This is a genomic window from Streptomyces sp. NPDC029151 (assembly GCF_055564315.1).
This window is the reverse complement of record NZ_JBVHWQ010000002.1, coordinates 299,454-343,371: the sequence shown is the minus strand read 5'-3', so window position 1 is coordinate 343,371 and position 43,918 is coordinate 299,454. Positions and strand designations below refer to the sequence as shown.

Below are 43,918 nucleotides of genomic sequence, written 5' to 3'. Positions count from 1 at the left end.
GACGTCTGCGTGCGTCTGGCCTGGTGGTCTGCGTTGTCCTGCCGGGCCGTCTGCTGCGGCCCCGCACCGACGTCTGCGTGCGTCTGGCCTGGTGGTCTGCGTTGTCCTGCCGGGCCGTCTACTGCGGCCCCGTATCGACGTCTGCGTGCGTCTGGCCTGGTGGTTTGCGTTGTCCTGCCGGGCAGTCTGCTGCGGCCCCGCATCGACGCCTGCGTATGTCTGGCCTGGTGGCTTGGGCAGCCTGGCCCGGGTCTGCGTCAGCCACATGCTGGGGTCGGCCCGGCCCGGTTGCCTGCGGCAGCCCTGCCCGGCCGCCTGCCACGGCCCCACACCGACGCCTGCGTACGCCTGGCCTGGTGGCCTGCGTCAGCCTGGAGCTGGCCCGGTTCTCTGCGTCAGTCCGGCGCGGTGGTCTGCGTCAGTCCCGCTCCGATGCCTGTGTCGGCAGGGTGCGAGCGTCTGAGGTGGTCCCGTCCGCCGGCCCGCCTCGGCTCGCTGCGATGTCCGTGTTCGCTGGGTGCGGTGGCCTGGGTCAGCCTGGCCCGGGTCTGCGTCAGTCCCCTGCTCGGCTCGGCTCGGCTCGGGCGCCTGCCGTGGTCCCGTCCGCCGGCCCGCCTCGGCTCGCTGCGATGTCCGTGTTCGCTGGGTGCGGTGGCCTGGGTCAGCCTGACCCGGGTCTGCGTCAGTCCCCTGCTCGGCTCGGCTCGGCCCGGCCGCCTGCCGTGGTCCCGTCCGCCGGCCCGCCTCGGCTCGCTGCGATGTCCGTGTTCGCCCGGCCTGGTGGCCTGCGTCAGCCTGGCCCGGGTCTGCGTCAGTCCCCTGCTCGGCTCGGCCTGGCCCGGGCGCCTGCCGTGGTTCCGTACACCGGCCTGCGTCAGCTCGCTTCGACGCCGCCTGGCGCGGGGTGGCCGCGTCAGCCCGGCCCCCGGTCTGGGACGGCCCCGCTCCGATGCCCGCGTCAGCCCAGCCCCGGTCTGGGACGGCCCCGCTCAGATGCCCGTGTCAGCCCGGCCTCCGGTCTGGGGCAGCCCCGCTCCGATGCCAGCGTCAGCCCGGCCCGGTCTGGGACGGCCCCGCTCAGATGCCCGTGTCAGCCCGGCCCCGGTCTGGGACGGCCCCGCTCCGATGCCCGTGTCAGCCCGGCCCCTGGCTGGGACGGCCACGCTCCGACCCGTGTCAGCCCGGTCCGGGCGTCCGCGGTGGTTCCGTCCGGGCGCCCGTGTCAGTCGCGTCCGATCGGGGCCAGCACCGCGTCCGTCAGCTTCGCCAGGTCCTCCGGTGCCAGCTCCACCTCAAGACCCCGCCGGCCCGCCGAGACGCAGATCGTCGGGTGGGCCCCGGCCGAGTCGTCGAGGACCGTGGGGAGCCTCTTGCGCTGGCCGAGCGGGGAGATGCCGCCGCGGACGTACCCCGTGGTGCGTTCGGCGAGGGTCGGGTCGGCCATGGTGGCCCGCTTGCCGCCCACCGCCGCCGCGAGGGCCTTGAGGTCAAGGGAGCCGGCCACCGGGACCACGCCGACCACCAGGGAGCCGTCCACGTCGGCGACGAGTGTCTTGAAGACGCGCTCGGGGGAGACGCCCATGGCCTCGGCCGCCTCCTCGCCGTAGGAGGGGTGCGAGGGGTCGTGGTCGTAGGCGTGGACGGTGAAGTCCACGCCCGCCGCCGTCAGGGCGACCGTCGCGGGCGTTCCCCCGGGCTGCTGCTTCTTCGGTTTCCTGGCCATCGGTTGTCGGGCTTCCCTCAGTCCCTCGGTCCCTCGGTCCCTCAGTTCAGGCTCGTCGGTGTCCGCGTCAGCTCGAACATGGGCAACGACGGCAGGTTACGGATGATGGCCGTCTCCGCGCGAAGGAGTTTCAATTCGTCGCGCAGCCGGGACGCGGTGTCCGGGGCCTGGAGCAGCCGTTGCTTCGTCGGCGTGTCGTGCACCATCGCCGCGGCCACCAGGTACGACACCACGCCGGGGTCGTCCGGCAGGTCGGTGCCGGTGGACAGCGAGCGCTCGCGGGCGCCGGCGAGCCGCTTCTGGTACTGGCGGAAGGAGCGCAGGACGCCCTCGGCCAGCGCGCCGGCCTCGTCCCCGGGCTCCTCCGGCAGCTCCTCCAGCTCCGCGGTCAGGAACGGCCCCGACGCGTCCACGGACAGCAGCCGGACCCGGGTGGTGCCCGTGGCCAGCACCTCGAACGTGCCGTCGGGCCGCTCCCGGACGGTCGCCGCGTCCGCCACGCAGCCCACCCCGTGGAAGGCCTTGACGGGGTCGGGTCCGAAGCCGGCGGTCGGGCCGCGTTCGGGCTGGGCCGTGGGATCCGGCATGCCCGGGGCGCTCGGGGCGACCTCGTGGCCGTCACGGATGGCGACGACGGCGAACCGGCGCGGCTCGTCCTCGGGGGTCTTCATCAGCTCGCGCATCATGGCGCGATAACGCTCCTCGAAGACGTTCAGCGGCAGCACGAGCCCGGGGAACAGCACCGAGTTCAGCGGAAAGAGCGGGAGACGGACGGTGGTCACGGCGCCCCAGCCTAGTGGTCGCCGGCGCACACGTGTCCGCCCCGGCCCTCCAGGGGTGCCGCGGGCGCCGTCAGCAGCTCGGCCGGCGCGGGCCGCGGGCCCGCCGTCTCCAGGTGCTCGCGCAGCCGCAGGAAGTGGCCGAGGGGGTCGTCCGAGAAGCGGTCCCAGGGGAAGGACGTGGCGTACGGACCGATCAGGCGCAGCTGGGCGCGGGCCTCGTCGTACCGGTCCAGCCGCAGCAGCACGTACAGCAGCTTGTTGCGGACCTCGGCGGGCCACGGGTCGGCCGCCGGGAAGCGCCCGGAGAGGCCGATCGCGCGGTCGGCCGCCGCGTCCAGCCGGGCGCGCGGCACCTCCGGCCCGCGGCCGTCGGTCAGCCAGCCGAACGCGGCCCGGGCGGGCAGGGCCTGCACGAGCGAGCCGGCCGGGGCGTCCTGCGCGGCCCGGTCGGCGAAGTCGAAGCAGGCGAGGTGGCAGTCGCGCCCGAAGGTGGCGAGGTAGCGCAGGGCGGCCACATGGCAGCCGTAGTGGTGCGGGGCGCGCCGGACCGCCGCCTCCCACAGTTCCTCGAAGTAGCGGTGCCCGGCCCGCGAGCCGCGGGCGTGGTCGAGCGCGATCCGCCAGGGCACCGGGTCGCGGTCGTCGGCGCGGGCGGCGGCGGTGATGAGCGGGCTCACCTCGCGCAGCAGCTCGGCGCGGGCCGGCGAGGGCCAGGCGCGGTCCACCGCCAGCTGGGCCCCGACCACCAGCACCCCGGGGTCGTCCGGGTCGGCGGCGCGCCAGTCCTCGTACCACTCGGGGCGTGAGCGGGCGAAGGCGCTCAGGCGTCGCACGTACCGGTCCCGGTCCTCCCACTCGGCCCCGGCGCGGGTGGCGGCGAGCAGGCCGGCCGCGGCGCCGTACTCGCCCCGGCCGGCCGCGACCAGCGCGGGGGAGAGGCGGTCGTCGGGCGCGTCGAGCACGGCCTCGTCCCCGGCGGGGGGCTGTCCGGCCGGGCGTGCGGTGCGTTTGGTCATCCGGGTGGGGCGGATGAACGAGGGCAGCAGAGCCATGGTGCCGACCATTGAAAGTCCGCAGGTCGGGGCCGCGCCAGTGGGCCTGGACAAGTGACGGAAAGTTGTATCCCCGACGGTCAAGGACCGGTAAAAGGTGAAGGTTCAAGTGGTGACGGAATTGTGTGCTCCGTCTGGAGGGTCACGCCCGCACCCGGCGTCAGCTGCGCCGCAGCAGCCTCGTCGCCCCCGCCGCCACCGTCGTCGCCAGGACCCAGCCGGCCAGGATCAGCACCGTCGCCAGCCACTGCCAGCCGCCGCTCAGCTGCCACTGGCCGGCCTGCCCCAGGTCGATCACCGGCAGCAGCAGGTCCAGCGTGAACAGGGCCGGGCTCCAGGCCGGATGCCCGCCGGAGTTGAGCGGCGGATGGTCCGCGTGCGCGAACGCGAGGGTGCCCGCCGCCCAGAGCACCGTCATCCACACCAGGGCCCGGCCCGGACGGTAGCCGTAGGCGACCGTCCAGTCCTGGGCGTACCCCCAGAACTTGCCGGCCAGCGGCAGCGTCTCGCGCCGCCGGCGCTGCTTGGCGAGGAGCACCTCGCGGGCGTCCTCGTCCTCCCCGGCGGCGCGCAGCACGGCGGCCAGCCGCTCGTACGGCTCCGGCGCGTACTCGGCGGTGGCCGCCGACACCCAGTCCAGGCGCTCGGTCAGCGGGAACGGGCCCTGCGGCACCAGGTTCTCGTAGGCGAAACCGCCCATGTGCAGCCGGCCCGCGTCCGGCCAGCTGCCGGACCGGTCCACCAGGTTCACCACCCGCGCGCCGGACAGCACCACCTTGCCCCGCTGCGGCTTGTCCCCCAGGAAGCGCAGCTCCGGGGTCTGCACCCGGCGCAGCGACAGCTCCTGGTCGTCGGTGAGGTCGAACCGGGCCCGCTCCAGGTCCACGGCGTCCCCGAACCGCCCGTCGTCCAGGCGCACCCCGCCCCGGCAGTCGAACGGCTGGATGCGGGTCCCGCGCGCGGGAGTCGTCCCGCTCAGCAGCGGGCTGCCCACCCCGGCCGGGGTCAGGTACAGGGTGCGCTCGACCGTCAGCTGGGGGGCGTTCAGGGCGTAGCGGGAGTAGGGGTTGGCGAGCCTCGCGCCGCGCAGACTGAGCGAGACGCCGATCTGGGCACCCCGCAGGCTGAACTCGCCGTGCGACTCCAGCATCTCCGCCTGGAGGTCCTGGCCGACGGTCAGGCCGTCCGCCGCGATCGACCGTCCGCCGCGGTCGCGGTACGCGATCGCCTGGTTGAGCAGCAGATCGGTGCCGATGTGCGCGTCCGTCAGCCGGACCCCGCCCGGGAACCGGCAGCGCGGCAGGTGCAGATCGCCCTCGGTGTGCACGCGGGCCGCCTCCAGGCGCGGCACCGAGCAGTCCACCAGGCGCACGGTCGTGAACCGGGCCTCCGGCAGCCGGACCTCCTCGTCGAAGCGGCAGCCGGTCAGCTCGACGTAGGGGGTGACCTGGCCGCCCGCCAGGTCCAGCGGGCCGGTGATCCGCACGCCGACGAGCTTCAGCGCGGACACCCGGCCGGCCAGCGCCGGCGGTCCGTCCAGCAGCAGCCAGCAGACGATGCGGGCCCGCACGGTCCGCTCGGGACCCCAGGGGTGCCCGCCGTGCGGATCGTCCACCACGAAGTCGCCGCAGCTCAGGTCGTAGACGCTGCCGTTGCGGAAGGCCTGCCACATGCCCGCCTCGGCCGCGGTCAGGTCGTCCGGCAGATCCCCGGTGCGGATGCCGGCCCCCTCGGTCACCGTTCCCCCTCCCGGTTCAGTGGTGTTCCAGCGGATTTCGTACAGCCGTTCATGCCCGCTGCGTGACCCCCGGAACACCACACGTGAAGGTGATCTTCCGCGTTCCGGCCAGCCTATGTACCAGCCATTGGTCCACGTTCTGTATCAGCCATTGATACGCGCGGACGGTTGCCGACACCGGTCTGAGAGAATTGGGACTGTGATTTCCCGAATCGATCTGCGCGGCGACGCCCTTCCCGAGGGCCCGGCCCTGCGCGACCTGCTGCCCCGAGCCGACTTCGACGTTCAGGCCGCCCTGGAGAAGGTGCGCCCGATCTGCGAGGCCGTGCATCATCGCGGCGACGCGGCGCTGATCGACTTCGCCGAGAAGTTCGACGGAGTACGGCTGGAAACCGTCCGTGTCCCGGCCGAGGCGCTCACCGACGCGCTCGCCGGTCTCGACCCGGCCGTGCGCGCCGCCCTGGAGGAGTCCATCCGCCGCGCCCGGCTGGTCCACCGCGAGCAGCGCCGTACGACGCACACCACGCAGGTGGTGCCCGGCGGCTCGGTGACCGAGAAGTGGGTGCCGGTCGAGCGCGTCGGCCTCTACGCGCCCGGCGGCCGGTCCGTGTACCCGTCCTCCGTGGTCATGAACGTCGTCCCGGCCCAGGAGGCGGGGGTCGAGTCGATCGCGCTCGCCTCCCCGGCCCAGGCCGCGTTCGGCGGGCTGCCGCACCCCACCATCCTCGCCGCCTGCGCCCTGCTCGGCGTGGACGAGGTGTACGCGGCGGGCGGCGCCACCGCCGTCGCGATGTTCGCGTACGGCACCGAGTCCTGCCCGCCCGCGAACATGGTCACCGGCCCCGGCAACATCTGGGTCGCCGCGGCCAAGCGCTACTTCACCGGCAAGATCGGCATCGACGCCGAGGCCGGCCCCACCGAGATCGCGATCCTCGCGGACGCCGGCGCCGACCCGGTGCACGTCGCCGCGGACCTGATCAGCCAGGCCGAGCACGACCCGCTCGCGGCGGCCGTCCTCGTCACCGACTCCGTCGAGCTGGCGGACGCGGTGGAGAAGGAGCTGGAGCCGCAGGTCGCCGCCACCCGGCACATCCAGGACCGGATCGTGCCCGCCCTCAAGGGCAGGCAGTCCGCGATCGTCCTCGTGGACGGCGTCGAGGAGGGCCTGAAGGTGGTCGACGCCTACGGCGCCGAGCACCTGGAGATCCAGACCGCCGACGCCGCCGCGGTCGCCGACCGGGTCAGGAACGCGGGCGCGATCTTCATCGGCCCCTGGGCCCCCGTCTCGCTCGGCGACTACGCGGCCGGGTCCAACCACGTCCTGCCCACCGGCGGCTGCGCCTGCCACTCCTCGGGCCTGTCCGTGCAGTCCTTCCTGCGCGGCATCCACGTCGTCGACTACACGAGGGAGGCGCTGGCCGAGGTCGCGCACCACGTGGTGACGCTGGCGGAGGCCGAGGACCTGCCGGCGCACGGCGCGGCGATCAAGGCGAGGTTCGGCTGGAAGGTACCCGAGAGCAAGTGAGCGACGTGCGGATCGACGATCTCCCCGTACGGGACGAGCTGCGAGGCAAGTCCCCCTACGGCGCGCCCCAGCTGGACGTCCCCGTACGGCTGAACACCAACGAGAACCCGTACCCCCTGCCCGAGCCGCTGGTCGAGCGGATCGCGGAGCGGGTGCGGGAGGCCGCCCGTGACCTGAACCGCTACCCCGACCGGGACGCGGTCCAGCTGCGCACGGAGCTGGCCGCCTACCTGACCAGGACCGGCGGTCACCCGCTCGGCCCGGAGAACGTGTGGGCCGCCAACGGCTCCAACGAGGTCATCCAGCAGCTGCTGCAGACCTTCGGCGGGCCGGGCCGTACCGCCCTCGGCTTCGAGCCGTCGTACTCGATGCACGCGCTCATCGCGCGCGGGACCGGCACCGGCTGGATCTCCGGCCCGCGCGGCGAGGACTTCGGGATCGACCTGCCCGCCGCGGAGCGGGCCATCGCCGAGCACAGGCCGGACGTCGTCTTCGTCACCACCCCCAACAACCCCACCGGCAACGCGGTACCGGCGGAGACGGTCCTCGCGCTGTACGAGGCGGCGCAGGCGGCCAAGCCGTCGATGGTGATCGTGGACGAGGCGTACGTCGAGTTCAGCCACGGCGCCTCGCTGCTGCCGCTGCTGGAGGGCCGCCCCCACCTGGTCGTCTCCCGGACGATGTCCAAGGCGTTCGGCGCGGCCGGCCTGCGCCTCGGCTACCTCGCCGCCGATCCGGCGGTCGTGGACGCCGTCCAGCTGGTCCGGCTGCCGTACCACCTGTCGGCGATCACCCAGGCGACCGCGCTGGCCGCGCTGGAGCACACCGACACGCTGCTGGGCTACGTCGAGCAGCTGAAGGCCGAGCGGGACCGGCTGGTCGCCGAGCTGCGCGCGATCGGCTACGAGGTCACCGAGTCCGACGCGAACTTCGTCCAGTTCGGCCGGTTCGCCAGCGCCCACGAGGCCTGGCGGAAGATCCTCGACCGGGGCGTCCTGGTCCGGGACAACGGCGTACCGGGATGGCTGCGGGTGTCCGCCGGCACCCCGGAGGAGAACGACGCGTTCCTCGACGCGGTCCGTGAGTTGAAGAAGGAGCTGTAACGCATGAGCCGCACAGGACGCATGGAGCGCACCACCAAGGAGACGTCGGTGCTGGTCGAGATAGACCTCGACGGCACCGGGAAGACCGACATCGCCACCGGCGTCGGCTTCTACGACCACATGCTCGACCAGCTCGGCCGGCACGGTCTGTTCGACCTGACCGTGAAGACCGACGGCGACCTGCACATCGACTCCCACCACACCATCGAGGACACCGCCCTCGCGCTCGGCGCCGCCTTCAGGCAGGCCCTCGGCGACAAGGTGGGCATCTACCGCTTCGGCAACTGCACGGTCCCGCTGGACGAGTCGCTGGCGCAGGTGACGGTCGACCTGAGCGGCCGGCCCTACCTCGTGCACACCGAGCCCGAGACCATGGCGCCGATGATCGGCGAGTACGACACGACGATGACCCGGCACATCCTGGAGTCCTTCGTCGCCCAGGCGCAGATCGCGCTGCACGTGCACGTACCGTACGGGCGCAACGCGCACCACATCGTGGAGTGCCAGTTCAAGGCGCTGGCCCGGGCGCTGCGCTACGCCTCCGAGCGCGACCCGCGCGCGGCCGGCATCCTCCCCTCCACGAAGGGCGCGCTGTAACCCCATGAACGGTCTGTCGACCCTCCTGATCGTCGTCGGCCTCTTCCTGGCCGGCGGCATCATCTCCTTCGTCAAGCAGAAGATGCCCACCAGCCTGATCGTGCTGCTCTCGATCGGTGCGGGCCTGTGCCTGGTGGCGGGCGTCATGCGGCTGGAGGTGTGGAATTGAGCACCGCTGCGAAGAAGGTCGTCGTCTTCGACTACGGCTTCGGCAACGTCCGCTCGGCCGAGCGTGCCCTCGCGCGCGTGGGTGCCGACGTCGAGATCACCCGTGACTTCGACAAGGCGATGAACGCCGACGGCCTGCTGGTGCCGGGCGTCGGCGCGTTCGCCGCCTGCATGAAGGGCCTGCGCGAGGCGCGCGGCGACTGGGTCGTGGACCGCCGGCTGTCCGGCGGGCGCCCGGTCATGGGCATCTGCGTCGGCATGCAGATCCTCTTCGCGCGGGGCATCGAGCACGGCGTCGAGGCCGAGGGCCTGGACGAGTGGCCCGGCACGGTCGAGCCGCTCCAGGCCGACGTCGTGCCCCACATGGGCTGGAACACCGTCGACGCCCCGGCCGGCTCCCGGCTGTTCGCCGGCCTGGACGCCGACGCGCGCTTCTACTTCGTGCACTCCTACGCCGTCCACGAGTGGCGGCTGGAGACCCACAACCCCGTGATCGAGGCCCCTCGGGTCACCTGGTCGACGCACGGCAAGCCGTTCGTCGCCGCCGTGGAGAACGGCGCCCTGTGGGCCACCCAGTTCCACCCCGAGAAGTCCGGCGACGCCGGTGCCCAGCTCCTCACCAACTGGATCGGAACCCTGTAGACCATGGCCAAGCTCGAACTCCTCCCCGCCGTCGACGTCCGCGACGGCCAGGCCGTCCGCCTCGTGCACGGCGAGTCCGGGACCGAGACCTCCTACGGCTCCCCGCTGGAGGCCGCCCTCGCCTGGCAGCGCTCCGGCGCCGAGTGGCTGCACCTGGTCGACCTGGACGCCGCGTTCGGCACCGGCGACAACCGAGCCCTGATCGCCGAGGTCGCCGAGGCGATGGAGATCAAGGTGGAGCTGTCCGGCGGCATCCGGGACGACGACACCCTCGCGGCCGCCCTCGCCACCGGCTGCACCCGGGTCAACCTCGGTACCGCGGCCCTGGAGACCCCCGAGTGGGTCGCCAAGGTCATCGCCGAGCACGGCGACAAGATCGCCGTCGGCCTGGACGTGCGCGGCACCACCCTGCGCGGCCGCGGCTGGACCCGCGACGGCGGCGACCTGTACGAGACCCTGGAGCGCCTCGACAAGGAGGGCTGCGCGCGGTACGTCGTCACCGACATCGCCAAGGACGGCACGCTCCAGGGCCCGAACCTGGAGCTGCTGAGGAACGTGTGTGCCGCCACGGACCGTCCGGTCGTGGCCTCCGGCGGCGTGTCGTCCCTGGACGACCTCCGCGCCCTCGCCGGGCTGGTACCCCTCGGTGTCGAGGGCGCCATCGTAGGGAAGGCGCTGTACGCGAAGGCGTTCACCCTGGAAGAGGCCTTGGAGGCTGTGTCGTCATGAGCGGTGCCGTGCGGCGTGTGCAGAGCGGAAGTCCCTGGGAAGAGTCCTTCGGTTTTGCACGCGCCGTCGCGGCGGGCGACCGTGTGCTGGTGGGGGGCACGACGTCCTTCAAGGGCACCGTGCTGTACGGGGAGGGCGACCCGTACGAACAGGCCAAGGTGGCCTTCACCAGCGCGGTCGAGGCGATCGGCGAGTTCGGGCTCGGCGTCGAGTCCGTGATCCGTACGCGGATGTACCTGACCCACGCGCGGGACGTGGACGCGGTCGGCCGCGCCCACAAAGAGCTGTTCGACACCGTCCGCCCGGCCTCGACCCTGCTGGTCGTGGAGGGCTTCGTCGATCCGCGCATCCTGGTCGAAGTAGAACTCGAAGCATTCAGAGGAGCCTGAGCAGTCATGACCCTGGCGGTCCGAGTCATCCCCTGCCTGGACGTGGACAACGGCCGGGTCGTCAAGGGCGTCAACTTCCAGAACCTGCGCGACGCGGGCGACCCCGTCGAGATGGCCAAGGTGTACGACGCCGAGGGCGCCGACGAGCTGACGTTCCTGGACATCACCGCGTCCTCCGGCGACCGGGAGACGACGTACGACGTGGTGCGCCGCACCGCCGAGCAGGTGTTCATCCCGCTGACGGTCGGCGGCGGTGTCCGCACGGCCGAGGACGTGGACAGGCTGCTGCGGGCGGGCGCCGACAAGGTGGGCGTGAACACCGCCGCGATCGCCCGTCCCGACCTGATCCGCGAGATCGCCGAGCGGTTCGGACGCCAGGTCCTGGTGCTGTCGGTGGACGCCCGCCGCACTCCCGAGGGCACCTTCGAGGTGACCACCCACGGCGGCCGGCGCGGCACCGGCATCGACGCGGTGGAGTGGGCGCACCGGGCGGCCGAGCTGGGCGCGGGGGAGATCCTGCTGAACTCCATGGACGCGGACGGCACCAAGGACGGCTACGACCTGGAGATGATCGCGGCGGTGCGCAAGCACGTGACCGTCCCGGTGATCGCCTCCGGCGGCGCCGGCAGGCTCGCCGACTTCCCCCCGGCCGTCGAGGCGGGCGCGGACGCGGTCCTGGCCGCGTCGGTGTTCCACTTCGGCGACCTGAGGATCGGCGAGGTGAAGGAGACGCTGCGGGGGGCGGGGCACCCCGTGCGGTGACCCCGCCGTGAGGTGACCGCCCCGCGCGGGCCCCGGCCGTGAGGGCCGGGGCCTTCTCTTCGCCCGGACGCGCAAGAGAAATTGCGCAAGGACCGTTGCGCAATTTCTCTTTCATGTCTAGGGTCGCGGCATGCCCCGCGAGGAGAACCGCCGGATCACGGACATCGGCACGCTCAAGGCGCTCGCCCATCCGCTGCGCATGAAGCTGTACCGGCTGCTGTTCGTCGCCGAGGTCGCCACGGCCTCGCAGCTGGCCGAGCAGGTGGACGAGGCGGTCTCGCTCGTCAGCTACCACCTGCGCAAGCTGGCCGCGCACGGCCTGGTGGAGGAGGCCGAGCCGCGGAGTTCGGACGGGCGCGAGCGGTGGTGGCAGCCGTCGTCCGAGGGCGTCTCCATCCGTGACGCGGACTTCCGGGACGCACCCGAGAAGGCGGCCGCGCACCTGGCGGCGTCCCGGCTGTTCCTGGAGCAGCGCGCCGAGATGTACCGGAGGTACCTCGACGAGCGCGCCCGCTGGGGGCCCGAGTGGAACGCGGCGGCGCACGACTCGGAGGCCCTGCTGCGCCTCACCGCCGGCGAACTCGCCGAGCTGAAGAAGGACCTGGACGAGCTGCTCAAGCGGTACGACGAGCAGGGCCGGGCCCGCGAGGAGGCCGGCGACACCGAGGGACGCGAGCATGTCGCGGTGCACGTGTACGGCTTCCCGTTCCGCGTCTGACGTCTGAGAGGACAGCCCTCCCGTGACCGCCACGCTCGTGCCGCCCGCGACCACGCAGGCCCACCGCGACCCCAACGTCCTGCGCTGGCTCGGCGCCTACACGGCCTCGATGCTCGGCGACAGCGTCTACTACCTCGCCCTGTCCTGGGCCGCCGTCCAGGCCGGCACCCCCGCGCAGGCCGGGCTCGTGATGTCCGCCAGCGCCGTCCCCCGGGCCGTGCTGATGCTCGGCGGGGGCGTGATCGCCGACCGGCTGGGACCGAGACGCGTCGTCATCGGCAGTGACGCCGTACGGTGCGGTGCCGTCCTGGCGGTGGCCGCCCTGCTGTTCCTCACCAGCCCCGGACTGTGGCCGCTCGCCCTGCTGGCGGTGGTCTTCGGCGCCGTCGACGCCGTCTTCCTGCCCGCCGTGGGCGCCCTGCCGGCCAGGATCACCGGGAAGGACCAGCTCGCCCGCGTCCAGGGCATGCGCGGCCTCGCCATCCGCTGCGCGAGCGTCCTCGGTGCCCCGCTCGGCGGCCTCGGCGTGGCGCTCGGCGGCGCCCCGGCCGCCTTCGCCCTGGCCGGCGCGCTCATCGCCGTCTCGGTGCCGCTGCTGGTCTGCGTACGCGTGCGGAACCTGCCCCAGGACGGCACCCGCCGCGCGGAGCGGACTCCCTGGAGCGACCTCGGGGAGGGCCTGCGGTACGTCCGGCGGCACCCGGTGCTGGGGCCGCTGATGCTCGCCATCGCCCTCGGCGACCTGGGTTTCGTCGGCCCCCTGAACGTCGGACTGACCCTGCTCGCCGACCGGCGCGGCTGGGGCGCCTCCGGGATGGGCTGGGTGCTGGCCGGGTTCGGCGCCGGGGCGGGCGCCGCCTCGCTGCTGCTCGCCGTCCGGGGCCGGCTGCCGCGGGCGGGACTGGTCACCGGGTACGCCGTCATCGCCGGCTCGGTGGCCATCGGCACCCTCGCCCAGGTCCCGGCCCTCCCGGCCGCCGTCGGCACCGCCGCGGTCGTCGGACTGCTCACCGGCCTGAGCGGCGCGATGTGCGGCGCCCTGCTCCAGACCCAGGCCGACCCCGCCTACCTCGGCCGGGTCACCTCCGTCTCCAGCCTGGTCAGCCTCGGCCTCACCCCGCTGAGCATGCCGTTCGCCGCCGCGGCGATCGGGGCGTGGGGCCCCGGCCCGGTGTTCGTCGTCAGCGCGGCCGTCTGCGGGCTCGGCGGGGTCGTCGCCCTCGCCGTACCGGGCCTGCGCCGCGCGGAACTCCCCGGCTGACCGCCGTCACCCCGTCGGCTGGACCAACTGCACCAGGTTGCCCACCGTGTCGTCGAACACCGCCGCCAGCACCGGGCCCTGCTCCTGCGGCGGATGCGTGAACCGGACACCGAGGCCGCTCAGCCGCTCGTACTCGCCTCGGAGGTCGTCCACCGAGAAGACGATGCACGGCAGCCCCGCCTCGTGCAGCGCCCGGCGGTACGGCTCCGCGATCGGGCCCTCGCCGGGCTCCAGCAGCAGCTCCAGGTCCCGCTGGGCCCCCTCCCGCGCCCCGACCGTCACGAAGAGCGTGCCGCCGCCGAGATCCATGTGGGTGCGGGTCTCGAAGCCGAGGACACCGGTGTAGAAGGCGTGCGCCTTCGGCACGTCGTCCACGTACACGCCGGTCATCGCCACCTTGATCATGCCGGTCCTCTCAGATGCCCAGCTGCTTCGACTCGTGCAGCCGGTCGATCGCCTCGGCGTCGCCCTCCAGGTCCACCCTGGCCGCGCGCTGCCGGCCGTACGCGAACATCAGCAGCTCCGACGGCTCACCGGTCACCGTGACCACCGGCGTGCCCCGGTGCGCCACCGCCGTCTGGCCGTCCGGCCGGCGCAGCACCAGCCCCGTGGGCACGCCCCGGCCCATCAGCCGCGCCACGCGTTCGAGCCGGGACCACAGCGCGTCCTGGAACACCGGGTCCAGCTCGCGCGGACCCCAGTCCGGCTGGGCGCGGCGGACGTCCTCCGTGTGGACGTAGAACTCCACGATGTTGGCCGCCTCGTCGACCTGCTTGAGCTGGAACGGCGAGAACCGCGGCGGACCGGTACGGATCAGCTGGATCAGCTCCTCGTACGGCTTGGCGGTGTACTCGGCCATCACCTTCTCCAGGCGCGACGCGAGCTGTTTGAGCAGCGCGCCCCCGGCCGCGTCCGGGCGGCGCTCGCGCACGACCACGTGCGCGGCCAGGTCCCGGGTGCGCCAGCCCTCGCAGAGGGTCTCGGCATCCGGCCCGACGGTCTCCAAGAGGTCGGCGAGGAGGAGCCGTTCACGCTTGGCAAAGGTCGACATGCGGTCAGCCTACGACCACGTACACGTCCCGCCCACCCGTCACCCCGGCCACCACCCCGCACGGGTCGCCCCGCGCCGTCCGCGACCATGTGATGGACGGCCGCGTCCCGCTCCCGGTCCCGCGCGGCAGAATGTGACCCATGACCAGTACGACCGGTGCACCCCGGCCCAGCAGCCTCGACCCGGAGATCGCCGCGCGGCTCAAGCGCAGCGCCGACGGGCTCGTCCCCGCCATCGCCCAGCAGTACGACACCGGCGAGGTGCTCATGCTCGGCTGGATGGACGACGAGGCGTTGCACCGGACGCTGACCACCGGCCGCTGCACCTACTGGTCGCGCAGCCGCCGGGAGTACTGGGTCAAGGGCGACACCTCCGGCCACTTCCAGCTGGTGAAGTCGGTCGCCCTGGACTGCGACGCCGACACCCTGCTGGTCAAGGTCGACCAGGTGGGCGCCGCCTGCCACACCGGCGCGCGCACCTGCTTCGACGCGGACGTGCTCCTCGCGGACGCCGGTTCCGGCGTACCCGGATCCGGTCAGTAAGGTCAGCCGCCATGGAACTGGAGACCTTCCGCAAGCTGGCCACCGACCGGCGCGTCATCCCGGTCACGCGCAAGCTCCTCGCCGACGGCGACACCCCGGTCGCGCTCTACCGCAAGCTCGCCGCCGAGCGCCCCGGCACCTTCCTGCTGGAGTCCGCGGAGAACGGCCGTTCCTGGTCGCGCTACTCCTTCGTCGGCGTCCGCAGCGCCGCCACGCTCACCGTCCGCGACGGCCGGGCCCACTGGCTCGGCGTCCCGCCCATCGGCGTCCCCGCGGACGGCGACCCCCTCCAGGCCCTGCGCGCCACCCTGCAGGCCCTCCACACCCCGCACCAGGAGGGCCTGCCCCCCTTCACCGGCGGCATGGTCGGCTACCTGGGCTACGACATCGTCCGCCGCCTGGAGAAGATCGGCCCCGGCGAGCACGACGACCTGCGGCTGCCCGAACTGACCATGCTGCTGACCAGCGACCTCGCGGTGATGGACCACTGGGAGGGCTCGGTCCTGCTGATCGCCAACGCGATCAACCACAACGACCTGGACACCGGCGTCGACGAGGCCTACGCGGACGCCGTGGCCCGCCTGGACGCCATGGAGGCGGACCTGACCCGCCCGGTCGCCCAGCCCCCGGCGCACCTTCCGCCCTCCGAGCTGCCCGAGTACACCGCCCGGTGGGGCGGCCCCGACTTCCAGCGGGCCGTCGAGGACGTCAAGGAGCGCATCCGCGCCGGCGAGGCCTTCCAGGTGGTGCCCTCCCAGCGCTTCGAGACCGCGTGCACGGCGAGCGCCCTGGACGTCTACCGGGTCCTGAGGGCCACCAACCCCTCCCCGTACATGTACCTGTTCCGCTTCGACGGCTTCGACGTCGTCGGCTCCTCCCCCGAGGCCCTGGTCAAGGTCGAGGACGGGCGCGCGATGGTCCACCCCATCGCCGGCACCCGGCACCGCGGGGCCACCCCGCAGGAGGACCAGGCCCTCGCCGAGGAGCTGCTCGCCGACCCCAAGGAGCGCGCCGAGCACCTGATGCTGGTCGACCTCGGGCGCAACGACCTCGGCCGGGTCTGCGAGCCCGGCTCCGTCGAGGTGGTCGACTTCATGTCCATCGAGCGGTACTCGCACGTGATGCACATCGTCTCCACCGTCACCGGCAGGGTGGCCCCCGGCCGCACGGCCTTCGACGTGCTCACCGCGTGCTTCCCGGCCGGCACCCTCTCCGGCGCCCCCAAGCCTCGCGCGATGCAGATCATCGACGAACTGGAGCCGTCCCGCCGCGGTCTGTACGGCGGCTGCGTCGGCTACCTGGACTTCGCCGGCGACTCCGACACCGCGATCGCCATCCGTACGGCCCTGCTCCGCGATGGCACCGCCTACGTCCAGGCGGGCGCCGGCGTGGTCGCCGACTCCGACCCGGTCGCCGAGGACCAGGAGTGCCGCAACAAGGCGGCGGCGGTGCTGCGGGCGGTGCACACGGCGAACCGCCTGGCGCGGTAGGACGCGTCTCATACCAACCCCGGGTGACGGTTCGCCCGGGGTTCAGGCGATAGTGGAGTACGTGACTGCTGTACCTCACCCCCGTTCCGAAGCCGCCGCGACCGCCCGGTCCGGCCGGCGGAGCCTCGCCGTGGCCCTCCTGTGCGGTGCGCTCGGCGCGGCCGTGACGCTGCTCGCGACCCGGCAGCGCTGGGCGGAGGGCACCGCGACGGTGGCCGGCGGCGCGTTCCCGCTGACCGCCAAGGGCAGCGACGTCACGGGCGTCCCCGCGGCCCTCGCCATAGTGGGCCTCGCCGCCCTCGTCGCCGTCTTCGCCGTCCGCCGCGCCGGCCGGCTCCTCGTGTCCGGGCTGCTCACGCTGTCCGGCGCCGGGATCGCCGCCGCGGCCCTGGCGGCCGCCGCCGACGGCTCCGCCCTGGACGAGCAGGCCGCCAAGGCCAGCGGCGACACCTCCGCCACGGTCGACGCGCTCACCCACACCGCCTGGCCCTACGTCGCGGCCGCCGGCGGCGTCCTGATCCTGCTCGCCGGACTGCTCGCCCTGCGCTACGGCCGCCTGTGGCCCGCGATGTCCGGGCGGTACGAGCGCGGCACCGCCCGCCCGGGGCGCGGCGCCCGCCCGGCCGACCCGGAGCGCCCCGAGGAGATCTGGAAGGCCCTGGACCGGGGCGAGGACCCCACGGGCGCCTGACCCCCGGACGCGGCGGGGGATGTGGTGAACCAGACGCCACCCCCGCGTCCGGCACACGCACGCGTACGGGACAATGGACGGCGAGCGTCCGGCTCGTACGACACACAGACAGCAACGAGGAGCAAGTCATGGCGGGCAGCAGCCACGGTCACACCCCGGCCGCCTGGACCGGTGTCATCATCGCCTTCATCGGTTTCTGCGTCGCGGGTGCCTTCATGGTGATGGCCCAGCCCGTCGGCTTCTGGGCCGGCATGGCGCTGATCCTCCTCGGAGGTGTGGTCGGCGGCATCATGCGCGCCATGGGCCTCGGCCAGCCGAAGCAGGCCCGCGCCCTGCCGCACACCGCCCCCGCGGCGACGCGCGAGCCGGCGGCCGCGGAGAGCTGAGTCCCGGGTTGTCGCGAGGGGCGGTCCGGCATCCGGAGGGATGCTGCGGACCGCCCCTCGCGTTCGCCCCGTGCGTCGGACCCGTGTGCCGCACGCGCGTGTGCGGCAGGGGCGGCCGCCCGTGAGGCGGGGTCGTGACCGGCGGGGGAGAATGGCCGCGTGAACGTCTCCAGCAGGCCGGCCGCGCCCCCCGTCCCCGTCCGGCGGCGGATCGGCGCGCCGGTGGGGCTGCTCGCGGCCGCGGCCGTGGCCTTCGCGTACGTGGGGGCCGTGGACCCCAACCAGCCCGGGCACTACCCGGTCTGCCCGCTGTACCAGCTCACCGGGCTGTACTGCCCGGGCTGCGGAGGGCTGCGGAGCACCCACGCCCTCGTCCACGGCGATCTGCTCGGCGCGCTGCGCGACAACGCGCTCGCTGTACCGGCCTACCTGGGGCTCGGCGTGCTGTGGACCGTGTGGGCGGCCCGCACGGCACGCGGGCGGCCGGTGCGCTTCGAGCTCACAACGGCCCGGCTGTGGGCCCTCGGAGCGGTGCTGCTGACGTTCACCGTCGTCCGGAACCTGCCGTTCGGTGGCTGGCTCCACCCTTGATCGAACGACGAATGTCCAGGTAGTGGGACCGGCCTCCGCCGGATGCGAAGCCTGGGCGTTCGTGCGGATACCATCGCATTGACCACGGGTTTTCAGAACCTGAAGGAACCACCGTCTGGAAGGGGGCCGCTCGCGTGAGTGTGCTCGACGAGATCATCGACGGAGTCCGTGCCGACCTCGCGGAGCGGCAGGCACGCGTCACCCTCGACGAGCTCAAGGAGCGTGCGGCGAAGGCCCCCGCCGCCAAGGACGGGGTGGCCGCACTCAAGGGCGACGGCGTCAAGGTGATCTGCGAGGTCAAGCGCTCCAGCCCCTCCAAGGGCGCGCTGGCGGCGATCGCCGACCCGGCCGGACTCGCCGCGGACTACGAGGCGGGCGGCGCCGCCGTCATCTCCGTCCTCACCGAACAGCGCCGCTTCGGCGGTTCGCTGGCCGACCTGGAGACCGTCCGCGCGCGCGTGGACATCCCCGTCCTGCGCAAGGACTTCATCGTCACGTCGTACCAGCTCTGGGAGGCCCGGGCGTACGGCGCCGACCTCGCGCTGCTGATCGTGGCCGCCCTGGACCAGCCGGCCCTGGAGTCGCTGATCGAGCGGGCGGTGTCCATCGGCCTGACCCCCCTGGTCGAGGTGCACGACGAGGACGAGGTCGAGCGGGCGGTGGACGCGGGCGCCAGGATCATCGGCGTCAACGCGCGCAACCTGAAGACGCTGGAGGTGGACCGCGGCACCTTCGAGCGGGTCGCCCCGGAGATCCCGGACCACATCGTCAAGGTCGCCGAGTCCGGCGTGCGCGGCCCGCACGACCTGATCGCCTACGCCAACGCCGGCGCCGACGCCGTGCTGGTCGGCGAGTCCCTGGTGACCGGCCGCGACCCGAAGGCCGCCGTCGCCGATCTGGTGGCGGCCGGCGAACATCCCGCTTTGCGCCACGGGCGGGGCTGAACCCCGGTAAGCTGACCGCGATGACCACGGAGACCACCCACCCGGCCAGGGACCCGTACGCCCGCCTCGCGCGCGGCTGCCGGCCCCGTGGTTGCCGTGCGCCCGCGAGGCGTGTGCACGGGCGACGGGTGCGGTACGTCATCGGTGACGAACCCGGGCAGGTCAACGGCATGCGATGGCAGCGCGCCCCGAAGGGGCGCGGGGCCCTGTCCTAGGCGCGGCTGTCGCCGCGCGTGCACGAGCATCCCCTTTACGGCCCGCGGCCGTACGACAACCCCGCCCCCACGGCGATCAGTGTCTTTTCCGCACACTCACCGTGAGGTTTCCGCATGCCCAGCGACTACTTCATTCCCGACCCCGACGGTCACATCCCCAGCGCCCAGGGTTACTTCGGCGCGTTCGGCGGCAAGTTCATCCCGGAGGCCCTCGTCGCCGCCGTGGACGAGGTCGCCGTCGAGTACGACAAGGCCAAGAACGACCCGGAGTTCGCCCGCGAGCTGGACGACCTGCTGGTCAACTACACCGGCCGCCCGTCGGCGCTCACCGAGGTGCCCCGCTTCGCCGAACACGCCGGCGGCGCCCGTGTGTTCCTCAAGCGCGAGGACCTCAACCACACCGGCTCCCACAAGATCAACAACGTGCTCGGCCAGGCCCTGCTCACCAAGCGCATGGGCAAGACCCGGGTCATCGCCGAGACCGGCGCCGGCCAGCACGGCGTCGCGACGGCCACCGCCTGCGCGCTGTTCGGCCTCGACTGCACCATCTACATGGGCGAGGTCGACACCCGGCGCCAGGCCCTCAACGTCGCCCGGATGCGCATGCTCGGCGCCGAGGTCGTCGCCGTGAAGTCCGGCAGCCGCACCCTCAAGGACGCCATCAACGAGGCGTTCCGGGACTGGGTCGCCAACGTCGACCACACCCACTACCTGTTCGGCACGGTCGCGGGCCCGCACCCCTTCCCGGCCATGGTCCGCGACTTCCACCGGGTCATCGGCGTCGAGGCCCGCCGCCAGCTCCTGGAGCGCGCCGGCCGCCTCCCGGACGCGGCCATCGCCTGCGTCGGCGGCGGCTCCAACGCCATCGGTCTCTTCCACGCCTTCATCCCCGACGACGGCGTCCGCCTCATCGGCTGCGAGCCCGCCGGCCACGGCATCGAGACCGGCGAGCACGCGGCCACCCTCACCGCCGGCGAGCCCGGCGTCCTGCACGGCTCCCGGTCCTACGTCCTGCAGGACGACGAGGGCCAGATCACCGAGCCCTACTCGATCTCGGCCGGTCTGGACTACCCGGGTATCGGCCCCGAGCACTCCTACCTCAAGGACAGCGGTCGCGCCGAGTACCGCGCGGTCACCGACGACGCCGCCATGCAGGCCCTGCGCCTGCTGTCGCGCACCGAGGGCATCATCCCGGCCATCGAGAGCGCGCACGCGCTGGCCGGGGCCCTGGAGGTCGGGAAGGAACTGGGCAGGGACGGCCTGATCGTCGTCAACCTGTCCGGCCGCGGCGACAAGGACATGGACACCGCCGCCCGCTATTTCGGTCTGTACGACACCGACGCCGAGGTGGCCGCCGACGCGGCCGACACCGCCGAGATCGAGGGGGACGCCAAGTGAGCGGGACCATCCAGCTGCTGACCGACACCCTCGCCGCCGCCAAGGCCGAGGGACGCTCCGCGCTCATCGCCTACCTCCCGGCCGGCTTCCCGACCGTGGACGGCGGCATCGACGCGGTCAAGGCCGTCCTGGACGGCGGCGCCGACATCGTCGAGGTGGGCCTGCCGCACAGCGACCCGGTCCTCGACGGTCCGGTCATCCAGACCGCCGACGACCTCGCCCTGAAGGGCGGCGTGAAGATCGCCGACGTCATGCGTACGGTCCGGGAGGCGTACGAGGCCACCGGGAAGCCGGTGCTCGTCATGACCTACTGGAACCCCATCGACCGCTACGGCGTCGAGCGCTTCACCGCCGAGCTGGCCGAGGCGGGCGGCGCGGGCTGCATCCTGCCCGACCTGCCGGTGCAGGAGTCGGCGCTGTGGCGCGAGCACGCGGAGAAGCACGGTCTGGCGACGGTCTTCGTCGTGGCGCCGAGCAGCAGGGACGAGCGGCTCGCCGAGATCACCGCGGCGGGCAGCGGCTTCGTCTACGCGGCCTCGCTGATGGGCGTCACCGGCACCCGTGAGTCGGTCGGCGAGCAGGCCCAGGACCTGGTCCGGCGCACCCGCGGCACGGGCACCGAGCTGCCCGTCTGCGTCGGGCTCGGCGTCTCCGACCAGGCCCAGGCCGCCGAGGTCGCCGGCTTCGCCGACGGCGTGATCGTCGGTTCGGCGTTCGTGAAGCGGATGCTGGAGGCCCCCGACCACGCCACCGGCATCGCGGCGGTCCGCGAGCTGGCCGGGGACCTGGCGAAGGGTGTGCGCGGACAGGCGTAGACGGCCGCGGCGGCGGACGTCACCGTCGGCGCACGTCCCGTCTCGGATGATTCGATCACTCGAACGGGTGGACCTCGGGCCGGGGAGGCGCGCTGCGCCTCCCCGGTTCGTTCTGGGGGTGTGAGCGAGAAGAACCGTGACGGAAAGCGCACCGCCCGGGAGCGGCTGGCGGTCGAGCGTGAGAAGCAGAAGTCCGCGGAGAGGCGACGGCGTGCGCTGATCGTGGGCGCGAGCGTCGTCTGCGTCCTGGGCCTCGCGGCGGTGATCGGCGTCCTCGCCGCGAACGCCGGCAAGGACAAGAAGAGCAGCGCCGGTCCGGCCGTGGCGCCCTCCGGCGCACAGGGCAAGGACAGCCTCGCCATCCCGGTCGGCAAGGACGGCGCCAAGTCGACGCTCACCGTCTGGGAGGACTTCCGCTGCCCGGCCTGCCAGGCCTTCGAGGTGGCGTACCGCCCGACACTCCACGAACTGACCGACGCCGGCAAGCTCAGAGTCGAGTACCACCTGGTCCGGCTGATCGACGGCAACCTCGGCGGCAGCGGCTCGCTGCGCGCCGCCAACGCCGCGGCCTGCGCCCAGGACGCCGGCCGGTTCCGCGACTACCACGACGTGCTGTACGCGAACCAGCCGAAGGAGACCGACGACGCCTTCGCGGACAACGACACGCTGATCAAGCTGGCCGGCAAGGTGAAGGGCCTCGACACCCCCGCCTTCCGCAAGTGCGTCAAGGACGGCACCCACGACACCTGGGTGAACAAGTCCAACCAGGCCTTCCGGACCGGCGGCCTCTCCGGCACGCCCACGGTCCTGCTCGGCGGCAAGAACATCTACCAGGACCAGACGATGACCCCGGCCAAGCTCAAGCAGATGGTGGAGGACGCCGACCGACGGTAAGCGTTTCTCACGCCCCCGTTATGGACCCGTAGCCAGGCTGCTTGCCGTCCCCACGGCCCGGCACGGTAGCGTCGGACATGCCATGAACCTTGCCTATATCCCCAGCCCGTCGCACGGGGTGCTGTACCTCGGCCCCATCCCGCTGCGCGGCTACGCCTTCTGCATCATCATCGGCGTCTTCGTCGCCGTCTGGTTCGGCAACAAGCGCTGGATCGCCCGTGGCGGGCAGTCCGGCACGGTCGCCGACATCGCCGTCTGGGCCGTGCCGTTCGGCCTGGTCGGCGGCCGGCTCTACCACGTGATCACGGACTACGAGCTGTACTTCAGCGAGGGCCGTGACTGGGTGGACGCCTTCAAGGTGTGGGAGGGCGGCCTGGGCATCTGGGGGGCGATCGCGCTCGGCGCGCTCGGCGCGTGGATCGGCGCGCGGCGCCGGGGCGTGCCGATGCCCGCCTACGCCGACGCCGTCGCGCCCGGCATCGCCTTCGCGCAGGCCATCGGCCGCTGGGGCAACTGGTTCAACCAGGAGCTGTACGGCCGGGAGACGCATCTGCCCTGGGCGCTGCACATCACCTCCTCCGAGGGCGGCCGGGTCCCGGGCTACTACCACCCGACCTTCCTGTACGAGTCCCTGTGGTGCATCGGCGTCGGCCTGCTGGTCATCTGGGCGGACCGCCGTTTCAAGCTGGGTCATGGCCGGGCGTTCGCCCTGTACGTCGCCGCGTACTGCGTGGGCCGCGGCTGGATCGAGTACATGCGGGTGGACGACGCCCACCACATTCTGGGCCTCCGCCTCAACGACTGGACGGCGCTGATCGTCTTCCTGCTGGCGGTGGCGTACATCGTCGTGTCGTCGAAGAAGCGGCCGGGCCGGGAAGCGGTGGTGGAGCCGGGTGCGTCCGGTGGCCCGGCGGAGAGTGTCTCCGGCGGTCCGGCGGAGAGCGTCGCCGGTGGTTCGGCCGATGGTGCCTCCGGTGGTTCGGCCGAGGCCACGCGCGCTGTCGACGAGGGCGAGGAGAAGGCCGGGGACTCCGAGCAGTCGCCGAAGGACGAGGCGGAGTCGGCCGGGAAGAGCTGACCCCGCTGGTCTTTACGGCGCCGAGGGCGCCCGGCACGCGGCGGTAGCCGCACGGAAACGGCCGGGCGCCCTCGGCGTGTGCCCGCGGCCGGCCGCGGAGGGTGCGGCACCGCCGGATCCGGGCCGGTGGCACCGGTCGCCACTGCCACGGAAGGCGCCTCAGCCGTCGGCTCCGTACGCTCTGCCCGCCAGGGACAGGGTGCGCCGGGCCATCGCCACCACCGCCGCGTCGACGAAGCGGCCGTCCGGGAGGGCCTGGGCGCCCTCTTCGGCCGAGGCCGCCTCGACGACCGTCTCGGCGTGTTCGATCTCCGCCGCCGTGGGCAGATAGGCCCGCTCGATCACCGGCAGCTGGCGGGGGTGGATCGCGGCACGGCCCAGGAAGCCGAGGGCCCGGCCGTGGGCGCAGGAGGCGGACAGGCCGTCGAGATCGCGGATGTCCGGATGGACGGTCTGGGAGGGTGGGGCCAGCCCCGCCGCACGCGCGGCGACGATCACCCGGGAGCGAGGCCAGTCCAGACCCGCGTCGGCCCGTACCCCCAGGTCGGCCCGGAGGTCCGCCTCGCCCAGGGCGATGCCCCGCAGGGCGGGGTGGGCGGTGGCGATGGCGTAGGCGTGCTCGACGGCGAGAGCCGACTCCAGCAGCGCGTAGAGGGGCACGGGAGTGGCCACGGCGACCTGCCGTACCTGGGCCGGGGTCGTCACCTTCGGCAGCCGCAGCCCGGACAGCCCCGGCAGGCCGGCCAGGGCGGTGAGGTCGGCCGCGGCCCAGGGTGTGTCCGGGGCGTTGACGCGGACGTGCACCGGAACCGGCCCGGGCTCCGTGAGGAGTTCCGCGGTGGCCGTGCGGGCGTACCCCTTGCGGTCCGGGGCGACCGCGTCCTCCAGGTCGACCACCACCACGTCGGCGCCCGCCGTCAGCGCCTTGGCCACGACGTGCGGGCGGTCGCCGGGGACGTACAGCCAGGTCAGCGGGAACCCGGTCACAGGGCGCCCTCCGCACGCAGGGCCGCGATGTCGGCCGGGGCGAGGCCCAGTTCCGTGAGCACGGCCTCCGTGTCGGCGCCGTGCGGACGGCCGGCCCAGCGGATCGCGCCGGGCGTGGCGGACAGGCGGAACAGGACGTTCTGCATGCGCAGCGGGCCCAGTTCCGGGTCGTCCACGGTGGTGACCGTGTCCAGGGCCTGGTACTGGGGATCCGCCAGCACGTCCCGGACGTCCTGCACCGGCGCCGCCGCGGCCTCCGCCTCCTCGAAGGCGGCGAGCACCTCGGCGCGGGTGCGGCCGGCGATCCAGGAGCCGACCGCCTCGTCCAGGACGTCGGCGTGGGCGGCCCGCCCCGTGCCGGTGGCGAACCACGGTTCCTCGGTCAGCTCCGGGCGGCCCACCAGCCGCAGCACCCGCTCGGCGACCGACTGCGCCGAGGTGGAGACGGCGACCCAGCAGCCGTCGGCGGTGCGGTAGGTGTTGCGGGGGGCGTTGTTCGCGGACCGGTTGCCGGTGCGTTCCTGGACGTAGCCGAGCTGGTCGTACCAGGTGGGATGGGGTCCCAGGACGGACAGGATCGGTTCGATGATCGCCATGTCGACCACCTGCCCGGCGCCGGTGCGCTCGCGCGCCGCCAGTGCCGTCAGCACGGCGTACGCGGTCGCGAGGCCCGCGACCGAGTCGGCGAGACCGAACGGGGGCAGCGTCGGGGGCGCGTCCGGTTCGCCGGTGACCGCGGCGAAGCCGCTCATCGCCTCGGCGAGGGTGCCGAAGCCGGGACGGCGCGCCGAGGGCCCGAACTGGCCGAAGGCGGTGACCCGGGCGAGCACCAGCCGGGGGTTGGCCGCGGACAGCTCGGCCCAGCCCAGGTCCCATTTCTCCAGGGTGCCGGGGCGGAAGTTCTCGATCACCACGTCGGCGGTGGCGGCGAGCCGCAACAGGGTCGTCCGGCCGCCGGGCGTGGACAGGTCGAGGGTGAGATTCCGCTTGTTGCGGCCGAGCACCTTCCACCACAGGCCGACGCCGTCCTTGGCCGGGCCGTGGCCCCGGGACGGGTCGGGCCGCCGGGGGTGCTCGACCTTGATCACCTCGGCGCCGAAGTCCCCGAGCAGGGTGGCGGCCATCGGCCCGGCGAAGAGGGTCGCCAGGTCCAGCACCCTCAGGCCGTCGAGGGCGAAGGGGGCCCGTGTCGTCGTCCTCATCGTCCTCGTCGTCCTCGTCGTCCTGATCGTCCTGATCGTTCTCATGTGCCGTACTGCGCCTCGATCTCCGGGCGGTAGGGCATCGACACCGAGGCGCCCTCCCGCTGGACGGAGACCGCCGCCGCGGCGGCCGCCCAGGTCAGGGCCTCCCGCACCGGTCTCTCCTCCGCGAGGGCCACGGCGAGCGCGCCGACGAACGTGTCGCCCGCGCCGGTGGAGTCCACGGCGGTCACCCGGGGCGCGGGGACCACGAGGGGTTCGGTGCCCCGGGCCAGGTACAGGCAGCCCGTGGCGCCCAGGGTGACGACGACCTGCGGTACCTGCTCCAGCAGGGCGGCCGCCGCCTCGCGCGGGTCGGTGCGGCCGGTGAGGGTGACGGCCTCGTACTCGTTCGGCACCAGCAGGTCGGTGGCGCGCAGGAGTCCGGGGGGAAGCGGCTGGGCCGGGGCCGGGGTGAGGACCGTACGGACACCGTGCCGGCGGGCCGCCTCCGCGCCCGCGACGACGGCGGCCAGCGGGATCTCCAGTTGCAGCAGCAGGGCGTCGGCGGTGGCGATCACCCCCTCGTCGCCGGGGGAGAGGTGGTCGACGGTGCCGTTGGCGCCGGGGACGACGACGATCGCGTTGCCGCCCTCGTCGTCCACCACGATGTGCGCGGTGCCGGACGGCCCCTCCACGGTGCGCAGGAAGTCGGTGTCCACGCCGGAGTGTTCGAGGGTGTCGCGCAGCCGCGCGCCGTAGGCGTCGTTGCCGACCGCTCCGATCATCGAGACGGTGGCGCCGGCACGGGCCGCGGCGACCGCCTGGTTGGCACCCTTGCCGCCGGGGATCGTACGGAACTCCCGTCCCGTCACGGTCTCCCCGCGCCGCGGGGCCTCGGCGACATAGGTGACGAGGTCCATGTTGATGCTGCCGAGGACGGCGATGTGGGTCATGGGCGGATCGCCTCCAAGTGGGTGAGGTGGGCGAGGGCGTCGAAGCCGGTGCCGTCGAAGTCGGCGACGGTGGTGGCGAGCCGGTTCTTCAGCGGGACCCGCCAGTGGTCGGGGAGCGCGTCGGGGGAGCCGGCGAGGAGACCGGCGATGCTGCCGGCGGTCGCGCCGTTGGAGTCGGTGTCCCAGCCGCCCGACACGGCACGGCAGACGGAGCCGGTGAAGTCGCCGTCGGCGTGGGTGAGGGCGGCGACGGTCAGCGCGGTGTTGGGGACGGCGTGCACCCAGTGGTGGCCGGGCGCGTGCAGGGCGTGGAGCGCGTCCACCACGTTGTCGAAGTCACGGGTCGTCGTGGCCAGGTGGACGGCGTGGTCGATCGCCTTCGCCAGGCGGGAGCGGGCCGGGACCACCGCGCGGCCGGTGCGCAGGCAGGCGTGGACGTCATGGGTGCCGGTGGCGGCCGCGGCGATGGCGGCGGCCGTGAACATCGCCGCGTAGACGCCGTTGGCGGTGTGGGTGAGGACCGCGTCGCGGTGCGCCTGCCGGGCCGCGGCGGCCGGGTCGCCGGGATTGCTCCAGCCGTGCATGTCCGCGCGGATCAGGGCGCCGATCCACTCGCGGAACGGGTTGCGGTGGCGTGCCGTGTGCGGGGGTTCGACACCGGCGAGGAGATTGCGGTACGCGACGCGCTCGGCGGTGAAGGCGCGGCCGGGCGGGAGTTCCTCCAGCCAGAGCCGGGCGACGTCGTCGGTGGTGAAGTCCCTGCCGTGGCGCTGGAGCAGGAGGAGGTTGAGCAGCGGGTAGTCGAGGTCGTCGTCCTGCGGCATGCCGTCGATGTTCTCGGCGAGGGAGGTGGCGGCGGAGCGGCGGTTCCAGGGGTGTGCGCGCAGGAGGTCCTCGGGGACCCCTCTGCCGGTGAAGTAGGTGGTGAGGGGCCAGTTGCCGGCGGCCCGGGCGAGGGCGCGGATGCCGTCCAGGGGGAGCTTCTCCACCGGTTTGCCGAGGAGGCAGCCGACGGCCCGGCCGAGCCAGGCGGCCTCCAGGGCGCGCGGGTCCGGCGCGGTGGCGGAGCCTGCGGTGGGCCAGTGCGGGCACTGGGACCGGATGCGGGCCAGGTCCGTCGGCTCGTCCTCGGCGAAGCGGCTGGGCAGGTCGGCGAGTTCGTCCAGCAGGTCCTCGGCCAGCAGCCGCAGGTAGCGGGAGGCGCGGTGCGCGGACGCGCCCGCCCGCTCCGGGGCGTCCGGGCCGCCCGCCGCCCGCCAGCGCGCCTCGATCGCCGCCGGCTCGCGCCCGTCCAGGCGGGCCTGGCGCAGCTCGTGGCCCAGCAGGTCCTCCGGCTGGACCCAGGTCAGTCGGAGCACGGACGGCCTCCGAGCGCGGTGAACGCCTCCTCGTGGGCGCGCCGGCGGCGGACGTCCCGGGCGAAGATCTCGTGGGTGACCTCGGTGAGCGTCCGGGCCGGCGCCCACAGGTCCAGGCGGCTGGCGTCGGCGACCGTCTTCGCCCACTCCTCGGGAGGGGGCGAACCGAGCGCGCCCGCGAGGGCACCGGCCATCGTGGCGATCGAGTCGCAGTCACGGCCGTAGTTGACCGAGCCGAGCACGGCGTGCCGGTAGTCGCCGCCGGAGACGACCAGCATGCCCAGGGCGACGGGGAGTTCCTCGACGGAGTGAAGCCGGGAGGGGCGGCGGGCGGCGAGGGAGGGGGCGCGGTAGTCCGGGCCGACGGTGTCGTACGGGGCGACCGCCGCGCGCAGCGGACCGAGCGCCGACTCGAAGTCCCCGTACCGGGCTGCGACTTCGCAGACCTTCTCGATCGCCGTGCGGGTGCCGTCCCTGGCCAGGGAGAGGCAGGCGGCCACCACCGAGTCCGGGGTCGCGCCGGGACCGGCCGCCGCGGCCACGGCGGCGGCGAGGACCCCGGCCGCCTCACGTCCGTACGACGACTGGTGCGCGCCCGCGATGTCCAGCGCCTCGGCGTAGGCACCGGCCGGGTTGGCCGCGTTGACCAGGCCGACGGGGGCCATGTACATCGCGGCGCCGCAGTTGACGATGTTGCCGACGCCCGCCTCCCGGGGGTCGGCGTGACCGTAGGCGAGCCGGGCCACCAGCCACTTCTCGGCGAGGAAGAGGCGGTGCAACGGCAGGGCCTCCGCCTCCAGTTCGGGGATCCAGCGCGGGTTGGTCATCAGGTCCGGGACCAGGTGGTCGGCGATCGCGTAGGCGTCGAGGTGGTCGCGGACGCGGTCGTAGACCCGGATCAGCGCGTGCGTCATCAGGGTGTCGTCGGTGACGTGGCCGTCGCCCTTGTGGTACGGCGCGATGGGGCGGGCGGTGCGCCAGGCGTCGCCGTGCCAGGGGCCGACGACGCCGCGCACGCGGCCGCCGTGGCGCTCGGTGATCTGCTCGGGGGTGTAGCCCTCGACCGGACCGCCGAGGGCGTCGCCCACGGCGGCACCGACCAGGGCGGCGGTGACGCGGTCGGCGAGGGCGTACGAGGAGGTTCGGCCTGATTTCTTCGGAGGTCGGGCTTGTGCGGGCTCTTCGGGTGTCATGCCCCGAATCATCCTCCTGGGCGGGCCGGTCGCACGGCTTCCAGGAGTCCGGCGAGTTCCACCAGGTCGGTGCCGGTGAGGCGGGGCAGGGTGCAGCCGGGCAGGACGCGGCAGGCGTCCCGCCAGGTCTCCGGGACGGCCGCGCCGCCGCCGAGGGCACCGGTGAGGGCGCCCGCCAGGGCGGGGGCGGAGTCGGCGACCCGGGACAGGCAGGCGGCGGCCGGTACCGCCTCGGCGATACGGCCCCGGGCGGCGGTGGCCAGGGCGAGCGCGACGGGGACGGTCTCGGCGGCGGCGATGCCGTAGCTGTAGACGTGGTCGACGATCTGGTGTTCCAGGAGGGGTACGAGTGCGAAGGCGGACTCGCTGTCCCCGGCCAGGGCGAGGGCGTGACGGGTGTTGCGGCCGATCTCCGTGTCGGCGGGCAGCTCGGCGAGGGCGGCGGTCACACAGGTGCCGGTGTCCGCGTCGGCGAGGGCGAGGGAGAGGGCCGCCGCCATGGCGCGGGCGCCGTGCACGCCGTCGCCGTCCTGGGTGTAGCGGGCGTCGAACTCGGCGAGGGCGGCGGCCTCGTGCGGGTCGCCGGGGTGGGCCACGGCGAGGACGCAGGCGCGGACGCAGGCCGCGTCGTCGAAGTAGTGCGGGTTGTCGTGGCCGGTGGCGGGCGGGCGCAGGCCGGCGGCGAGGTTGCCGAGGCCGGCGCGGACGGAGATGCGGGCGCGCAGGGGGAGTACGGCGGACTCGATCTCCGGGGCGCGGTCCGCGGCGGCGGCGACCTCGGAGGCGACGGCGGTCCAGGTGAGGTCGATGGCGGCGCGCATGCGGCGGGCCCGGCTGAGGTCGCCGAGGACGTCGTCGTCGCCGGCCCTGAGGACCGCCTCCGCGGCGAACGCCGCCCACTCGGCGTCGTCGGAGGGGCCGAGGCGGAGGGGTTCGGGGGGCTGGTTGAGGGCGATCGGCACCGGGAGGGTGGTGGTGGCGTTCTGTTCGGCGAAGGTGTCCAGCTCCCGGGTGAGGCGGCGGGTCCACTCGGGCATCCGGACGGCGCGGTGGCGTGCCGCGGGCCAGCCGGCGGCGTCTCCCGCGGCGAGGCCGAGCAGGAGCCCCTCGATACGGCGCGCGCTCATCCCCGCCCCGCACCGTCGCCCTGCCCCGCGTTGCCGGCCCCCACCAGGGGACTCGGCTCCCTGGGCTCCCGGCCCTCCACCGGGGGCCGGGCGGACCGGGGGGCGGAGGCGGGGGGCGGGGGAAGTTCGGGTGGCTGGGGGGTGGCGGTGAGGGGCGGGGGGAGTTCCGCGGGCTGGGCGGTGGCGGGGAGGGGGTCGGCCGGCCGGGTGGTGGCCGGATGGGGTGGGAGGGGGTCGGTCGGCCGGGTGGTGGCTGGGAGGGGTGGGAGGGGTTCGGTCGGCCGGGTGGTGGCCGGGAACAGCGGCTGGTGCCCGGTCGGCCGGGTGGTGGCCGGCAGGGGGTGGCGGGGCTCGGCCGCCGTCACCGCCTTCCCGGTCTCCCGCTCCGCCGCCTCCACCAGCAGTTCCGCCACCTCCAGCACGTGGTGCCCGGCCATCGACGGCAGGCACCGGCCCCGGGCCGGGCCGATGGCACAGGCCCAGGGGGTGGGGATCGCCGTGAGGCCGAGGGTCGCGCCGGAGAGGGCGCCCGCCACCGCCGCCGTGGTGTCCGCGTCGCGCCCCATGTTGACGGCCGTCAGGACGGACTCCCGGAAGTCGCCGTCGGCCGCCGCGTACGCGCCGAAGGCGAGGGCGACGGCTTCGGGGGCCAGGTCGGTCCACGGGTAGCCGCCGATGACGACGGCGGAGCGGACCGCCCGTTCGCCGCGGTGGGCCACCGCCACCGCGCGCCGCAGGGAGCGGGCCGTCCAGGAGTCGTCCGGGACGACCGCGAGGGCGGCGGCGATCACCACGGGGACCGCGGCGCCGGTCATCGCCGCCGCCACCCCCGCCGCGACGGCCTGGCCGCCGTAGATGCCCTCGCCCTCGTGGCTGACCGAGCCGTCGACGGCCACCAGCCGGGCCGCCTCGGCGGGGCGCCCGGCCGCGAAGACGCCGAAGGGAGCCGCCCGCATGGCGAGGCCGTCGCTCCAGGCGTGCCGGTGCTGGGCCGAGATGGGGGCGGCGAGGCCGCGGCGCAGGTTCTCCAGCGTGCCGCGCTCGCTGAATCCCGCGCCGCGGAAGGGACCCTCGGCCCGGTCGGCGATCCACTCGTGCCAGGCCGCCTCCGCATCCGCCGGGGTGAGCGCCGAGCCGTGCCGGGCCAGCAGCAGTCCGGAGAAGATCGCGTACTCGGTGTCGTCCGTGCCCTGGGGACGGTCGGCGACGTACCCGGTGATGCGGCCCCAGCGGGCGCGGATCTCGGAGGGTCTGAGGTTCTCCGCCGGAGCCCCGAGCGCGTCTCCGACGGCCAGGCCGAGCAGCGCACCGCGGGCCCGCTCACGGAGTCCGGCGGCCTCCTCGGGCGTCGGGACCGGGGGAGTGCAGGCGATCGATGCCATGGACGGCCTCCTTGCGCGGGGTCGCGGGGACCCTTTGCGGATGTGTCCCACGGGAGGGGGCACGCTGAGCGCGAGGGCCTCTTCTGTCACCCGCTCGGCAACTGAGCCCTCTCTCGCACAAGTGAGCGTCCGCCGGGAAAAGCGCAGGTTAGCAGAGCCTTTCCTTGCTGGTGCGAGGGGAAGGAAAGGCGTAGGTTGAGTGTTGTCGAAAAGTAGAACTCATCCAAAGTTAGCTTTGGCTAAGCTTCCCTGGGGGGCCCGCATGGCCATCATCGAAACCGAGGCCGCGCTGCACGAGGCGCACCGCGACAACCACACCCACCGGGACGTGAACGGAGGCTGGCTGCGGCCCGCCGTCTTCGGCGCGATGGACGGCCTGGTCTCCAACCTCGCCCTGATGACGGGCGTGGCCGGCGGAGCCGTGGAACAGCGGACCATCGTCCTCACCGGCCTCGCGGGTCTCGCCGCGGGCGCCTTCTCCATGGCGGCCGGCGAGTACACCTCCGTCGCCTCCCAGCGGGAACTCGTCGAGGCGGAACTCGACGTCGAGCGCCGTGAGCTGCGCCGGCACCCGCAGGACGAGGAGGACGAGCTGGCCGCGCTGTACGTGGCGCGCGGGGTCGAGCCGGAGCTGGCCCGCCAGGTCGCCCGGCAGCTGTCCAAGGACCCCGAGCAGGCCCTGGAGATCCACGCCCGCGAGGAGCTGGGCATCGACCCCGGAGATCTGCCCTCGCCGCTGGTCGCCGCGGTGTCGTCCTTCGGCGCCTTCGCCCTCGGTGCCCTGCTGCCCGTCCTGCCGTACCTGCTCGGCGCCGGCGCGCTGTGGCCCGCCGTGCTGCTCGCCCTCGTCGGACTCTTCGCCTGTGGTGCCGTCGTGGCCAGGGTGACCGCGCGGACCTGGTGGTTCAGCGGCCTGCGGCAGCTGGCGCTCGGCGGGGCCGCGGCCGGTGTGACGTACGCCCTGGGCACGTTGTTCGGAACGGCCGTAGGATAGCCCGACCGGTACCTATGCGATGGGCCGCATAAGTACCCGTTACTCGCTGGTTTCGACTCCTCGGCCACCGGGCATGAGCCGTAAGCGCTGTGGGCAATGACGCCTGCCGCACCCCCGCGGGGTGGGCGATGACGCTCCCCCGGACCCCCCTCCGGGCCGCCGGACGACGATCCGACCGATCCTGTCCGTCAGGCCCCCGCGCACCGTCGGCCGCCACCGCGCGGCCCCCGCCGTCACACGGCAGCTGCCGCCACCGCACGGCACGCGCCGCGTTCACGCGGCACCTCCGCCGCGACCGCGGCGTCCGCATGTTGGAACGGTGTATCCGGTTCCCGAGAACCGCTCCATCATGTAACCTGCACGAAATTTTGATCTCCTAGCAGATCTCACGCAGAGGGCCAACGTCGTCCCTCGGCACCTGCCACATGCCACATGACGACGACGGGAGAGCCGATGCGTACGCCGCGCCAGCCGTCCCAGCATTCCGAGAACGGCCAGAACTGGTCGTTCATGGATGCTCGCCCTGCTGCGCAGGGTATGTACGACCCCCGCAACGAACACGACGCGTGCGGCGTCGGTTTCGTCGCCACTCTCACCGGCGAGGCGTCCCACACCCTGGTCGAGCAGGCCCTCACCGTCCTGCGCAACCTGGAGCACCGTGGCGCCACCGGCTCCGAGCCCGACTCGGGCGACGGCGCGGGCATCCTCTCCCAGGTGCCCGACGCCTTCTTCCGTGAAGTGGCCGGATTCGACCTTCCCGCGGCCGGTGCCTACGCGGTAGGCATCGCGTTCCTGCCGGAGGAGGGCGCCGAGGGCGCCGTCTCACGTATCGAGACGATCGCCGCCGAGGAGGGCCTGACGGTCCTCGGCTGGCGCGAGGTCCCGGTCGCCCCCGAGCTGCTGGGTGCCACCGCCCGCTCCACCATGCCGGTGTTCCGGCAGATCTTCGTCACCGACGGAACCAGCGAGGGCATCGCGCTGGACCGCAGGGCCTTCGTGCTGCGCAAGCGCGCCGAGCGCGAGGCCGGGGTGTACTTCCCGTCCCTGTCCGCCCGGACGATCGTCTACAAGGGCATGCTGACCACCGGCCAGCTGGAGCCCTTCTTCCCGGACCTGTCCGACCGCCGCTTCGCCTCCGCGATCGCGCTCGTGCACTCCCGGTTCTCCACGAACACCTTCCCGTCGTGGCCGCTCGCGCACCCGTACCGCTTCGTCGCGCACAACGGTGAGATCAACACCGTCAAGGGCAACCGCAACTGGATGCGCGCCCGTGAGTCGCAGCTGGTCTCGGACCTGTTCGGCCCGCAGGAGAGGCTGGACCGCATCTTCCCGGTCTGTACGCCGGACGCCTCCGACTCCGCCTCCTTCGACGAGGTCCTGGAGCTGCTGCACCTGGGCGGCCGTTCCCTGCCGCACTCCGTGCTGATGATGATCCCGGAGGCGTGGGAGAACCACGACTCCATGGACCCGGCCCGGCGCGCCTTCTACCAGTTCCACTCCACGATGATGGAGCCCTGGGACGGTCCCGCCTGCGTCACCTTCACCGACGGCACCCAGGTCGGCGCCGTCCTCGACCGCAACGGTCTGCGCCCCGGTCGCTACTGGGTCACCGACGACGGCCTCGTCGTCCTCGGCTCCGAGGTCGGCGTCCTCGACATCGACCCGGCCCGGGTCGTCCGCAAGGGCCGCCTGCAGCCCGGCAGGATGTTCCTCGTCGACACCGCCGAGCACCGCATCATCGAGGACGACGAGATCAAGGCGTCCCTCGCCGCCGAGAAGCCGTACGCCGAGTGGCTGGAGGCCGGCGAGATCGAGCTGGGCGACCTGCCCGAGCGCGAGCACATCGTCCACACCCACGCCTCGGTCACCCGCCGCCAGCAGACCTTCGGGTACACCGAGGAGGAGCTGCGCGTCATCCTCGCCCCGATGGCCCGCACCGCCGCCGAGCCGATCGGCTCCATGGGCACCGACTCGCCGATCGCGGCCCTGTCCGAGCGTCCGCGGCTGCTCTTCGACTACTTCACGCAGCTGTTCGCGCAGGTCACCAACCCGCCGCTGGACGCGATCCGCGAGGAACTGGTCACCTCCCTGCGCTCCTCGCTGGGCCCGCAGGGCAACCTGCTCGACCCGACCGCGGCCTCCTGCCGGTCCGTCGTGCTGCCCTTCCCGGTCATCGACAACGACGAGCTGGCCAAGCTCATCCACATCAACGCCGACGGCGACATGCCCGGCTTCAAGGCCGCGACCCTCTCCGGCCTGTACCGGGTCTCCGGCGGCGGCGACGCCCTGGCCGCGCGGATCGAGGAGATCTGCGCCGAGGCCGACGCGGCGATCGAGAACGGCGCCCGTCTGATCGTCCTGTCGGACCGCCACTCCGACGCCGAGCACGCGCCGATCCCGTCGCTGCTGCTCACCGCGGCCGTCCACCACCACCTCATCCGCACCAAGCAGCGCACCCACGTGGGCCTGCTGGTCGAGGCCGGCGACGTCCGCGAGGTCCACCACGTCGCCCTGCTCATCGGCTACGGCGCCGCCGCCGTCAACCCCTACCTGGCGATGGAGTCGGTGGAGGACCTGCTGCGCGCGGGCACCTTCCTCAACGGCCTGGAGCCCGAGCAGGCCATCAAGAACCTGATCTACGCCCTCGGCAAGGGCGTGCTGAAGGTCATGTCCAAGATGGGCATCTCCACCGTCGCCTCCTACCGCGGCGCCCAGGTCTTCGAGGCCGTCGGCCTGGACCAGGCCTTCGTGGAGAAGTACTTCAACGGCACCGCCACCAAGATCGGCGGCGTCGGCATCGACGTCATCGCCCGGGAGGTCGCCGCCCGCCACGCCAAGGCCTACCCGGCCTCCGGCATCGCTCCCGCGCACCGCGCGCTGGAGATCGGCGGCGAGTACCAGTGGCGCCGTGAGGGCGAGCCGCACCTGTTCGACCCCGAGACGGTCTTCCGCCTCCAGCACTCCACCCGCACGGGCCGCTACGACATCTTCAAGAAGTACACGTCCCGTGTGAACGAGCAGTCCGAGCGTCTGATGACGCTGCGCGGCCTGTTCGGCTTCAAGTCCGACCGCGGCCCGATCCCCCTCGACGAGGTCGAGCCGGTCTCCGAGATCGTCAAGCGCTTCTCCACGGGCGCGATGTCGTACGGCTCCATCTCCAAGGAGGCGCACGAGACCCTCGCCATCGCCATGAACCAGCTGGGCGGCAAGTCCAACACCGGTGAGGGCGGCGAGGACCCGGAGCGCCTGTACGACCCGGCGCGGCGCAGCGCGATCAAGCAGGTCGCCTCCGGCCGCTTCGGCGTGACCTCCGAGTACCTGGTCAACGCGGACGACATCCAGATCAAGATGGCCCAGGGCGCCAAGCCCGGCGAGGGCGGCCAGCTGCCCGGCCACAAGGTCTACCCGTGGGTCGCCAAGACGCGTCACTCGACGCCGGGCGTGGGCCTGATCTCCCCGCCGCCGCACCACGACATCTACTCCATCGAGGACCTGGCCCAGCTGATCCACGACCTGAAGAACGCGAACCCGCAGGCGCGGGTCCACGTGAAGCTGGTCTCCGAGGTCGGCGTCGGCACGGTCGCCGCGGGTGTCTCCAAGGCGCACGCGGACGTCGTCCTGATCTCCGGTCACGACGGCGGTACGGGTGCCTCCCCGCTCACCTCGCTGAAGCACGCGGGCGGCCCGTGGGAGCTGGGCCTCGCCGAGACCCAGCAGACCCTGCTGCTCAACGGCCTGCGCGACCGCATCGTCGTCCAGACCGACGGCCAGCTGAAGACCGGCCGTGACGTGATCATCGCCGCGCTGCTCGGCGCCGAGGAGTTCGGTTTCGCGACCGCCCCGCTCGTCGTCTCCGGCTGCGTGATGATGCGCGTCTGCCACCTGGACACCTGCCCGGTCGGCATCGCCACCCAGAACCCGACCCTGCGCGACCGCTTCGCCGGCAAGGCGGAGCACGTGGTGAACTTCTTCCGGTTCATCGCCGAGGAGGTCCGCGAGCTGCTGGCCGAGCTGGGCTTCCGCTCCATCGAGGAGGCCGTCGGCCACGCCGAGGTGCTGGACGTCGAGCGCGCCGTCGACCACTGGAAGGCGCAGGGCCTGGACCTGGAGCCGCTGTTCCACGTGCCGGACCTCCCCGAGGGCGCCGTCCGCCACCGGATCGCCGCCCAGGACCACGGCCTGGAGAAGGCCCTAGACAACGAGCTGATCAAGCTCGCCGCCGACGCCCTGGCCGCGGGCGACGCGACCGAGGCCCAGCCGGTGCGCGCCCAGGTCGCCATCCGCAACATCAACCGCACGGTCGGCACCATGCTCGGCCACGAGGTGACGAAGAAGTTCGGCGGTGCCGGGTTGCCCGACGACACCATCGACATCACCTTCACCGGCTCCGCGGGCCAGTCCTTCGGCGCGTTCCTGCCGCGCGGTGTCACGCTGCGCCTGGAGGGCGACGCCAACGACTACGTCGGCAAGGGCCTCTCCGGCGGCCGGATCGTCGTCCGCCCGGACCGGGCCGCCGACCACCTCGCCGAGTACTCGACCATCGCGGGCAACACCATCGCCTACGGCGCCACGGGCGGCGAGCTGTTCCTGCGCGGCCGTACCGGTGAGCGGTTCTGCGTCCGCAACTCCGGCGCGCTGGTCGTCTCCGAGGGCGTGGGCGACCACGGCTGCGAGTACATGACCGGCGGTCACGCGGTCGTCCTCGGCCCGACCGGCCGCAACTTCGCGGCGGGCATGTCCGGCGGTGTCGCCTACGTCGTCGACCTCGACCGCGACAACGTCAACGCCGGCAACGCCGGGTCCGTCGAGGCGCTGGACGAGACCGACAAGCAGTGGCTGCACGACGTGGTGCGCCGCCACGCCGAGGAGACCGGCTCGACGGTCGCCGAGAAGCTGCTCGCCGACTGGGACACGGCCGTGGAGCGGTTCAGCAAGATCATCCCCAGCACGTACAAGGCAGTGCTCGCCGCCAAGGACGCCGCCGAGCGAGCCGGTCTCTCCGAGACCGAGATCACCGAGAAGATGATGGAGGCGGCGATCAATGGCTGACCCGAAGGGCTTCCTGAACCACGGCCGTGAGGTCGCCAAGACCCGCCCCGTCGAAGAGCGCAAGAAGGACTGGAACGAGGTCTACGTCCCCGGCTCCCTGCTGCCGATCATCAGCAAGCAGGCCAGCCGCTGCATGGACTGCGGCATCCCGTTCTGTCACAACGGCTGTCCGCTGGGGAACCTGATCCCCGAGTGGAACGACTACGCCTACCGCGAGGACTGGTCGGCCGCGCAGGAGCGGCTGCACGCGACCAACAACTTCCCCGAGTTCACCGGTCGCCTCTGCCCGGCCCCCTGCGAGTCGGCGTGCGTGCTCGGCATCAACCAGCCGCCGGTCACCATCAAGAACGTCGAGGTCTCGATCATCGACAAGGCGTGGGAGACCGGGGACGTCGCCCCGCAGATCCCCGAGCGCCTCTCCGGCAAGACGGTCGCGGTCATCGGCTCGGGCCCCGCGGGCCTCGCCGCCGCCCAGCAGCTGACCCGGGCCGGCCACACGGTCGCCGTCTACGAGCGCGCGGACCGCATCGGAGGCCTCCTCCGGTACGGCATCCCCGAGTTCAAGATGGAGAAGCGGCACATCAACCGCCGTATCGAGCAGATGCGCGCGGAGGGCACCCGCTTCCGCACCGGCGTGGAGATCGGCCGTGACATCAACGCCCGCGACCTGAAGAAGCGGTACGACGCGATCGTCATCGCCGCCGGCGCCACCACCGCACGTGACCTGCCGGTGCCCGGCCGCGAGCTGAAGGGCATCCACCAGGCGATGGAGTACCTGCCCCTGGCCAACAAGGTGCAGGAGGGTGACTACGTCACGACCCCCCTCTCGGCCGAGGGCAAGCACGTCGTCGTGATCGGCGGCGGTGACACCGGCGCGGACTGCGTGGGCACCGCCCACCGCCAGGGCGCCGCCTCCGTCACCCAGCTGGAGATCATGCCCCGCCCGGGCGACGAGCGGCACCCGACCAACCAGCCCTGGCCGACCTTCCCGATGCTCTACAAGGTCACCAGCGCCCACGAGGAGGGCGGCGACCGCGTCTACTCGGTCTCCACCACCCACTTCGAGGGCGACGAGGACGGCAACGTCCAGTGGCTGCACCTCACCGAGGTCGAGTTCGTGGACGGCAGGCTGACCCCGAAGCCGGGCACCGAGCGCAAGATCCCGGCCCAGCTGGTCACCCTCGCCATGGGCTTCACCGGCACCGACCGGGAGAACGGCCTGGTCGAGCAGTTTGGTCTGGACCTCGACGAACGCGGTAACATCGCCCGCGACGCCGACTTCCAGACCAACGTGCCGGGCGTGTTCGTCGCCGGTGACGCCGGCCGCGGGCAGTCTCTCATCGTGTGGGCGATCGCGGAGGGTCGCTCGGCCGCCCGTGGAGTCGACCGCTTCCTGACCGGAGCCAGCGACCTGCCGGCCCCGATCCGCCCGACGGACCGCGCGCTGGCGGTCTGACGCTCCCACAAGGGACCCCCGGTCCCTCACAGACGTCCCGTACAAAGGCGTACGGAACATGAACGGCGCCTGCCCGCCTGTCCCCGACCGGACGACTGGGCAGGCGTCGTCGCATGTCCCGGGCACCCGGTCCGGTGCGCTCACCCGCCGGTGCCCGTGTAGAGATCATTGATGATCTTCTGGGCGAGCGCCCGGTGGGAGGCGTCGACCTCCGCCTCGGCCCAGACGAGGTAGGTGTCCTTGCTCTTCGGGTACGTGACGGTGCGGGCCAGCAGCATGCGGTACGTGCGGGCGTCGGGCGTGGTCTCGGCGTACCAGGGCGAGGAGGTGGCCCGTTTCCAGGGCGTGGAGGAGAAGCCGGGACGGGAGAGCCAGAACCGGGGGGCTTCCGCGCAGGCCCTGACGCAGTGGCGGGAGGCGAGCCGCAGGCGGAGGCGGGGGAGACGCAGGCCGTCCGGTCCGTCGGAGGTGCAGGTCACCGTGCCGTTGCCGTCCGACGGTTTGCAGCCGAGGTACTTCGGCGCGCGGAAGACGTAGGAGAAGTCGTCCAACCGCCAGAGACGGGACCGCTCCTCCTTCCCCCAGTGGGCGCCCACCAGGGTCCTGGGCTCGCGGCGCTGGTAGTAGGCGAAGCGCGTGCCCGCGGGGATCCTGGCGCGCGGCACGTCGGAGAGCCGGCGCTCGGCGGACTGCCGGTGCCCCGGCGAGAGGTGCGCGTGCCGCAGTGCCGCCCGCATGAGGATGCGGGCGATCTCCTGGGCGCGGGACGCGGAGGCGAACTCCTCGGTGTAGGTGAGTTCCAGGACGACGTTGGCCACCCTGGTGGCCAGTACGGCCGTGTGCTGGAGACCCTCCATGGGTGGTGAGAGGCCGTCCTGGATCCCCTGACGCGCCTCGTCGCCGAGGCCCTTCACCACCTCGTTGGCGAAGAGGGTGGTCTGCAGCTTGGTGCTCGCGCGCATGTAGATGAGGTCGGGGTCCATTCCGGCCTGGGTGCCGGTCACGAAGGTCCGCAGGGTGAGGCTGACATCGCGGTGGAACGGCGACTGTTCGCCGGCCCCGCAGGCGGTGCCGCCGTTCGCGACCTTCATCGGGTCGGCCATCAACCCGGCCAGCAGGTGTTCGTCGAGCAGCGCGCACGCTGGGGGCACGGCCGTGTAGGGAGGGGGCGGGGTCATGGAGCCCACGGCCGTCATCTGCAGGAACACGGCGACCACCGCCACCGCCGTGGCGACCGCTGCCACTCGCGGGAAGACACGCGCCGGCCACTCGTGTGCCGAGGGGAGCCCGCTCGTGCCCGCCAGCCGGTTGCGCAGCTCGATGTGGCGGAACCGGTAGACACCGCCCGCCTGCCGCAGGATGCCCCGTGCGTGCGCGTCCCGCAGGAACGCCATCAGCCGCCAGGGCAGCCTGCCGGTCAGGGCCAGCCAACACCGGGCCACCGTGTAGCGGCCCCAGGCGGAGACGGCGATGCCGTGGCACAGCGAGGCCGCCGCGAAACAGGCCCCCGCGCGGGCCCAGTCCGCGGGCCCCTGGCTGTCCGGGGTCTCCGCCCACTGCCACCAGGCCGCGAACAGCACGGCGGACTTGAACAGCGTCGCGTGGTACTCGGCGTGGTGTGCCGGGCCGAACAGGTCGAAGAGGGCCACGGTGGCCGTGGCCTTCCGGTCGGCGGTCAGCAGAGCCGACGGTTCCCTGGCCTCCGCGGGATCGGCGGGTCTGCGCAGGGCCTGGCCGAGATCGGCCGTCCAGTACACGGCCACGCAGACCGTGGCCATGATGGTCAGCGAGCGGGTCAGTCCGGGTGAGAGCTGTGCTGAGGACACCACCCCCAGGGCGAGAGCGCCCACGCAGAACGCCGCCCTCATCCACTGCGCGCGGCTGCGCAGGGCCGCCCGGAGCCGCGCGCCCGACGGCCCGTGCGGCCGGCAGGGGCCCGGGAGCGGATCGGGCTGGGCCCAGTCGGAGACCAGGGCGGCGACGATGCCGAGGACGAGGGCCGCGCCGTACGGCAGTCCCACCCACTTGTGCCACCACGGCGTGCCGAACCCGGAAACCAGGACGCCGAGCAGGAGCAGCAGGAACGCCGGCAGGGTCACCAGGGCGCGCACGGCGCGCGGCACCGCCTCGTCGAGGCGCCACCACTCCAGGTCCTGCGTGCCGGAAGCACGCAGGTGCCGGGCGAGGAAACCGGTCCAGCGCCGGGCGTCGCCGGCGCTCCAGGGCGGTCGTCCGGCCCGGTCGTCCAGCGCGCCGCCGTAGGCCGCCGACAGGAAGGCGTCGAAAAGGTGCTGTTCGACGGCGGCCCTGGTGGGGAAGCGGTCCGCGGACAGCAGTTCGGCCGGATCGGCGCCGGCGCCGCCGTCGCTGTAGGCGACACGGGCGAGACCGATCATCAGCGGAGTGCCGAGGACCGCCCGGAGCACGCGCACCTCGCGGCTCTGGTCCGCGGGGTCCTCCAGCCGCAGCAGCACGGGTTCCCAGGCGGTGCGGGAGCCGTCGTCGCGGCTGGTCCTGCGGGCGGTGCGGGGGAGGTAGGCCGCCACCTCGCCGACGGTCAGGGGCTGCAGTTCCACCACGGCGGTCGCCGGAAGCACGGTGTTCTCGGCCTCGACGGCCGCCGTGTACTCCTCCGTCCTGCTGGTCAGCAGGAAGCGGGCGGGCCCCGCGAGGCTGGCCCGCAGTTCGCGCAGGGCGCTCGCCTGCGACGGGCGGGGGAGTTCGTCGAAGCCGTCGAGCACGGGCAGCACCCGCCCGGACGCGATCAGCGCCAGGGCGAGGGCGTGGGCGCGGCCACCGCCCGCCAACGCCCCGGGATGGCCTTCGACGATCCGGCGGGCCGCCCAGGTCCACAGCCCGCTGCGCTTCGGGTCCCAGGACGCGAGCGGGAAGACGACGGGCACCGGGTCCCCGGAGGCGGGGTCGCGGGCCTCCACGAGCCGGTGGGCGAGGTGCAGGACGAGCACGGACTTCCCGGCACCGGGCCTGCCGAGGACCACGAGCCGCCGGGCCGGGAGGGAGGTGAACAGGTCGGCGATCCCTTCGAACCGGCCGTCCACCTCCAGGGGCCGGTCGGCGTCGCCGTCGTCGTCCGGCGCGGACCCCGCCCGGCGGATGTCCGCCAGTGGTCGGTGAGCAGCGGGTCCGCCGCCGTCCAGCGCACCGGGATGGGGAAGGGGTCGTGGATGCGTGACAGGCGCTCGTCCCGGTCGTAACGGGCCTTCAGCGTCTCCGCGAGCTGCTCCGCGGCCCGGTCGAGTTCCGCTCGGGAGGGCTCGGGCTCCGGGCGTCTTCGTGAACGCAGCTCCCACAGTGTCAGCAGTTCCGCGCAGACCGCCAGGACCAGGCAGAAGACTCCCGCGACCGTCACCGTCGCCTGCGGGGGACCGGGCAACGCGTTCCCGGGAACGGGGAGGCGGTAGCGGCTCAGGAGGAGCAGCGCGGCTCCGACGGCCGCGGACCCCGCGGCGAAGGCGTGGCGCAGCCTCGACGCCGGGGTCCGGGTGCGCGGCCGTGGGACGTGGAAGTGGACGTGGTCGATGTGGTGGGCCTGTACCACGTTCTCGAACCGACCGCCATAGATCCGGTTGTCCCCCACCAGGCCAGCGTACTGAAAACCCGGTGCGCGCGCCGCTGTTGGGGACGGCCGGCCGTGGGGCGGGCGGCCGCGGTGCCGTAACCTCGGCACCCCCGCCCGGTGATCACCCCTGAGGAGCCCGCATGGCCGCGATCAGCCTGACCAAGGTGGAGCAGACCGCGCCCGCGCTGGTCGGCGCCTACCGGTCGGCGGGGGTGTCCCTGCGCAAGCACGGCCTGGACGGACTGCGGGCCGCCGTCTACCTCGTGGTCGACTACTCGGGCTCCATGAAGCCCTACTACCGGGACGGCAGTGTGCAGGCGCTCGCCGACCGGGTGCTGGGCCTGTCCGCGCACCTGGACGACGACGGCCGGGTGCCCGTGGTGTTCTTCTCCACGGACGTCGACGCGGTCACCGACATCGCCCTCGCCGGACACGAGGGCCGTATCGAGCGGATCGCGGCCGGGCTCGGGCACATGGGCAGGACCAGCTACCACCTGGCGATGGACGCGGTCATCGACCACTACCTGGACAGCGGTGCCACCACACCCGCCCTGGTCGTCTTCCAGACCGACGGCGGCCCGATCGACAAGCTCGCCGCCGAGCGATATCTCTGCAAGGCCGCGCGGCTCCCGCTGTTCTGGCAGTTCGTCGGCTTCGGCGACCCGGGCAGCCGTCAGTTCGAGTTCCTGCGGAAGCTGGACGAACTGCCCGTCCCGGACAAGCGGATCGTGGACAACGCCGGTTTCTTCCACGCCGGCCAGGACCCGCAGCGGCTCTCCGACGCCGAGCTGTACGACCGTCTCGTCGGCGAGTTCCCGAAGTGGCTCGTGGCGGCACGGGCGGCGGGCGTCGTACGTCCGGCCTGATCCGGCGGTCCGCCACCGTCTCCTACCACACGCTCGTCCCCTTCAGCCCGTCCCCTTCAGCCCGTCCCCTTTCCGGAGCCCGTCCGTGAGCACCAGGTCCCGGCACTCCTCCGGTGACCCCCACGCCGAGCGCAGGGCCCGCGCCTTGGTGAGCCACAGTGACAGGTCGTACTCCGCCGTGTAGCCGATCGCGCCGTGCAGGTGCAGGGCCGTACGGGCCGTGCGGTACGCCGCCTCGCACGCCGTGAGCTTGGCGGCGGCCACCTCCGCCGGGCGCAGGGATGCCGCCGCGCCGAAGAGCAGGGGGCGGGCGAACTCCAGGGCCGTCCTGGCGTCGGCCAGGCGGTGTTTGACGGCCTGGAAGGAGCCGATCGGCACCCCGAACTGGGTGCGCCGCCGCACATGGGCGACGGTCCGGTCGAGCAGGGCGGAGCCGACGCCGAGGGCCTGGGCGGCGGTGGCCAGACGCATCCAGGTGAGCGCCCGGTCGTACGGCGCCCCGCGG

At 73.3% G+C, this 43,918-nt stretch carries 40 protein-coding genes (1 of these 40 running past the window's edge); 25 read left to right on the top strand and 15 right to left on the bottom strand.

Features of this window, described 5'->3' with window-relative positions:
- Window positions 1-1,222: 1,222 nt before the first annotated feature.
- The 4 genes from ybaK to ACZ4VF_RS09295 form a co-directional block, all read right to left on the bottom strand.
- Window positions 1,223-1,723 (bottom strand): Cys-tRNA(Pro) deacylase, encoded by a 501-nt coding sequence (ybaK, locus tag ACZ4VF_RS09310; protein ID WP_467924294.1) that lies wholly within the window; start codon window positions 1,721-1,723, stop codon window positions 1,223-1,225.
- A gap of 41 nt (window positions 1,724-1,764) precedes the next feature.
- Window positions 1,765-2,505, bottom strand: a complete 741-nt coding sequence (locus ACZ4VF_RS09305) for an LON peptidase substrate-binding domain-containing protein (RefSeq protein ID WP_467924292.1) — start codon at window positions 2,503-2,505, stop codon at window positions 1,765-1,767.
- A gap of 11 nt (window positions 2,506-2,516) precedes the next feature.
- On the bottom strand, window positions 2,517-3,557 hold the full coding sequence (locus ACZ4VF_RS09300; protein WP_467924290.1) for a hypothetical protein: 1,041 nt from the start codon (window positions 3,555-3,557) through the stop codon (window positions 2,517-2,519).
- Between the two features lie 160 nt (window positions 3,558-3,717).
- Window positions 3,718-5,295, bottom strand: a complete 1,578-nt coding sequence (locus ACZ4VF_RS09295) for an oxidoreductase (protein WP_467924288.1) — start codon at window positions 5,293-5,295, stop codon at window positions 3,718-3,720.
- Between the two features lie 199 nt (window positions 5,296-5,494).
- On the opposite strand from ACZ4VF_RS09295, the gene hisD reads away from it, so the two are divergent.
- From hisD to ACZ4VF_RS09245, 10 genes are all read left to right on the top strand, one after another.
- Window positions 5,495-6,820, top strand: coding sequence for a histidinol dehydrogenase (gene hisD / locus ACZ4VF_RS09290; RefSeq protein WP_467924287.1), 1,326 nt, complete (start codon window positions 5,495-5,497; stop codon window positions 6,818-6,820).
- Entirely contained in the window at window positions 6,817-7,923 is a 1,107-nt protein-coding gene (locus ACZ4VF_RS09285; RefSeq protein WP_467924285.1) for a histidinol-phosphate transaminase, read from the top strand. The genes hisD and ACZ4VF_RS09285 overlap by 4 nt, the downstream gene beginning before the upstream one ends.
- Window positions 7,924-7,926: 3 nt before the next feature.
- On the top strand, window positions 7,927-8,520 hold the full coding sequence (hisB, locus tag ACZ4VF_RS09280; protein WP_467924283.1) for an imidazoleglycerol-phosphate dehydratase HisB: 594 nt from the start codon (window positions 7,927-7,929) through the stop codon (window positions 8,518-8,520).
- 4 nt (window positions 8,521-8,524) lie between these two features.
- A complete protein-coding gene (locus ACZ4VF_RS09275; protein ID WP_467924281.1) occupies window positions 8,525-8,689 on the top strand; it encodes a hypothetical protein in 165 nt (54 codons plus the stop codon).
- Entirely contained in the window at window positions 8,680-9,330 is a 651-nt protein-coding gene (gene hisH, locus ACZ4VF_RS09270; protein ID WP_467924279.1) for an imidazole glycerol phosphate synthase subunit HisH, read from the top strand. Before ACZ4VF_RS09275 ends, hisH begins: the two co-directional genes overlap by 10 nt.
- A 3-nt stretch (window positions 9,331-9,333) precedes the next feature.
- Window positions 9,334-10,059: a bifunctional 1-(5-phosphoribosyl)-5-((5-phosphoribosylamino)methylideneamino)imidazole-4-carboxamide isomerase/phosphoribosylanthranilate isomerase PriA gene (priA, locus tag ACZ4VF_RS09265; protein WP_467924277.1), complete on the top strand. Its 726-nt coding sequence runs from the start codon at window positions 9,334-9,336 to the stop codon at window positions 10,057-10,059.
- Window positions 10,056-10,448 carry a RidA family protein gene (locus tag ACZ4VF_RS09260; RefSeq protein ID WP_467924275.1) on the top strand — a complete coding sequence of 131 codons (393 nt, stop codon included), beginning with the start codon at window positions 10,056-10,058 and terminating at the stop codon, window positions 10,446-10,448. The genes priA and ACZ4VF_RS09260 overlap by 4 nt, the downstream gene beginning before the upstream one ends.
- Before the next feature lie 6 nt (window positions 10,449-10,454).
- Window positions 10,455-11,210 (top strand): imidazole glycerol phosphate synthase subunit HisF, encoded by a 756-nt coding sequence (gene hisF, locus ACZ4VF_RS09255; protein WP_467924273.1) that lies wholly within the window; start codon window positions 10,455-10,457, stop codon window positions 11,208-11,210.
- Between the two features lie 130 nt (window positions 11,211-11,340).
- The gene (locus ACZ4VF_RS09250; RefSeq protein WP_467924271.1) at window positions 11,341-11,928 is read left to right on the top strand and encodes an ArsR/SmtB family transcription factor; all 588 of its coding nucleotides are present in this window, start codon (window positions 11,341-11,343) and stop codon (window positions 11,926-11,928) included.
- Window positions 11,929-11,950: 22 nt separating this feature from the next.
- Window positions 11,951-13,189 (top strand): MFS transporter, encoded by a 1,239-nt coding sequence (locus ACZ4VF_RS09245; protein ID WP_467924269.1) that lies wholly within the window; start codon window positions 11,951-11,953, stop codon window positions 13,187-13,189.
- A gap of 6 nt (window positions 13,190-13,195) precedes the next feature.
- Here ACZ4VF_RS09245 and ACZ4VF_RS09240 read toward each other — a convergent pair whose 3' ends face one another.
- Entirely contained in the window at window positions 13,196-13,594 is a 399-nt protein-coding gene (locus ACZ4VF_RS09240; RefSeq protein WP_467924267.1) for a VOC family protein, read from the bottom strand.
- Between the two features lie 10 nt (window positions 13,595-13,604).
- Window positions 13,605-14,240 carry a TIGR03085 family metal-binding protein gene (locus ACZ4VF_RS09235; RefSeq protein ID WP_467924265.1) on the bottom strand — a complete coding sequence of 212 codons (636 nt, stop codon included), beginning with the start codon at window positions 14,238-14,240 and terminating at the stop codon, window positions 13,605-13,607.
- A 140-nt stretch (window positions 14,241-14,380) separates the two neighbouring features.
- On the opposite strand from ACZ4VF_RS09235, the gene hisI reads away from it, so the two are divergent.
- From hisI to lgt, 11 genes are all read left to right on the top strand, one after another.
- Window positions 14,381-14,782: a phosphoribosyl-AMP cyclohydrolase gene (gene hisI / locus ACZ4VF_RS09230; protein WP_467924263.1), complete on the top strand. Its 402-nt coding sequence runs from the start codon at window positions 14,381-14,383 to the stop codon at window positions 14,780-14,782.
- Between the two features lie 11 nt (window positions 14,783-14,793).
- On the top strand, window positions 14,794-16,272 hold the full coding sequence (locus tag ACZ4VF_RS09225) for an anthranilate synthase component I (protein WP_467924261.1): 1,479 nt from the start codon (window positions 14,794-14,796) through the stop codon (window positions 16,270-16,272).
- 52 nt (window positions 16,273-16,324) lie between these two features.
- Entirely contained in the window at window positions 16,325-16,963 is a 639-nt protein-coding gene (locus tag ACZ4VF_RS09220; protein WP_467924259.1) for a TIGR02234 family membrane protein, read from the top strand.
- Window positions 16,964-17,091: 128 nt separating this feature from the next.
- Window positions 17,092-17,349: an HGxxPAAW family protein gene (locus tag ACZ4VF_RS09215; protein ID WP_467924257.1), complete on the top strand. Its 258-nt coding sequence runs from the start codon at window positions 17,092-17,094 to the stop codon at window positions 17,347-17,349.
- Between the two features lie 159 nt (window positions 17,350-17,508).
- A complete protein-coding gene (locus ACZ4VF_RS09210) occupies window positions 17,509-17,940 on the top strand; it encodes a DUF2752 domain-containing protein (protein ID WP_467924255.1) in 432 nt (143 codons plus the stop codon).
- 134 nt (window positions 17,941-18,074) lie between these two features.
- Window positions 18,075-18,884: an indole-3-glycerol phosphate synthase TrpC gene (trpC, locus tag ACZ4VF_RS09205; protein WP_467924253.1), complete on the top strand. Its 810-nt coding sequence runs from the start codon at window positions 18,075-18,077 to the stop codon at window positions 18,882-18,884.
- 20 nt (window positions 18,885-18,904) lie between these two features.
- Window positions 18,905-19,099: a tryptophan biosynthesis modulator TrpM gene (trpM, locus tag ACZ4VF_RS09200; protein WP_467924251.1), complete on the top strand. Its 195-nt coding sequence runs from the start codon at window positions 18,905-18,907 to the stop codon at window positions 19,097-19,099.
- 114 nt (window positions 19,100-19,213) lie between these two features.
- Entirely contained in the window at window positions 19,214-20,497 is a 1,284-nt protein-coding gene (gene trpB / locus ACZ4VF_RS09195; RefSeq protein ID WP_467924249.1) for a tryptophan synthase subunit beta, read from the top strand.
- The gene (trpA, locus tag ACZ4VF_RS09190) at window positions 20,494-21,312 is read left to right on the top strand and encodes a tryptophan synthase subunit alpha (RefSeq protein ID WP_467924247.1); all 819 of its coding nucleotides are present in this window, start codon (window positions 20,494-20,496) and stop codon (window positions 21,310-21,312) included. The genes trpB and trpA overlap by 4 nt, the downstream gene beginning before the upstream one ends.
- Before the next feature lie 120 nt (window positions 21,313-21,432).
- On the top strand, window positions 21,433-22,206 hold the full coding sequence (locus tag ACZ4VF_RS09185; protein ID WP_467924245.1) for a DsbA family protein: 774 nt from the start codon (window positions 21,433-21,435) through the stop codon (window positions 22,204-22,206).
- Between the two features lie 82 nt (window positions 22,207-22,288).
- The gene (lgt, locus tag ACZ4VF_RS09180) at window positions 22,289-23,284 is read left to right on the top strand and encodes a prolipoprotein diacylglyceryl transferase (RefSeq protein WP_467924243.1); all 996 of its coding nucleotides are present in this window, start codon (window positions 22,289-22,291) and stop codon (window positions 23,282-23,284) included.
- Window positions 23,285-23,443: 159 nt separating this feature from the next.
- Here lgt and ACZ4VF_RS09175 read toward each other — a convergent pair whose 3' ends face one another.
- Genes ACZ4VF_RS09175 through ACZ4VF_RS09145 form a run of 7 tightly spaced genes read right to left on the bottom strand, consistent with a single transcriptional unit; the run spans window position 23,444 to window position 31,468 of the window.
- Window positions 23,444-24,271 carry an HpcH/HpaI aldolase/citrate lyase family protein gene (locus ACZ4VF_RS09175; RefSeq protein WP_467924241.1) on the bottom strand — a complete coding sequence of 276 codons (828 nt, stop codon included), beginning with the start codon at window positions 24,269-24,271 and terminating at the stop codon, window positions 23,444-23,446.
- Window positions 24,268-25,473, bottom strand: a complete 1,206-nt coding sequence (locus ACZ4VF_RS09170; RefSeq protein WP_467924239.1) for a CaiB/BaiF CoA transferase family protein — start codon at window positions 25,471-25,473, stop codon at window positions 24,268-24,270. Before ACZ4VF_RS09170 ends, ACZ4VF_RS09175 begins: the two co-directional genes overlap by 4 nt.
- Before the next feature lie 41 nt (window positions 25,474-25,514).
- On the bottom strand, window positions 25,515-26,408 hold the full coding sequence (rbsK, locus tag ACZ4VF_RS09165) for a ribokinase (RefSeq protein WP_467924237.1): 894 nt from the start codon (window positions 26,406-26,408) through the stop codon (window positions 25,515-25,517).
- A complete protein-coding gene (locus ACZ4VF_RS09160; protein WP_467924235.1) occupies window positions 26,405-27,766 on the bottom strand; it encodes an ADP-ribosylglycohydrolase family protein in 1,362 nt (453 codons plus the stop codon). The genes rbsK and ACZ4VF_RS09160 overlap by 4 nt, the downstream gene beginning before the upstream one ends.
- Window positions 27,754-28,959 carry an ADP-ribosylglycohydrolase family protein gene (locus ACZ4VF_RS09155; RefSeq protein WP_467924233.1) on the bottom strand — a complete coding sequence of 402 codons (1,206 nt, stop codon included), beginning with the start codon at window positions 28,957-28,959 and terminating at the stop codon, window positions 27,754-27,756. Before ACZ4VF_RS09155 ends, ACZ4VF_RS09160 begins: the two co-directional genes overlap by 13 nt.
- Window positions 28,960-28,967: 8 nt before the next feature.
- Window positions 28,968-30,086 carry an ADP-ribosylglycohydrolase family protein gene (locus tag ACZ4VF_RS09150; protein WP_467924231.1) on the bottom strand — a complete coding sequence of 373 codons (1,119 nt, stop codon included), beginning with the start codon at window positions 30,084-30,086 and terminating at the stop codon, window positions 28,968-28,970.
- Window positions 30,083-31,468, bottom strand: a complete 1,386-nt coding sequence (locus ACZ4VF_RS09145) for an ADP-ribosylglycohydrolase family protein (protein WP_467924229.1) — start codon at window positions 31,466-31,468, stop codon at window positions 30,083-30,085. Before ACZ4VF_RS09145 ends, ACZ4VF_RS09150 begins: the two co-directional genes overlap by 4 nt.
- A 262-nt stretch (window positions 31,469-31,730) precedes the next feature.
- On the opposite strand from ACZ4VF_RS09145, the gene ACZ4VF_RS09140 reads away from it, so the two are divergent.
- The 3 genes from ACZ4VF_RS09140 (at window position 31,731) to ACZ4VF_RS09130 (ending at window position 38,967) form a co-directional block, all read left to right on the top strand.
- Complete coding sequence (locus ACZ4VF_RS09140; RefSeq protein ID WP_467924227.1) at window positions 31,731-32,462, top strand: VIT1/CCC1 transporter family protein; 732 nt, start codon at window positions 31,731-31,733, stop codon at window positions 32,460-32,462.
- 537 nt (window positions 32,463-32,999) lie between these two features.
- Window positions 33,000-37,511, top strand: a complete 4,512-nt coding sequence (gltB, locus tag ACZ4VF_RS09135) for a glutamate synthase large subunit (protein WP_467925582.1) — start codon at window positions 33,000-33,002, stop codon at window positions 37,509-37,511.
- Complete coding sequence (locus ACZ4VF_RS09130; RefSeq protein WP_467924225.1) at window positions 37,504-38,967, top strand: glutamate synthase subunit beta; 1,464 nt, start codon at window positions 37,504-37,506, stop codon at window positions 38,965-38,967. The genes gltB and ACZ4VF_RS09130 overlap by 8 nt, the downstream gene beginning before the upstream one ends.
- Before the next feature lie 140 nt (window positions 38,968-39,107).
- Here ACZ4VF_RS09130 and ACZ4VF_RS09125 read toward each other — a convergent pair whose 3' ends face one another.
- Entirely contained in the window at window positions 39,108-42,026 is a 2,919-nt protein-coding gene (locus ACZ4VF_RS09125; protein WP_467924223.1) for an NACHT domain-containing protein, read from the bottom strand.
- Between the two features lie 661 nt (window positions 42,027-42,687).
- Here ACZ4VF_RS09125 and ACZ4VF_RS09120 point away from each other — a divergent pair.
- Entirely contained in the window at window positions 42,688-43,413 is a 726-nt protein-coding gene (locus ACZ4VF_RS09120; RefSeq protein WP_467924221.1) for a vWA domain-containing protein, read from the top strand.
- A 42-nt stretch (window positions 43,414-43,455) separates the two neighbouring features.
- Here the strand turns inward: ACZ4VF_RS09120 and ACZ4VF_RS09115 are convergent, their stop codons facing one another.
- Window positions 43,456-43,918: the 3' end of an acyl-CoA dehydrogenase family protein gene (locus ACZ4VF_RS09115; protein ID WP_467924219.1), read on the bottom strand. It continues 521 nt past the right edge of the window; 463 of the gene's 984 nt are visible here — the last part of the coding sequence; its start codon lies off the right edge, out of view; the stop codon is at window positions 43,456-43,458.

Excerpts from the sequence above, each read along its gene's own strand:
- ACZ4VF_RS09155 (WP_467924233.1), bottom strand. The coding sequence starts at position 28,959 with ATGACACCCGAAGAGCCCGCACAAGCCCGACCTCCGAAGAAATCAGGC.
- rbsK (WP_467924237.1), bottom strand. The coding sequence starts at position 26,408 with ATGACCCACATCGCCGTCCTCGGCAGCATCAACATGGACCTCGTCACC.
- gltB (WP_467925582.1), top strand. The coding sequence starts at position 33,000 with ATGTACGACCCCCGCAACGAACACGACGCGTGCGGCGTCGGTTTCGTC.
- ACZ4VF_RS09225 (WP_467924261.1), top strand. The coding sequence starts at position 14,794 with ATGGAACTGGAGACCTTCCGCAAGCTGGCCACCGACCGGCGCGTCATC.
- trpM (WP_467924251.1), top strand. The coding sequence starts at position 18,905 with ATGACCACGGAGACCACCCACCCGGCCAGGGACCCGTACGCCCGCCTC.
- trpB (WP_467924249.1), top strand. The coding sequence starts at position 19,214 with ATGCCCAGCGACTACTTCATTCCCGACCCCGACGGTCACATCCCCAGC.
- hisB (WP_467924283.1), top strand. The coding sequence starts at position 7,927 with ATGAGCCGCACAGGACGCATGGAGCGCACCACCAAGGAGACGTCGGTG.
- ACZ4VF_RS09150 (WP_467924231.1), bottom strand. The coding sequence starts at position 30,086 with ATGAGCGCGCGCCGTATCGAGGGGCTCCTGCTCGGCCTCGCCGCGGGA.
- ACZ4VF_RS09120 (WP_467924221.1), top strand. The coding sequence starts at position 42,688 with ATGGCCGCGATCAGCCTGACCAAGGTGGAGCAGACCGCGCCCGCGCTG.
- ACZ4VF_RS09215 (WP_467924257.1), top strand. The coding sequence starts at position 17,092 with ATGGCGGGCAGCAGCCACGGTCACACCCCGGCCGCCTGGACCGGTGTC.
- ACZ4VF_RS09130 (WP_467924225.1), top strand. The coding sequence starts at position 37,504 with ATGGCTGACCCGAAGGGCTTCCTGAACCACGGCCGTGAGGTCGCCAAG.
- ACZ4VF_RS09140 (WP_467924227.1), top strand. The coding sequence starts at position 31,731 with ATGGCCATCATCGAAACCGAGGCCGCGCTGCACGAGGCGCACCGCGAC.
- ACZ4VF_RS09145 (WP_467924229.1), bottom strand. The coding sequence starts at position 31,468 with ATGGCATCGATCGCCTGCACTCCCCCGGTCCCGACGCCCGAGGAGGCC.
- hisF (WP_467924273.1), top strand. The coding sequence starts at position 10,455 with ATGACCCTGGCGGTCCGAGTCATCCCCTGCCTGGACGTGGACAACGGC.
- hisI (WP_467924263.1), top strand. The coding sequence starts at position 14,381 with ATGACCAGTACGACCGGTGCACCCCGGCCCAGCAGCCTCGACCCGGAG.
- ACZ4VF_RS09250 (WP_467924271.1), top strand. The coding sequence starts at position 11,341 with ATGCCCCGCGAGGAGAACCGCCGGATCACGGACATCGGCACGCTCAAG.
- ACZ4VF_RS09260 (WP_467924275.1), top strand. The coding sequence starts at position 10,056 with ATGAGCGGTGCCGTGCGGCGTGTGCAGAGCGGAAGTCCCTGGGAAGAG.
- ACZ4VF_RS09300 (WP_467924290.1), bottom strand. The coding sequence starts at position 3,557 with ATGGCTCTGCTGCCCTCGTTCATCCGCCCCACCCGGATGACCAAACGC.
- ACZ4VF_RS09235 (WP_467924265.1), bottom strand. The coding sequence starts at position 14,240 with ATGTCGACCTTTGCCAAGCGTGAACGGCTCCTCCTCGCCGACCTCTTG.
- lgt (WP_467924243.1), top strand. The coding sequence starts at position 22,289 with ATGAACCTTGCCTATATCCCCAGCCCGTCGCACGGGGTGCTGTACCTC.
- ACZ4VF_RS09240 (WP_467924267.1), bottom strand. The coding sequence starts at position 13,594 with ATGATCAAGGTGGCGATGACCGGCGTGTACGTGGACGACGTGCCGAAG.
- ACZ4VF_RS09275 (WP_467924281.1), top strand. The coding sequence starts at position 8,525 with ATGAACGGTCTGTCGACCCTCCTGATCGTCGTCGGCCTCTTCCTGGCC.
- ACZ4VF_RS09170 (WP_467924239.1), bottom strand. The coding sequence starts at position 25,473 with ATGAGGACGACGACACGGGCCCCCTTCGCCCTCGACGGCCTGAGGGTG.
- priA (WP_467924277.1), top strand. The coding sequence starts at position 9,334 with ATGGCCAAGCTCGAACTCCTCCCCGCCGTCGACGTCCGCGACGGCCAG.
- ybaK (WP_467924294.1), bottom strand. The coding sequence starts at position 1,723 with ATGGCCAGGAAACCGAAGAAGCAGCAGCCCGGGGGAACGCCCGCGACG.